Annotated in this window: 55 protein-coding genes and 1 tRNA gene (1 of these 56 only partly in view); 31 read left to right on the forward strand and 25 right to left on the reverse strand. The window is 59.8% G+C overall.

Going from position 1 to position 56865, the window contains the following annotated elements; translation table 11 throughout:
• Window positions 1-5: 5 nt before the first annotated feature.
• The 4 genes from KQ296_RS04295 to KQ296_RS04310 are packed head-to-tail and all read right to left on the reverse strand — an operon-like array spanning window position 6 to window position 4408.
• Window positions 6-1532 (reverse strand): ABC transporter permease, encoded by a 1527-nt coding sequence (locus KQ296_RS04295; RefSeq protein WP_011933372.1) that lies wholly within the window; start codon window positions 1530-1532, stop codon window positions 6-8.
• Window positions 1532-2290, reverse strand: coding sequence for a phosphonate ABC transporter ATP-binding protein (locus KQ296_RS04300; RefSeq protein WP_041428538.1), 759 nt, complete (start codon window positions 2288-2290; stop codon window positions 1532-1534). Before KQ296_RS04300 ends, KQ296_RS04295 begins: the two co-directional genes overlap by 1 nt.
• A complete protein-coding gene (locus KQ296_RS04305; RefSeq protein WP_011933374.1) occupies window positions 2287-3186 on the reverse strand; it encodes a putative selenate ABC transporter substrate-binding protein in 900 nt (299 codons plus the stop codon). The genes KQ296_RS04300 and KQ296_RS04305 overlap by 4 nt, the downstream gene beginning before the upstream one ends.
• A gap of 43 nt (window positions 3187-3229) precedes the next feature.
• Window positions 3230-4408, reverse strand: a complete 1179-nt coding sequence (locus KQ296_RS04310; RefSeq protein ID WP_011933375.1) for a pyridoxal phosphate-dependent aminotransferase — start codon at window positions 4406-4408, stop codon at window positions 3230-3232.
• Window positions 4409-4529: 121 nt separating this feature from the next.
• Here KQ296_RS04310 and KQ296_RS04315 point away from each other — a divergent pair, with 121 nt between their 5' ends.
• Genes KQ296_RS04315 through KQ296_RS04330 form a run of 4 tightly spaced genes read left to right on the forward strand, consistent with a single transcriptional unit; the run spans window position 4530 to window position 8176 of the window.
• Window positions 4530-4943, forward strand: a complete 414-nt coding sequence (locus KQ296_RS04315) for a VOC family protein (protein ID WP_041428858.1) — start codon at window positions 4530-4532, stop codon at window positions 4941-4943.
• Complete coding sequence (locus KQ296_RS04320; protein ID WP_011933377.1) at window positions 4940-5515, forward strand: uracil-DNA glycosylase; 576 nt, start codon at window positions 4940-4942, stop codon at window positions 5513-5515. Before KQ296_RS04315 ends, KQ296_RS04320 begins: the two co-directional genes overlap by 4 nt.
• A gap of 36 nt (window positions 5516-5551) precedes the next feature.
• On the forward strand, window positions 5552-6787 hold the full coding sequence (gene ispG / locus KQ296_RS04325) for a (E)-4-hydroxy-3-methylbut-2-enyl-diphosphate synthase (protein ID WP_011933378.1): 1236 nt from the start codon (window positions 5552-5554) through the stop codon (window positions 6785-6787).
• Between the two features lie 36 nt (window positions 6788-6823).
• Complete coding sequence (locus tag KQ296_RS04330) at window positions 6824-8176, forward strand: S41 family peptidase (protein ID WP_011933379.1); 1353 nt, start codon at window positions 6824-6826, stop codon at window positions 8174-8176.
• Here KQ296_RS04330 and KQ296_RS04335 read toward each other — a convergent pair.
• The 4 genes from KQ296_RS04335 to mfd all read right to left on the reverse strand — a co-directional run bounded on the left by KQ296_RS04335 (window position 8131) and on the right by mfd (window position 13111).
• Window positions 8131-8661, reverse strand: a complete 531-nt coding sequence (locus tag KQ296_RS04335; protein ID WP_259726364.1) for a hypothetical protein — start codon at window positions 8659-8661, stop codon at window positions 8131-8133. The genes KQ296_RS04330 and KQ296_RS04335 overlap by 46 nt on opposite strands.
• A 50-nt stretch (window positions 8662-8711) precedes the next feature.
• Window positions 8712-9197 (reverse strand): hypothetical protein, encoded by a 486-nt coding sequence (locus KQ296_RS04340; RefSeq protein ID WP_259726365.1) that lies wholly within the window; start codon window positions 9195-9197, stop codon window positions 8712-8714.
• Between the two features lie 115 nt (window positions 9198-9312).
• Window positions 9313-9477, reverse strand: a complete 165-nt coding sequence (locus KQ296_RS04345) for a hypothetical protein (protein WP_011933382.1) — start codon at window positions 9475-9477, stop codon at window positions 9313-9315.
• 91 nt (window positions 9478-9568) lie between these two features.
• Window positions 9569-13111, reverse strand: coding sequence for a transcription-repair coupling factor (gene mfd / locus KQ296_RS04350; RefSeq protein ID WP_011933383.1), 3543 nt, complete (start codon window positions 13109-13111; stop codon window positions 9569-9571).
• Window positions 13112-13138: 27 nt separating this feature from the next.
• Between mfd and KQ296_RS04355 the strand changes: the two genes are divergently transcribed.
• The 3 genes from KQ296_RS04355 to KQ296_RS04365 all read left to right on the forward strand — a co-directional run bounded on the left by KQ296_RS04355 (window position 13139) and on the right by KQ296_RS04365 (window position 14986).
• Window positions 13139-13429 (forward strand): hypothetical protein, encoded by a 291-nt coding sequence (locus KQ296_RS04355; protein ID WP_255486106.1) that lies wholly within the window; start codon window positions 13139-13141, stop codon window positions 13427-13429.
• 42 nt (window positions 13430-13471) lie between these two features.
• Window positions 13472-14011: a YqhA family protein gene (locus tag KQ296_RS04360; RefSeq protein WP_011933385.1), complete on the forward strand. Its 540-nt coding sequence runs from the start codon at window positions 13472-13474 to the stop codon at window positions 14009-14011.
• Window positions 14012-14125: 114 nt separating this feature from the next.
• Entirely contained in the window at window positions 14126-14986 is an 861-nt protein-coding gene (locus KQ296_RS04365) for a sigma-70 family RNA polymerase sigma factor (RefSeq protein ID WP_011933386.1), read from the forward strand.
• On the opposite strand, the gene KQ296_RS04370 is transcribed toward KQ296_RS04365, so the two are convergent.
• Window positions 14913-15680: a DUF92 domain-containing protein gene (locus KQ296_RS04370; protein WP_011933387.1), complete on the reverse strand. Its 768-nt coding sequence runs from the start codon at window positions 15678-15680 to the stop codon at window positions 14913-14915. The two genes, KQ296_RS04365 and KQ296_RS04370, sit on opposite strands and share 74 nt — an antisense overlap.
• A 65-nt stretch (window positions 15681-15745) precedes the next feature.
• On the opposite strand from KQ296_RS04370, the gene KQ296_RS04375 reads away from it, so the two are divergent.
• Both KQ296_RS04375 and KQ296_RS04380 read left to right on the forward strand, forming a co-directional pair.
• Window positions 15746-16171, forward strand: a complete 426-nt coding sequence (locus KQ296_RS04375; protein WP_259726366.1) for a hypothetical protein — start codon at window positions 15746-15748, stop codon at window positions 16169-16171.
• 20 nt (window positions 16172-16191) lie between these two features.
• Window positions 16192-16383, forward strand: a complete 192-nt coding sequence (locus KQ296_RS04380; RefSeq protein WP_011933389.1) for a hypothetical protein — start codon at window positions 16192-16194, stop codon at window positions 16381-16383.
• Here the strand turns inward: KQ296_RS04380 and KQ296_RS04385 are convergent.
• Both KQ296_RS04385 and KQ296_RS04390 read right to left on the reverse strand, forming a co-directional pair.
• The gene (locus tag KQ296_RS04385) at window positions 16371-17126 is read right to left on the reverse strand and encodes a 16S rRNA (uracil(1498)-N(3))-methyltransferase (RefSeq protein ID WP_011933390.1); all 756 of its coding nucleotides are present in this window, start codon (window positions 17124-17126) and stop codon (window positions 16371-16373) included. The genes KQ296_RS04380 and KQ296_RS04385 overlap by 13 nt on opposite strands.
• A 6-nt stretch (window positions 17127-17132) precedes the next feature.
• Window positions 17133-17582, reverse strand: a complete 450-nt coding sequence (locus KQ296_RS04390) for a DUF3531 family protein (protein WP_011933391.1) — start codon at window positions 17580-17582, stop codon at window positions 17133-17135.
• 89 nt (window positions 17583-17671) lie between these two features.
• Between KQ296_RS04390 and KQ296_RS04395 the strand changes: the two genes are divergently transcribed.
• On the forward strand, window positions 17672-18304 hold the full coding sequence (locus KQ296_RS04395; protein WP_041428863.1) for an ABC transporter ATP-binding protein: 633 nt from the start codon (window positions 17672-17674) through the stop codon (window positions 18302-18304).
• Window positions 18305-18325: 21 nt separating this feature from the next.
• A complete protein-coding gene (gene hslO / locus KQ296_RS04400; protein ID WP_011933393.1) occupies window positions 18326-19234 on the forward strand; it encodes an Hsp33 family molecular chaperone HslO in 909 nt (302 codons plus the stop codon).
• Between the two features lie 30 nt (window positions 19235-19264).
• Here hslO and KQ296_RS04405 read toward each other — a convergent pair whose 3' ends face one another.
• The 5 genes from KQ296_RS04405 to KQ296_RS04425 form a co-directional block, all read right to left on the reverse strand.
• A complete protein-coding gene (locus KQ296_RS04405) occupies window positions 19265-19954 on the reverse strand; it encodes a CPP1-like family protein (protein ID WP_011933394.1) in 690 nt (229 codons plus the stop codon).
• A 76-nt stretch (window positions 19955-20030) separates the two neighbouring features.
• Complete coding sequence (locus KQ296_RS04410) at window positions 20031-20252, reverse strand: hypothetical protein (protein WP_011933395.1); 222 nt, start codon at window positions 20250-20252, stop codon at window positions 20031-20033.
• A gap of 259 nt (window positions 20253-20511) precedes the next feature.
• Entirely contained in the window at window positions 20512-22149 is a 1638-nt protein-coding gene (locus KQ296_RS04415; RefSeq protein ID WP_011933396.1) for a peptide chain release factor 3, read from the reverse strand.
• A complete protein-coding gene (locus tag KQ296_RS04420) occupies window positions 22146-22829 on the reverse strand; it encodes a trans-aconitate 2-methyltransferase (RefSeq protein ID WP_259726367.1) in 684 nt (227 codons plus the stop codon). Before KQ296_RS04420 ends, KQ296_RS04415 begins: the two co-directional genes overlap by 4 nt.
• Window positions 22830-22855: 26 nt before the next feature.
• On the reverse strand, window positions 22856-25069 hold the full coding sequence (locus tag KQ296_RS04425; RefSeq protein WP_259726368.1) for a mechanosensitive ion channel family protein: 2214 nt from the start codon (window positions 25067-25069) through the stop codon (window positions 22856-22858).
• Between the two features lie 132 nt (window positions 25070-25201).
• Between KQ296_RS04425 and nrdJ the strand changes: the two genes are divergently transcribed.
• Together nrdJ and KQ296_RS12720 are read left to right on the forward strand one after the other, a co-directional pair.
• Window positions 25202-27532 (forward strand): ribonucleoside-triphosphate reductase, adenosylcobalamin-dependent, encoded by a 2331-nt coding sequence (gene nrdJ / locus KQ296_RS04430; protein WP_011933399.1) that lies wholly within the window; start codon window positions 25202-25204, stop codon window positions 27530-27532.
• Between the two features lie 75 nt (window positions 27533-27607).
• Window positions 27608-27919: a DUF6447 family protein gene (locus KQ296_RS12720; RefSeq protein ID WP_011933400.1), complete on the forward strand. Its 312-nt coding sequence runs from the start codon at window positions 27608-27610 to the stop codon at window positions 27917-27919.
• Between the two features lie 12 nt (window positions 27920-27931).
• Here the strand turns inward: KQ296_RS12720 and KQ296_RS04435 are convergent, their stop codons facing one another.
• On the reverse strand, window positions 27932-28252 hold the full coding sequence (locus KQ296_RS04435; RefSeq protein ID WP_259726369.1) for a hypothetical protein: 321 nt from the start codon (window positions 28250-28252) through the stop codon (window positions 27932-27934).
• A gap of 104 nt (window positions 28253-28356) precedes the next feature.
• On the opposite strand from KQ296_RS04435, the gene KQ296_RS04440 reads away from it, so the two are divergent.
• From KQ296_RS04440 to KQ296_RS04455, 4 genes are all read left to right on the forward strand, one after another.
• Window positions 28357-28441 (forward strand) — tRNA-Ser (locus tag KQ296_RS04440).
• 489 nt (window positions 28442-28930) lie between these two features.
• Window positions 28931-29824, forward strand: a complete 894-nt coding sequence (locus tag KQ296_RS04445) for a hypothetical protein (RefSeq protein WP_011933402.1) — start codon at window positions 28931-28933, stop codon at window positions 29822-29824.
• Between the two features lie 394 nt (window positions 29825-30218).
• Window positions 30219-30362 carry a hypothetical protein gene (locus KQ296_RS04450; RefSeq protein ID WP_259726370.1) on the forward strand — a complete coding sequence of 48 codons (144 nt, stop codon included), beginning with the start codon at window positions 30219-30221 and terminating at the stop codon, window positions 30360-30362.
• 245 nt (window positions 30363-30607) lie between these two features.
• Window positions 30608-30910, forward strand: a complete 303-nt coding sequence (locus KQ296_RS04455) for a DUF3104 domain-containing protein (RefSeq protein ID WP_011933403.1) — start codon at window positions 30608-30610, stop codon at window positions 30908-30910.
• 341 nt (window positions 30911-31251) lie between these two features.
• Here the strand turns inward: KQ296_RS04455 and KQ296_RS04460 are convergent, their stop codons facing one another.
• The 3 genes from KQ296_RS04460 to KQ296_RS04470 form a co-directional block, all read right to left on the reverse strand.
• Entirely contained in the window at window positions 31252-31509 is a 258-nt protein-coding gene (locus KQ296_RS04460) for a 2TM domain-containing protein (RefSeq protein WP_011933405.1), read from the reverse strand.
• Between the two features lie 1032 nt (window positions 31510-32541).
• Window positions 32542-32745 carry a hypothetical protein gene (locus KQ296_RS04465; protein ID WP_011933407.1) on the reverse strand — a complete coding sequence of 68 codons (204 nt, stop codon included), beginning with the start codon at window positions 32743-32745 and terminating at the stop codon, window positions 32542-32544.
• 18 nt (window positions 32746-32763) lie between these two features.
• A complete protein-coding gene (locus tag KQ296_RS04470; protein ID WP_011933408.1) occupies window positions 32764-33009 on the reverse strand; it encodes a hypothetical protein in 246 nt (81 codons plus the stop codon).
• A gap of 86 nt (window positions 33010-33095) precedes the next feature.
• Here KQ296_RS04470 and KQ296_RS04475 point away from each other — a divergent pair, with 86 nt between their 5' ends.
• From KQ296_RS04475 to KQ296_RS04505, 7 genes are all read left to right on the forward strand, one after another.
• Window positions 33096-33752 carry a metallophosphoesterase gene (locus KQ296_RS04475; RefSeq protein WP_011933409.1) on the forward strand — a complete coding sequence of 219 codons (657 nt, stop codon included), beginning with the start codon at window positions 33096-33098 and terminating at the stop codon, window positions 33750-33752.
• Window positions 33746-37063, forward strand: a complete 3318-nt coding sequence (locus KQ296_RS04480; protein ID WP_011933410.1) for an exodeoxyribonuclease V subunit gamma — start codon at window positions 33746-33748, stop codon at window positions 37061-37063. The genes KQ296_RS04475 and KQ296_RS04480 overlap by 7 nt, the downstream gene beginning before the upstream one ends.
• Window positions 37060-40749 carry a UvrD-helicase domain-containing protein gene (locus KQ296_RS04485; protein WP_011933411.1) on the forward strand — a complete coding sequence of 1230 codons (3690 nt, stop codon included), beginning with the start codon at window positions 37060-37062 and terminating at the stop codon, window positions 40747-40749. The genes KQ296_RS04480 and KQ296_RS04485 overlap by 4 nt, the downstream gene beginning before the upstream one ends.
• Window positions 40746-42359, forward strand: coding sequence for an ATP-dependent RecD-like DNA helicase (locus tag KQ296_RS04490; protein WP_011933412.1), 1614 nt, complete (start codon window positions 40746-40748; stop codon window positions 42357-42359). The genes KQ296_RS04485 and KQ296_RS04490 overlap by 4 nt, the downstream gene beginning before the upstream one ends.
• A gap of 21 nt (window positions 42360-42380) precedes the next feature.
• The gene (locus tag KQ296_RS04495) at window positions 42381-42728 is read left to right on the forward strand and encodes a phosphomannose isomerase type II C-terminal cupin domain (protein WP_041428544.1); all 348 of its coding nucleotides are present in this window, start codon (window positions 42381-42383) and stop codon (window positions 42726-42728) included.
• A gap of 102 nt (window positions 42729-42830) precedes the next feature.
• On the forward strand, window positions 42831-44651 hold the full coding sequence (locus KQ296_RS04500) for a DEAD/DEAH box helicase (RefSeq protein WP_011933414.1): 1821 nt from the start codon (window positions 42831-42833) through the stop codon (window positions 44649-44651).
• Entirely contained in the window at window positions 44651-44929 is a 279-nt protein-coding gene (locus tag KQ296_RS04505; RefSeq protein ID WP_011933415.1) for a hypothetical protein, read from the forward strand. The genes KQ296_RS04500 and KQ296_RS04505 overlap by 1 nt, the downstream gene beginning before the upstream one ends.
• On the opposite strand, the gene KQ296_RS04510 is transcribed toward KQ296_RS04505, so the two are convergent.
• Window positions 44926-45123 (reverse strand): hypothetical protein, encoded by a 198-nt coding sequence (locus KQ296_RS04510; protein WP_011933416.1) that lies wholly within the window; start codon window positions 45121-45123, stop codon window positions 44926-44928. The two genes, KQ296_RS04505 and KQ296_RS04510, sit on opposite strands and share 4 nt — an antisense overlap.
• 246 nt (window positions 45124-45369) lie before the next feature.
• On the opposite strand from KQ296_RS04510, the gene KQ296_RS04515 reads away from it, so the two are divergent.
• Window positions 45370-45720, forward strand: a complete 351-nt coding sequence (locus KQ296_RS04515; protein ID WP_011933417.1) for an RNA-binding protein — start codon at window positions 45370-45372, stop codon at window positions 45718-45720.
• Between the two features lie 17 nt (window positions 45721-45737).
• Here the strand turns inward: KQ296_RS04515 and KQ296_RS04520 are convergent, their stop codons facing one another.
• Window positions 45738-45944 carry a hypothetical protein gene (locus KQ296_RS04520; protein WP_011933418.1) on the reverse strand — a complete coding sequence of 69 codons (207 nt, stop codon included), beginning with the start codon at window positions 45942-45944 and terminating at the stop codon, window positions 45738-45740.
• 98 nt (window positions 45945-46042) lie between these two features.
• On the opposite strand from KQ296_RS04520, the gene KQ296_RS04525 reads away from it, so the two are divergent.
• From KQ296_RS04525 to KQ296_RS04550, 6 genes are read left to right on the forward strand one after another with little or no spacing between them, the layout of a single operon-like run.
• Window positions 46043-47851 carry an ABC transporter ATP-binding protein gene (locus KQ296_RS04525; RefSeq protein ID WP_011933419.1) on the forward strand — a complete coding sequence of 603 codons (1809 nt, stop codon included), beginning with the start codon at window positions 46043-46045 and terminating at the stop codon, window positions 47849-47851.
• 12 nt (window positions 47852-47863) lie between these two features.
• Window positions 47864-49969 (forward strand): cation:proton antiporter, encoded by a 2106-nt coding sequence (locus KQ296_RS04530; protein WP_041428546.1) that lies wholly within the window; start codon window positions 47864-47866, stop codon window positions 49967-49969.
• Window positions 49970-50023: 54 nt separating this feature from the next.
• The gene (locus tag KQ296_RS04535; protein WP_011933421.1) at window positions 50024-50929 is read left to right on the forward strand and encodes an LCP family protein; all 906 of its coding nucleotides are present in this window, start codon (window positions 50024-50026) and stop codon (window positions 50927-50929) included.
• A gap of 48 nt (window positions 50930-50977) precedes the next feature.
• Entirely contained in the window at window positions 50978-51925 is a 948-nt protein-coding gene (locus tag KQ296_RS04540; protein ID WP_011933422.1) for an aromatic acid exporter family protein, read from the forward strand.
• Window positions 51925-53061 carry an FUSC family protein gene (locus KQ296_RS04545; protein WP_011933423.1) on the forward strand — a complete coding sequence of 379 codons (1137 nt, stop codon included), beginning with the start codon at window positions 51925-51927 and terminating at the stop codon, window positions 53059-53061. Before KQ296_RS04540 ends, KQ296_RS04545 begins: the two co-directional genes overlap by 1 nt.
• Window positions 53062-53075: 14 nt before the next feature.
• A complete protein-coding gene (locus tag KQ296_RS04550; RefSeq protein ID WP_011933424.1) occupies window positions 53076-54938 on the forward strand; it encodes a TolC family protein in 1863 nt (620 codons plus the stop codon).
• Here KQ296_RS04550 and KQ296_RS04555 read toward each other — a convergent pair.
• The 3 genes from KQ296_RS04555 to psbP all read right to left on the reverse strand — a co-directional run.
• The gene (locus tag KQ296_RS04555) at window positions 54921-55094 is read right to left on the reverse strand and encodes a hypothetical protein (protein ID WP_186471396.1); all 174 of its coding nucleotides are present in this window, start codon (window positions 55092-55094) and stop codon (window positions 54921-54923) included. The two genes, KQ296_RS04550 and KQ296_RS04555, sit on opposite strands and share 18 nt — an antisense overlap.
• Before the next feature lie 13 nt (window positions 55095-55107).
• Entirely contained in the window at window positions 55108-56430 is a 1323-nt protein-coding gene (locus KQ296_RS04560; protein ID WP_011933426.1) for an NHLP bacteriocin system secretion protein, read from the reverse strand.
• 70 nt (window positions 56431-56500) lie between these two features.
• Window positions 56501-56865, reverse strand: the 3' portion of a protein-coding gene (gene psbP / locus KQ296_RS04565) for a photosystem II reaction center PsbP (RefSeq protein WP_011933427.1). The gene runs 190 nt beyond the window's last position; the window shows 365 of its 555 coding nt (coding positions 191-555); its start codon lies off the right edge, out of view — the gene reads right to left on this strand; it ends in the stop codon at window positions 56501-56503.

The following is a 56865-nucleotide window of genomic DNA, read 5'->3' on the forward strand; positions in this document are numbered from 1 at the left end:
GGTGATCAGCTTTGCAGCCAGCGGGTCCGGCATTGATCGCTGAGCCACTCCCCGAGCAGGGTGATCAGGGCATAGGCCCCAATCAACACCACAACAGCATCCCAGTGAAAGGAGCTGAGCGATTCCAGTAATTGCCAACCCAGTCCACTGCCACCGATCAGGCCCACCACAACCGTCTCCCGCAGAATCACATCCGTGCGATAGGCCCCGTAAGCCAGATACCCAGGGCTGCGCGGCGTGAACAGGCCATAGAGCCAGCCGAGCCGTGCTGACGCTCCAGAGGTGGCCATGGCCTGTTGTTGATCAACAGACTGCTGCTCCAGTTCTTCGCGCAACAGACGTCCCATCACCCCGCCGTTGTGCAATCCAAGCGCCAGCGCACCGATCGCAAGGGTTGGACGGTTGCTGAGCAGCAGAAGCAACACGGTCAGCGGTGGGGGGATGAGACGCAGCAGCGCCCAGGCAGGATTGAGAGCCACCTGCCAAAACCGCGAGGGGGCCAGCAACATCGCCAGTGGGGGGAGGCCAATCGCAATCCCAGCAGCCAGCACGGTGAGCAGGAGCGTCTCAACGATCAGCGGCAACCAGGGAAGCTCTGCAGCTGCTTGCGTAAGACCGCGCCAGTCCGGCAGCGCCAGTCCTTGCCAAACGACAATTCCTGAATCCGGCAGCAGCACCTGCAGCCAGAGGCCTCCTGCCATCCCCGCCACAATCACCCCCGCAAGGAAGAGACACAGGCGTCGCTGGCCAGCCTGGGCCTTGCGGGTTTGACGTCGCCAAAGCGTGAGCAGCAGCTCGAGAGCAACACTGAGGAGTCCCAGCATCCACAGCCCACTCCAGAGCTCTCTGAACTGAAGCGACTGCAGGCTGAGCTGCAGATCAGTGCCCAGGCCTCCCAAGCCAAAAACGCCCAAAAGCGTGGCACTGCGCAGAGCACACTCCAGGCGGTAGCCGCCATAACTCATCAACACGGTGCCCATTGCGGGAGACAGTGCCGTGAAACAGGCGGCCAGGGGGGGTGCACCACCCTGCAACAGAGCCTGAAGCCTGGTTGGATCGAGCGCCTCCAGCTGATCACGCCACACCCGAGCCACCAGGGCCGCATAGGGAATCGTGATCGCTGCGACCGCCACCGCAGGATGCAAGCCAAGAACCTGAAGGAGCAGCAGTCCCCAGATCAGTTCGTGCACCGATCGAGGCAGTGCCAGGGAGCGACGCAGAATCAATGCTGGCCAGGTTGGCCAATTCCACGTTTGCAACAGCCGTTCTGAGGCACAACAGCCAAGCAGCACCCCAAGAACCAAGCTGAGGCTCCAGCCAGCCAGAGCCATCGCCAGCGTGACCTGCAGCGCACTGAACAGAGCTGTGAGCAGCGCTGGGTCCAGGGATGGATGCACTGCTGCCGCGAGACATGTCAACAAGATCTCCACGCCGCCGGCATGAAGTCCGGCAACAACGGTGATCAACACCGGCAGCAAGGCCAGAGCTGGCAGCAGGGCAAGCGCGGGTGCACTGGGCCGGGGCAACGCCATCACAGTGCGTAGAGATCCTCAAGGTCTGCAGGCATCACAGCGGTCGCCGGAGCGTCGATGCGCAAACGTCCTTCGCGCAGGGCGAGAACTCGATCAAAACGATGGATCAAATCCGGGCGATGCAGCGACACCACCACCGCTTGCGCACCATGGATCAGGGAGCCATCGGCGTTCTTCTCCAGAAGGCGATCGAGCACTTCAGCGGCAATGGCTGGATCCAGGCTGGCCAGGGGCTCATCAGCCAAAAGCAGAGACGGTTGTTGCCGGAACAATCGGGCCAGAGCAACCCGTTGCCGTTGACCACCCGATAGCTGCTGGACGGGGCGATCCAGACCTTCGGGAGCCAGAACCTGAGGATCCAATCCAGCCTGACGCAAGCACTGCAAACAAGGCGCTGCACCGATGGTGAACAGAAGATTCGCCAGCGCCCAGGGCAGTCCACGCCGGCCCAGCACGCCGGCATTGATGTTCTGGCCAACACTGAGCTCCTCAATCAAGCGCAGGTCCTGCCAAAGGGTGCCGATTTCACAGCGCTGACGGCGCGTGCGCTGCCGAAGACTCTTGCCGCGCCAGAGGACCGTTCCCTGGTGCGGAGTCAGGCTGCCATTGATCACGGAAATCAGTGAGCTCTTTCCGGCACCGCTGGGCCCCAGAAGGGCCACGCGCTCACCGCGATGGATGCGCAACGACAGGTTGAAGAGCCGGTCTCTCCGAGAGCCGGCCAACCGCACCTGTTCAAGCTGGAGCAGAGAACTCAACGAATCTTGCCGAGCTGGCGACCCACCGTCTCGATCGGCTTGTACTGGCTGGCCTCGGCGGGAATGAAGCGCTTGGCAGCAAACAGTTCAAGAATCGTGGCCTGGCGAGGGGTGGATGGCTGAATGGCCAGAATCGCCTTCTGCAGGCGCGTTGTGAATCCCGAACCAAAGCGTTGATCCAGATCAGGGCGTGCCACCCAGTGGTAATCCACATACTCAGGGGTTCGCCAGATCACGCGCACCTTGTCGGTGTTCACCCGCCCCTGCTTGAGCGCCGACGTCCACACCTGCTCGTTCAGGGCACCTGCCTGGTAGGCCCCGCTTTGCACCAAGGCGATGGTGGCGTCATGACTGCCACTGAAGCCGGCCCGTCCCCCACTGAACTGACTGGGTGAGACGCCGGCTTTCGCCAGGAAATGCTGAGGCATCAACCGTCCAGACGTTGAACTCTCCGAGCCAAAGGTGAATCGCTTTCCGCGCAGACTGGTGAGACCGTTAATCGACTGAATCGGCTGAAGATCCGCTGAGGTATTGGCAATGAACACACTGCGGAAGCGGGCGTCAATATCCCTCTGCGCCAAAACCTTGGCCCCAGACGTCTGAAGCCGCGCCTGAACACCGGTCAAACCTCCAAACCACACCAGATCGAGGCCTCCGGTCCGAAAGGCACTCACAGCGGCCGGGTAGTTGCTGACGGGTACGTAGCGAACGGTCACCTTCAGACGATCGCTGAGCTCATCGGCAAGCTGTCCGTAGAGACGATTCAAACGCTCGGGGTTCTGATCAGGGATGGCGCCGACGCGCAGCGCCGGTTTGGCAATCGACGGCAGAACCGACACTCCCTGGCAGAGAAGCAATGCCAATAAGGCGACGGCCCCACGTTCTCGGCTGGGCATGGGTGAGCTGGAATGAAAAGGGAAGAGCAGCAAGCTGCAGGCGTTAACCAGCCTTGAGCAAGCGATTGAGGCGATGCAAGCCATCAGTGATCGTCTCACGCGACACCGCACAAGACAGTCGAATGCAGCGGTCATCACCGAAGGCCGCGCCAGGAACGATCGCCAACCCTTCCTCTTCAAGGGCCCTGCGGCAGAAGTTCATGGAATCGCCACAACCGTCAGGCAGCTGAGGGAATGCATAGAACGCGCCTTGGGGCGGCACCAAGGTGATTCCGTCCATCGCCTGCAGGCCTGACACGAGAAAGGATCGGCGGCGGTTGTAGCTCTCAGCCATCGTCTGAACGCAGTCCCGAGGACCCGTTAGCGCAGCAACAGCCCCCTGTTGGGCAAAACTGCAGACATTGCTGGTGCTCTGGCTCTGGAGTGCCGAAGCCGCTTTAATCACGGATTCGGGCCCGCTGAGATACCCCAAGCGCCAGCCGGTCATCGCCCACCCCTTGGCGAAGCCGTTCACCATGAAGCAGCGGTCTTGCAGATCAGGAGCAAGGGAGGCAAAGCTGTGGTGGGTGACGCCGTCTTCGAGGAGGTACTCATAGATCTCGTCGCTCATGACCACGAGCCGCGGGTGACGACGCATTAACTCCGCAATCGACAGAAGTTCATCGCGGCTGAGCACCCGGCCTGTGGGATTGCCAGGAGAATTGATGACCAGCACCCGCGAGGCCGGCGTGATCGCGGCGTCAAGCGCATTGAGATCAAGGCGGAAGCCGTCGGCGGCCGACGACGGAACCGCAACCGGACGGGCACCAGCGAGGCGGGCGATCTCCGGATAACTGAGCCAGTACGGCGCAGGAATCAACACCTCGTCGCCTGGGTTCAGCAGAACCTGGAACAGGTTGTAGATCGCCTGCTTCCCGCCGTTGGTGACCAGAACCTCGGCCGCTGACGTTGGAATTCCGTTCTCGCTGGTGATCTTGTTGGCGATCAGCTCACGCAGATGGGGATCCCCGGCGGCAGGACCGTAACGGGTCATGCCGTTTCTCAAGGCCTCAACGGAAGCCTCCACGATGAAATCGGGAGTATCGAAATCAGGCTCACCGGCGCTGAGGCTGCAGATGTCGCGACCCTCCTTCTGCAGGGCCTTGGCCCGAGCGCTGATCGCCAGCGTGAGCGAAGGCTGCAGGGCTTCGGCCCGGCTGGATAGAGAGAGCGGGCGTGACATCGGCGCGGCACCCCTCCAGTGGATGCGCAGGTACGAAAGTCCTCATCCTGCCTGATGTGGTGTCACAGACAACCAAGCACGGATGCAAAAGGGCCGTCCTCCCAGGGAGCAGCATGGAGAGATGCACAGCTCAAAGCCCTCTGTCAGCTGGGTCCTGGCCGCGCGGGACCCTCACAAGCTGGCGAATTTTTATGCAGGACTTCTTCAGACCGAAGCCCAAACGGGACTGGCGGACCACCACTGGATCGTTCCCTTGCCGTCGGGAGGGTCGCTGCAGATCTACACGCCCTCGAGGCATCGGCCCTGGCCGGCCTCAGGCGCTGTGCTGGCACCTTGTCTGCAGCGGGTCACCTGCCACAACCCCCTTGAAGACCTTCGCTGCTGGAGAGCTGAGGTCCTCGCCATGGGCGGATCCAGCCCGGAGGAACCCCGCCAGGAATCCTTCGGCGCAGAGTGCTGGTTAACGGATCCCGAGGGGCAGCGCTTTTTGCTTCTGGTCACGCAAGCAAAGGAACCAACCGAGGAGGCGATGTGAACGCGCTCGACGCCTTGAAAAGCCAATGTGCAGCTTGCCAGTGCTGTGATCTCGCGTATCACCGGAATCAGGTTGTGGTCGGTAGAGGGAATCCAGGGGCCGATCTGATGCTGATCGGCGAAGCACCCGGAGCCGACGAGGACAGCCAAGGGCTTCCCTTCGTTGGCCGCTCAGGCCGCCTTCTCAGTGAACTCCTCGAGGCAGCAGAACTGGATGAAGAGCAAGACCTCCACATCTGCAATGTGATCAAGTGCAGGCCACCCAACAATCGAAAGCCCACGTCCAACGAAATCAAGCAGTGCAGACCCTGGCTGGAGGAACAGATTGCCTTGGTGAATCCTTCCTTGGTGCTCTTGGCAGGGGCGACGGCCCTGCAGGCTTTGCTGGGGATCAAAAGTGGAATCAGCAAGCTGAGAGGCCAATGGCATGAGCAGGAGGGCAAGGCCTTCATGCCGGTGTTCCATCCCTCCTATCTCCTGCGATTTGGATCGCGGGAAGAGGGTTCTCCCCGTGCCCTCACCCTCCAGGATTTTCAGGAGGCGAAACGCAGGCTCAGCGCACTGAGGGGATAGTTATGCGATGGTTTGGCCAAGGTCCCTGAACGATCCATGACCGGCACCCTGGCCACCGCTTCTCAGACCGGCAACGACACCGCTCGGAATCAGCGCTACGACACGGTGATCCATCGACGCCGGACCCGCACCGTGATGGTGGGTGACGTGCCGATTGGCAGTGAGCATCCGGTCGCCGTTCAGTCGATGATCAATGAAGACACCCTCGATATTGAGGGTGCTGTTGCCGGCATCCGCCGACTTGCTGATGCCGGCTGCGAGATTGTTCGCGTCACCACACCCTCCATGGCGCACGCCAAGGCCATGGGAGACATCCGCGCCGCTTTGAGAGCGCAAGGCTGTGGTGTTCCCCTCGTTGCCGACGTGCACCACAACGGCATCCGCATTGCCCTCGAAGTCGCGAAGCACGTTGACAAGGTGCGCATCAATCCAGGGCTGTTTGTGTTCGACAAACCCGACCCGGGTCGGCAGGACTTCAGCCGTGAGGAATTCGAAGCCATCGGTCGACGCATCAAAGATGACTTCGCTCCTCTTGTGGAGGTGCTCAAGACGCAGAACAAGGCCCTGCGCATTGGCGTGAACCATGGATCCCTAGCCGAACGCATGTTGTTCACCTACGGCGACACGCCCGAGGGAATGGTGGAATCCGCCATGGAATTCGTGCGTCTCTGCGATGAACTCGACTTCCACAACATCGTGATTTCGATGAAAGCCTCCCGCGCTCCGGTGATGTTGGCGGCATACCGCCTGATGGCCGACACTCTGGATCGCGAGGGCTTCCACTACCCCCTTCACCTTGGCGTGACCGAAGCGGGTGACGGCGACTACGGACGCATCAAGAGCACCGCCGGGATCGCCACGCTTCTGGCAGAGGGCCTCGGGGACACAATCCGGGTGTCACTCACCGAAGCACCCGAAAAAGAAATTCCTGTCTGCTTCTCAATCCTGCAAGCCCTGGGATTGCGCAAAACGATGGTGGAATACGTGGCGTGCCCAAGCTGCGGTCGCACTTTGTTTAATCTTGAGGAGGTGCTTAATCAGGTGCGGGATGCCACATCCCACCTCACCGGTCTCGACATCGCCGTGATGGGTTGCATTGTGAACGGCCCAGGCGAGATGGCAGATGCTGACTACGGTTATGTGGGAAAAACCCCTGGAATCATCTCCCTGTACAGGGGGCGTGAAGAGATCCGCAAGGTGCCGGAAACCGAAGGGGTTGAAGCACTGATCCAGCTCATCAAGGACGATGGACGCTGGGTGGATCCCGCCTGATGTCGTTACTCTGAAGAATCAGTCCTTCAGGACGTTATGCCCACTCCCCGCATGAGCACTGAGCCGTCCAATCGCAAAGGCTTGCTGCTGATTCTTGGTGCCGGAGGCATTGCAGCCGCCGTGGCAATCGCGGCACCGGGTCTGGGCCTACCCAGTACAACCTCGTCGTCGATCACCGACAGCCCGAAAGAGGTCATCGACCAGGTTTGGCAAATTGTTTACCGCGATTATCTGGATTCCACGGGTCAGTATTCACCGGAACGCTGGACAAGTCTGCGCCGCGACTTGCTGAACAAGAGTTATGCAGGCACCGACGAATCGTATGAAGCGATTCGGGGGATGCTGGCCAGCCTTGACGATCCCTACACGCGCTTTTTGGACCCGAAAGAGTTCAAACAGATGCAGATCGACACCTCCGGTGAACTCACCGGGGTTGGCATTCAGATCACGCTCGACAAAGACACCAAAGAAATCGTAGTGGTGTCTCCGATCGAAGGAACCCCAGCATCGAAAGCCGGTGTTCAACCCAAGGACGTGATCGTTTCGATCGATGGCGAATCCACCAAGGGGATGACCACCGAGGACGCGGTGAAGCTGATCCGCGGCCAGGAAGGGAGTGAAGTTACCCTCGGACTGCGCCGCAAGGGGGAAGTGGTCACGGTTCCCCTGAAGCGAGCACGCATTGAAATCAACGCTGTCGAGAGTCGGCTGAACACAGGGTCCGATGGCACCAAGGTCGGGTATATCCGTCTGAAACAGTTCAATGCCAAAGCCTCCCGGGAGATGAGAACTGCCATCCGGGAGCTTGAGAAACAGGGTGCCCAAGGATTTGTTCTCGATCTGCGCAGCAATCCCGGCGGCCTCTTGGAGGCGAGTGTGGACATCGCTCGCCAATGGTTGGACGAAGGCACGATCGTCAGCACCAAAACACGCGACGGCATTCAGGACGTGCGTCGCGCCACAGGCAGTGCGGTCACCGACCGCCCCGTCGTGGTGCTTGTGAACGAGGGATCCGCCAGTGCCAGTGAAATTCTCTCGGGTGCCCTGCAGGACAACAACCGTGCTGTGCTGGTCGGTCAGAAAACCTTCGGCAAGGGTCTTGTGCAGTCGGTCCGGGGACTCTCCGATGGTTCAGGACTCACTGTCACGATTGCCAAATACCTCACCCCGAAAGGCACAGACATCCATAAAAACGGGATCCGCCCCGATGTTCCCGTCGAACTGAGCGAAGAGGAAATTCAATCGCTCACTGTTGAACAGCTGGGGACGGGGAAAGACAGTCAGTACAGAACGGCAGAGACCACGCTGATCAAGGCCCTGCGCTCTCCGGAGAGGGGCCAGGCCTACCGGCCTGGCAGCGCCAATCTGCAATCAGCTCTTCGGCGGTAGGGATAGAGACCGAAACCCTCCTGCTCACTGCGACTGCCGCCGAAACGCGGTCGCTCACTGGCGGGAACAACGGCTGAATAAGGAGAGGTGGGCCTTGTTTCTCGAATCCGGCTCACCATCGTTTTGCAGCCACCAGCGGCACGAATGGCTTGATCAACCCGGCTGAGAGGAATGCGCTGTCCCCACTGAGAATCCCAACCCCAGGCATCACCCTGACGACTCAGCATGGTGAGCGCCTGATGACGGCTGAGCTGTCCCTCACGCAAAAGGCAAGTCACCGTGGCCAAAGAGGCCAGTTGCAAAGAGGAGGTCTGGCCAGCGGGGGACAGCACGGGGCGTGAACGGCGAGGTACCAGCACCGGTGCCGTTGGCACACCGATGCCGGCCGGAAAACCGCCAGCGGGCATGGCCACGGGCAGGCCGCTTCCGCCACCGGCGAACTGGCCGAGCGCGGCCATGGCAAGTTGCATGAGAACTGAATTCATTCGATCAAGAGGACAAAAGAACAGGGTGAGCAGGTAGGCAGTGCAAACGCCTAAACACGAATCTGCGATCCGCAATACCGGTCAAACAGCCGGAGAACCTGCTGGGGAGGAAGCTTTGCCGTGTACCTGGCTTCCAGCTCCGCCAGTTGCTGATTCCGGGGGTAGGCACGCATGGAACGAAATTCGGAGGGGTGATTGCGCATCAGAGCGGCCGCCATCGAACGGTGATGCCGCTGGTCGGTGATCGGTCCACCAGCGCACGTCTGCATGCGATGGGTGGCTTCATGGGCCAGGGTGTCCCACACCTGAGAGGGTGTCTGATGCGATCGGCAGACCACGAGGGTGTCACTTCTGGGGTGGTACAGGCCCTGCAAACCGCGACGGGAACAGTCCTGCTGAACAACACGCACCCCGGCGCGGGTCAGCCTTCCCCGCAGGGCATCAATGGCTTCCCAGGATGTCGCGTGAGCGGGCAGAACACCCAGAACAACTACAGAAACACCGCCGAACCAAAGGGCCAGACACCTTGAAGGCATGGTGAGGGACCGCAACAAGGGACCCATCCACCCTCGGACGATGCATTAAAAAAACCATCACCCAACTGGGTGATGGTTCTGACGGAATATGACTGACCCGTGAAAAGCGAACGGTTCAGGCGATCGGTTGCATCAAGCCACCGCCAGGGCTCGAATCATCATCGTCGTTTTGGGAATCGTCTTGCCACAAGGCATAAACACCAAGGGCGGCAGCTCCAACAAGGCTCGACAGCAGGCCAAGGGAGCCCGCGGAACTGATCGGATCGATGAATTCGCCCATGGTTCCCTTTATCTGAGAACCACTGTAACGAAGAATTGCGCAATGTGTCGGGACTTTCTCATGTTCCTGGGGCACAGCGACGCCCCAGGGTTCAAACGCTGAGAACAGCCTCGTTGCGTTCCTTCTGCTGTTGCTCGCGCTGTTCGGTGGTCAAACCATCAACTCCCGGGATCTGAGCCGCCATCTGCTCCAGCCAACCCTTGAGCTCGTCGAGCTGTTTGTCCATCGGCAAAACCCCAAGCCCGCGGGCCAGCACCTTGGCCGACGCGCCTGTTCCGGTCTGGTACACCAAGCGGCCGTGGAGATGCTGAGGCAAGCCCTGGCGAAGAAGCCTGAAGGCAGGCTCTTCCATGGGCGTCTCCAGAGCGATGTTGGGCTTCTCCGGACGGATGCGGGAAAAACCGCAGCGCTTGGCCAGAAGCTTCAGATTCATGAGCTGCAGCAAGGACTGAACCGGTCCTGGCAGCGCGCCATAACGGTCGGCCCAGAGCGCAGCCAGTTCCACGAGTTCATCACCGCTGAGGCATTCCGCTGCAGCCCGATACGCAGCCATCTTCTCGTCAGCATCGGTGATCCAGTCCGCAGGAATGAAGGCTGTGACCTGGAGATCCACCTGGGTGTCATCCACAGAAGGAATGTCTTGCCCTTGGATCTCCGCCAAAGACTCCTGCAACATCTCCATGTAGAGATCGAAGCCGATCGCTTCCATCTGTCCGCTCTGCTCCACACCCAGCAGGTTGCCGACGCCGCGAATCTCCATATCGCGCATGGCCAATTGATAACCACTTCCCAACTGAGCGAATTCCTGAATCGCCCGCAGTCGCTGACGCGCTGCCTCACTCAACGAGGCATTGCCGGGATAGAACAACCAGGCATGCGCCTGAATGCCACTGCGACCCACCCGTCCGCGCAACTGATACAGCTGGGCGAGTCCGAAGCGATGGGCATCCTCGATGAGAATCGTGTTGACCCGAGGAATGTCGAGACCGCTTTCCACGATCGTGGTGCAAAGCATCACATCGGCTTCACCTCCGTTGAAGGCCACCATGGCGCTCTCCAGTTCACCCTCAGCCATCTGGCCGTGGGCCACCAAGAGCTTCAGTCCAGGCAGCATCTGACGCAGCTGAGCGGCCACATCCTCAATGCCTTCCACGCGAGGCACCACGTAGAACACCTGCCCGCCCCGATCCAGTTCCTGACGAATCGCACTGCGGATCGCCTCTTCATCGAGAGCAGCGAGATGGGTTTTGATCGGACGCCGCAACGGAGGTGGTGTGGTGATCAGGCTCATCTCCCTCACACCGGACAGACTCATGTAGAGCGTGCGCGGAATCGGTGTTGCTGACAGCGTGAGCACGTCAACGTCCTTGCGCAGAGCTTTGATCTTCTCCTTCTGGTTCACGCCGAAGCGCTGCTCTTCATCCACCACAAGAAGACCAAGCTTGTCGAATGCTGTGCTTTTGCTGAGCAACTGATGGGTGCCCACCACAGCATCGATGGTGCCTTTCTTCAATCCCTCGAGAATGGACTTGCGTTCGCCGGCCGTACGGAACCGGTTCAGCAGAGCCACCTTGATCGGATACGGAGCGAACCGTTCGGAGAGGGTGCGCCAGTGCTGCTGGGCCAGCACCGTGGTGGGGGCGAGCATGGCCACCTGACGTCCTGCGGTGATGGCTTTGAAGATCGCCCGAATCGCCACCTCGGTCTTGCCAAAGCCCACATCACCACACACCAGCCGGTCCATCGGTTGAGACTTCTCCATGTCTTTCTTGACCTCGGCCGTGGCCTTGAGCTGGTCGGGCGTTGGTTCATAGGGGAATGACTCCTCAAGCTCGCTCTGCCAAGGACCATCCACCGGAAAGGCGAACCCAGGGGCCTGATGGCGCTCGGCATAGAGCTTCACCAGATCAAGCGCCACTTTGCGCAGAGCCTTACTGGCCCGTTCCTTGGCTTTCACCCAGGCCGAACCGCCCATCTTGCTGAGTTGAGGGGGAGCATCGCTGTTGGCCCGGTACCGGCCCAGACTTCCCAACTGGTCGGCTGCCACCCGCAAAATGCCGTCGGCGTACTGCACGACGAGGTAGTCGCGCACCTCGCCACTGATGGCGAGCTTTTCGAGTTTCTGAAAGCGACCGATGCCGTGGTTGCGATGCACCACAAAATCGCCGGGGCGCATTTTGTTGGGATCCACGGTGCGACTGGCCGCCTTGCGCCGCCGCCGCACATATCCCGTGCTGGTGAGTGTCTGCTGGCCGAAGAATTCGCGGTCGGTGATCAGAACAACACGCCAGGCGGGCAACTGCAGTCCCTCGAGATCAGCGGTGCCGCGGGTTTTCAGGGCCACCGGTGTGCTCTGCTCAACCAAGCGTTCAATCGCCCCGGCATCGGCCGCATTGGGAACGAAACGACTGATGCAGTCGTGTTCTTCGAGCAGGGCAACGGCACGACTGGGCTGGGCCGACAGCAGCCAGACCGCTTGCTTCTGCTGCTGATAGCCCTTGATCAGCTCGCCAAGCTTGCCGAACTGATTGGGATACGCCGGCACCGGCCGGCTGTTGAGATCAAAGGCATTGGGATGGTCGTCCTGCTCCTGGAGCTCCGCCAAATCGAACCCATGGAAGGCAGAGGCCAGAGCCATGGCCTGATCGATGGAACGGTGGAGTCTTGGCAACGGCAGGCCGAGATCGCCGCGATGCTCCTCGGCGTGATCAAACCATTGCTCACCATGGGAGCGTCCATGGCGGCGCTCATCAATGGCAACGCAACACGCTGCAGGCAAATAATCGAGAAGTGACGCGGGTTCCTGCCAGGCCAGCCCGAGCAACCGGCGCATGCCTTCCGGGGTGCCGCCTTCGAGAAGCTCATTGAGAGCCTGATCACTGAGAAGCTGATCCAGTCCATCGGGCATCGACTCGCGCAGGGCTTCAGCGATGAGGGGGCTGAAGCCAGTCGGGGTCAACCGCAGGCTGTCGATCGGATCCAGGGATCGCTGGCTGGCGGGGTCGAACTCCCTGAGTTTGTCGAGTTCATCGCCGAAGAACTCAAGCCGCACCGGGAGCTCACTGCTCACCGGAAATACATCAACGATGTCCCCGCGCCGACTCCAGGTTCCTTCCTGGTCGATTGTCGACACCCGCTCATATCCCAGTTGGCTAAGAGACACGGCCAACGCCTCCAGGTCGATGCTGTCGCCTTTGCGCAGGGTGCGGCAGCGGTCAGCGAGAACCTGCGGCGGCGGGAGGTGGGGCTGAAGGCAACGCTCTGTGGCCACGATCGCCAGGTCGCGGCTTTGCCCCTCCACCTGCAATTCGCTGAGCACCTGCAGCTGTCCCCAGGTGATCTCACTGGTGGGATCGAAGGGTTCGTAGGGGGAGCCTTCGCTGGTGGGATACAGCTGGGCACTGCGCCACCCCATCAGCTCAAGCAGCGCAGTCCAGCGACCGGCCTCCTCCAGGGTGGGCACCACCACCAGCAGGGGCCGGTCTTGATGGCGGGCCATGGCACTGGCCACCAAAGCGCGGGCAGCGCGACCAGCGCCACGCAGCAACAAGCGATCAGAGCGCTCGATCCGCTCACACAGTTCACCGCTCAGCGCCGAGGTCTGAAGCAGACGCACCAGGGAGCTGAGGGGCATGGCGTGACCACGAGCGGCAACGCATGATTGTCGCAATCCACTGCACGGTTTCGTGCGCTGCACCAGGCTCTGCGTCCTATGCCCCGCTACCGCTGCCCCGAATGCTGTTGCGGTCCTGCGATCGTTCTCCATCCCCCGAAAGGGTCCGTGCCGGTGTGTGCCCGCTGCAACACCGTGATGGAGCGCCAACCGCTGGTGCGCCCAGGACCTCTGCTGGTGTTGCTCACGGTTGGTTCGGCTTTGATCGCCATCTCCATCCCCGCCCTGCTCACCCCGCCCCCGCCACCCCGACCGGCGGCGTCCCAAACCACAACCTGACGGCCGATGGGCTGCTAAGGAAGACCGAGAGATCGAGAGACCATGGGCGACAACCGCACACCGCTCCGCAAAGCGCGGTTGGAGCGTCGTTTCGAGACTGCAATCTGGAGGTTTCGCCTGATCACGCTCATTCCTGTGGTGATGAGCCTGATCGGCAGCGTCAGTTGCTTCGTGCTTGGCACCTACGAGGAACTCACAGTGCTCGGGAAGGTGGTGCAAGGGCAGTTCACTTACGCCAACAGCACGCTGTTAATCGGCAAGGTGGTGGGTGGAATTGATTTCTACCTGATCGGAATAGCCCTGCTGATTTTCGGCTATGGCATCTACGAGCTGATTATTTCCGACATCGATGTTCGCCAGCAGGACAACTCCCAAGAACGGCGCAATCTGCTCAACATCGAATCCCTTGATGGGCTGAAGCAGAAACTCACCAAGGTGATCATCGTGGCCCTGATCGTGACCGCCTTCAAGCTGATGGTGAGCTTCGAGGTGAAAACCATCACCGAACTCCTGCAGTACTGCGCAGGGGTGCTGATGCTGGCCTTCAGTGCCTATTTGATCGGTCGCACGGGCAAGCACTGAAACGGGATCTGGGTTTGCATCCCCCGCAAGAGTGAAGCGCGTTCATCCCTAGGGGGGAGGCATCCAAAGGCACAGGCAGCGGACGGTGAAGGGGTTCCAACGCCTTGCCAGCAAATGAGCTCCACCACAGCACCAACCCCACCCTGCCGCCGGCTCGAACGCCTCCAGCGCCGGGAGCAGCACCGCCCAATTCCTGCATCCATCCAAAAGCGCAATGGCCTGGTGTTGCAACACCTGGGGCTGGCTCACCATGCCGCCAATCAACAGTTGCCCAGGGGCGGTGGCGAGTACGACGACCTCTGCCAGGAAGCTCGTCTTGGACTCGTGAAGAGTTTGGACCGCTTCGAGCCCTCCCGAGGCCATCAGGTGAGCAGCTACGCGATTCCAAAAGCCACAGGACAGATTCTTCATTACAGGCGCGATCGCTTGCACACCTTGAGGATTCCTTGGCGGATCAAGGATCTGCACACCCGCGGCATGCGCTTGCAGGAGCAGCGTCTGCAGGCAGGCCAGGCACCCTTCAGCGATGCAGATCTGGCCGCCGCTCTGGGGGTAGCCCCTCAACGCTGGCAGCTGGCGAAAAGCACCCATCAAGGGCAACGCCTGCTGTCGCTGAACGCACCAGTTCCCAGGGGAGGCCGAACGGATGCCACAGAAGCAAGCGAACGGATCGATCTGCTTCCCAGCCCTGAGAGCGAGGCGCAAGACGACCCCCAACACCATTGGTTGCACGAGGCTCTGCAGAGCCTTGATCCAACCCATCGCCGCTGGCTCTGGTCGCACTGGATCGATGGGATCCCCCTCGGCAAGCTGGCTGAGAGGGAGGGCATGGATCGACGAACCCTCTCGACAATCATGCGCAACACCCTGCAGCACCTGCGCCGCAGGGCTGCAGCAGCCTTCAGTGCAGCATCCCCAGAAGTGCTACCGCTGCCATCGCCAGCAGCGCAGCCCAGGCCGTCTGCAACCCATTAACCAGTTCGTTGCTGAGCCAGGGCCATCGGCCCTGGCCAGTGGCCCCCAGCAAACTCTCAAGCAGCGTGGAGAGCAGTCCAACAACCGACACCAGCACGATGGCGGATGCCGAAGTGAGCAGCCCCAGCAGTGCCATCACCAGGGTCATCAACAAACTTCCCGCCGCACTGGCAAGGGTTCCCTCCACGCTCACAGCCCCCTCAGTACCGGCCGGCACAGGCCGCAACGTGGTGATCAGCAGGGTGGTGCGCCCCCAACGCTTACCGATTTCACTGCCGAACGTATCGGCAAGCTTGGCCGCGAAACTGGCAGCAAAACCGATCAGCAGCAGACGCTCTGATCCAAGCCCGGCGGCAATGAGCATCGCCAGCACCAAACCGGTGAAGGCTGAACCCCAGACATTTTCAGGGCCGCGTCGCCCCCCTCTGGCCTCGGCGAGACCCAGATCAAGCTTGCGGGCAAATCCAAGCTTGGTGACCAGCGAGCCCAAAACCAGGTAGGCCACCACCGCAAGCCAACCGCGCCAACCCAAGGATCCCCAGAGCACCGTGCCCAGAATCCCCGCGTGACACCACCCGGCACGCGTCAGCACCGGAAAGCGTTGCGCCACGCTGATCAGAACACCGTTCACCACCAACGCCGTCAGCCAGAGCATCGGCTCCTGGGTTGGAAAATCTGGCGAAGGAAAAGCCATGGCTTGTGTTGCACTGCCCTAAGCATCAACGCTGGAGGCTGCGCTTGCGCGGATAATCACCAGTGGTGTCACTCCGGATCCGCATGGTGCTGCTGCGCAAGGGTTTTTATCTCGAACTCGATACGGGGAAGGCGGCTGAGACTCCAAAGCTTCAGCTCGGCACGGTCAGAACCGTGAGCGAATCCCCAGACGACGGGGACGACACAGCCGCTGTTGTATCAACGCCAGCGACTGCTGCTGCGGTGGCAGTTCCAGCCACTGGCGGGGTTCAGGCAGCGTCGACCAGCACCAATGCCAAACCCTCCCTCACCACCGCGGAGGCCATCGCCGCGGAACTGGCTGCTACCGAAGCATCCCGCCCTGCTGTTCAATACGTCACCTTCGCTCCAGAAGCCCTCAAACCCGGCTCCAGCATTCAACCTGGCAAGCGCAAGCCCGGACGCAACCTCTCCAATTTCCGCTCCATGGCGTCTGAAATGTTCAAGAGCTGACGTTGACCTCACTGTCGAAGATGACCTTGAAATCCAAGCGATCAAATGGCTTTCTGAGCTGGATCGGAGGTGGTGATCGTGCCAATCCCGAGGAGACCAAGCCCAGCTCGTCCCGCGAACAACCCCTCACGAGCGCGCGCATCGCCCGTCTGCGCCGGATGGGGGTCAAGGGACGTCAGCTGATGGATGCGTACAAGCGTCAGGTGCGCTGAACGGCTCGCCTCCAACTGCAGAGGGCCGTGGCAGCAGCCACTGCAGCCGTGGAGCTGCGCAGGATTGTGTCGCCAAGACCAACGCCACACCAGCCGGCCTCGGCCGCGGATCGCAGCTCGTCGCTCGTCCAACCACCCTCAGGCCCGATGGCGATCCAACAGCAACCAGCCCCGGCCCCATGCGCCGCCAACAGCGTTGACAGATCCGTAGAGGCTTGATCACGGGTCACCGCAATCAGGCGCAGGCTCTGCCCAGAAGGACCGTTCCACCAGTCGTCTGAGGACAGCACGGGCAGGAGCTCAGGGGCCCAGAGACGTTCACATTGCTCCACCGCTTCGCGCAGGATCACCCCCCAGCGATCCGGCCTGCATTCCGCCTGCGGGACAGACCGTTGGGCCTGAAGAGGTTGCAAGTGATCCACCCCCAGCTCGCAGGCCATGCGCATCACCTCATCCATCCCGCGGCGCATCAACGCCACGGCCAATCCCAAGCGTGGTTGGGGGGCTGCAAGGGTTTGAAGACGTGCATCAGCGCCACGATCGAGCGAAAGCTCACCCTCTGGGGTGAGGCGGGTACCGAACAACTGGCCGCAACCATCCACCACGTGCACCTCGGCACCAGGACGCAGGCGGAGCACCCGCTTCAGGTAGCGCGCCTCCGCAGCGGTGAGACCAAGACGGCCCAGCGCCTGGGCGTCACGAAGCCTGGCCGGTTCGATCAGCAGCCGCCGTCGCTCAGCCACAGCCGCTCAACTCATGCCAGGAAAGATGCTGTCCGGATGGTCTTCAACCGGCCAATCGTCGTTCACGCCACCGATCAGCAATTCCTCAATCTGCACAAGATCGGAATCGAGTTGACGCAGGGCGTTAATCAACACATCCAGGCACACCCCGTCGCTTGTTCCGAGATCAACCCAACAACGCGCCCAGTCTTGCTCGTACTCGAGCTGCCCCATGTTGTGCATCAAGGCCGGCATCACTGAGGTGGACTCGTCGTTGTCGTAACTCATCCAACTGAGCTCATCTCCCTCCTCGTGCACCTGCATGGACTCGGCATTGAATCCTCCGAGCCTCCCCAGCACATACCAGCTGTCGAAGATGCCATCGACGTAGTTGCGCTCCCCCTGACTGGGAACTTCGCTGAATCGCAGCCAGAGCCAGCAATTGAAGGGGTCGACCTCTCGGAAGCGAACGTGCATGACCTTCAGGAGACTCCTGCATCATCGCTGGCTTCTGGCGGATCGACCATGCTGGGTTTCCTTGTGAAGGGATGCAGCGCGTTCAGAACATGCTGGAACTCACGGATCTCCACTACAAACCAGCGACTTCAGAGCGCGCCATTCTCCAGGGAGCGTCTCTCAGAGCTCAGGAGGGCAGCCCTCTGCTGATTTCAGGGGAAAGCGGCAGCGGCAAAACCAGCCTGCTGGAGGTCATCAGCGGCATGGCCGGCGCCCAATCCGGCTCCATCACCTGGAAGGGGGCGAGCCTGAATCAACGCCAGCGACGCTGGCTTTGTGGTGTCGTCTTCCAATTTCCTGAACGTCACTTTCTGGGACTGAGCGTGAGCCAGGAACTGAAACTGGGTCACCGCAGGCTGTCGGGTAGCGAGCAGATCGAGGTCCTCAGCCAGGTAGGACTGCATGGGGTGGACAATCGACAGGCTCCAGAGCGGCTCAGTGGTGGTCAACAACGCCGGCTGGCTCTGGCGGTGCAACTGCTGAGGAAACCGGAGGTGTTGCTTCTTGATGAGCCCACCGCGGGCCTGGACTGGTCGGTGCGTGGTGAGGTGCTGGATTTGCTCTACAACCTCTCGCGACAACGGGTTCTGATCGTGGTCACCCATGAACCCGAACTGTTCTTGAACTGGAACTGCGAGCACCGGCAGCTGCGCGACGGCCAACTGCGCCCTCTGTCACCATGACCGCTGCGATGCAGTGAGCCCATGGCTGATCGGCTGGTGCGGGCAACCGCAGCCGGAGGAGGAATCCGGATTGTCGCCGTGACCACCGGCGAGACAACCCGCTATGCCCAGTCACGCCATGGGCTGTCGTACCTGACCACCGTGATGTTGGGTCGGGCCATGAGTGCGGGGCTTCTGTTGGCCAGTTCCATGAAAGTGAGCCACGGCCGGGTGAATCTCAGGCTGGGCTCGGATGGTCCGATCCGAGGGCTTTCGGTGGATGCCGGCCGGGATGGACGGGTGCGTGGCTACGTGGGGAATCCAGGTTTGGAACTCGATCCTGTGCGGACAGCCAACGGCCAGGCCGGATTCGACTTCACATCGGCCGCGGGAACGGGTTATCTGCACGTTGTGCGTGACGAAGGCAAAGGGGAACCCTTCAGCAGCACAGTGGAGCTGGTGAGCGGTTGCATCGGTGATGATGTGGCGTCGTACCTGCTGCACTCCGAACAAACGCCATCCGCTGTGTTCGTGGGTGAAACCATCAACAGTGATGGCCTGCAGAGCAGCGGTGGATTGCTGGTGCAGGTTCTCCCGAAAGCAGCCGAAGAGCCCGCTTTGGTGGCCTTGCTCGAGGAACGCTGCCGTGAGATTCAGGATTTCAGCGACCAGCTGAACCGTTGTGGTGATCACCCGGAGCAGCTCATCCAACAGGTGTTCCCCGACCTGGATCCGCAACCGATTCCAAGCGGCGAACCGATGCAACCGGTGGAATTTCACTGCCCCTGCAGCCGAGAACGCAGCCTGGGAGCCCTCACCCTGCTGGGTTCAGAAGAGCTCAACGACATGCTCGAAAACGATCGAGGCGCCGAACTCACCTGTCACTTCTGCAGCGAGGTCTACAAAGTGAATGAAGACGAGCTTGCAGCACTGATCAAAAGCCTGGCTTGATCAAAACTCTGGCTTGATCAAAACCCTGACTCAAGCCAGAAGCAGCGTTCCTGCAAGCAGAAGGAGCAGGGCGGGCAGTGATTGCCACTGTTCCACGGTGAATGGCAGACCCGATCCAGCGACGGCAACACTGAGCAATGCCCCAACCACCAAGCCCAAAATCAGCAGCAGAACGCTCCAACCCAAGGAACCGAGGGGGCGGCGTCCACGCCGAATCTGACTCATGAACAAACCGATTGTTCCCAGCGCGAGAAGCAGCTCGATCGTTTGCGGAGCAAACAGCAACAGCAGCAGCGCCAGGGCACCAAGGGAGAGGCGCACCACCAGCCCCTGACCTTGCACCAACGTGAGGTCAGGGACCACCGCCGATCCCTTCAACGATGGAGCTGGAAGCGAAAAATTGCGGAAACGGGTGAGAAGAGCTGCTGGTCCGTTGCTGGTTTGCGAAGCCGCTCCTTCGCCCTGCTCACGCTCCATCCGCGATGCCGTAGCCGCTTCGGCACTGAGGCGGCCCGATTGACGGTCGCGGAGACGATCCATCAAAACGGCGTCGTATGCGGCTTCAACCTTCGCTCGGGCAACAGCGTCCTCGCCGCAGGTCTTAAGGACGCGATCACGGGCCCGCTGAACCTCATCAAAACTGGCGTCGGATCGGATCTGCAACTGTTGATAAGGATCCTGTCCGTCGGTGTCATCACCGGGATTCAGCCCTGCTGCCATCGGAGCTCTCTTCTCTAACGCAAGGCTATCGAGGAAGACGACCAGACGAGTTGGTCATCCGAGATCAGCAGAGGAATCAGAACAGAGGTGGACCGTGGCGAAAGCCCTGCTGACGCTCGAAACGGTGGCGGCAACCAGGAACTTCTGCGCTGAGGAGAAACTGGCGGTGCTTAATCAGGGGCATCTGCGGCGGCAGGTGGTACCCCTCGAGCACTTCCACACGATCGCTGCAATCACGGAAGCAGACGTAGTCCGTTCCTCCGTCATCACAGGGCCGAAGTAGCCAAAGGGTGTCCAAACCTCACCACACAAGGGATTGCAGTCTGGCGATTTCGCTCTGCGGCCGTGAGGGTCGTAGGGGGATGCGGACAGCCGCACCTGACATTGGTAAAGGCTGGGTTAAGACTGAATGCAGATGAATGAGGACACCATGCAAACCCTCACCCACACCCAAGCCACCCGTCAGCACCAGCCCTTGACGTTTGCTCCGGGCACGTGGCCCGAAGCTGCTGCCCACGACGTCAGAACCTGGATCCGAGCTCTGATCCATGTTTGGTTCAGAGGCTGATCGGCTCCACGCCACTCACCACAGGAGCAACCGCGCTGAGCTCGAGGGCCGGGTGCTCCTCGTTTAACTGATTGAGATTCCACTGATTCTTGAATAACAACACCGGGCGGTTCCAGGCGTCACGCACCGTTTTGCAGTTGAAGATTCGACCCACTTTCTCCAGCGCTGGCCATCCACCATTGACCCAGCGAGCCACTTGATAGCCCAGCGGTTCCAGCCTGGTCTCCACGCCGTATTCATTCTCTAAACGGTGCTGCACCACCTCAAGTTGCAGCTGACCGACAGCAGCGAGGATCGGATCGCGCTTGCTCTCGTCGGTGTCGTAGAGAATCTGCACAGCGCCCTCTTCACGCAGCTCATTGACCCCTTTGCGGAAGTTTTTGAAGGCTGAAGGATTGGGATTACGCAGCCAGCTGAAAATCTCCGGACTGAAACAGGGAATGCCTTCGTACTCAACCTTGGGTCCGACATACAAGGTGTCTCCGATCGAAAACATGCCCGGATTATTGAGGCCGATCACATCCCCCGGATAGGCGTCCTCCACCACAGCCCGGTCCTGACCGAAGAGTTTCTGAGGTCGGGAGAGGCGGATGGCACGCCCTGTTCGCGCGTGGCGAACGGTCATGTCCTTCTCAAACCTGCCGCTGCACACCCGCACAAACGCCACACGGTCGCGATGGCGTGGATCCATGTTGGCCTGAAGCTTGAACACGAAGCCACTGAAATCCGGGTTCAAGGGATCGACAGGGCCGTCATGACCGAGACGGGCCACCGGTTTCTGCGCCATCTCCAGAAAGGCATTGAGGAACGGACGCACTCCGAAATTGGTCATTGCAGATCCGAAGAACACCGGCGTGAGCTCACCGGCATGCACCAGCTCCAGGTCGAGCTCAGCCCCGGCAGCATCCAGAAGTTCCATCTCCTCAATCGCCTGCTCCAGGAGATCGGACTCCACCAGATCGAGAAGCTCTGGATCGTTGAGAGACAAATGCCGCTCTTCCGACTGCTTGCCGCGTTCAGCGCGGCTGAACAACACCACCTCCTTGGTCCGTCGATCGATCACACCTCGAAACTGCTCGCCACTGCCGATTGGCCAATTCACAGCCCAGGGAGTGAGTTCCAGTTCGGCTTCGATTTCATCGAGAAGTGCCAGAGGCTCACGCCCCGGACGATCCATCTTGTTGATGAACGTGAAAATCGGAATCTGCCGCATCCGGCACACCTCAAACAGCTTGCGCGTCTGAGGTTCCAGTCCCTTCGCTGCATCTTCCAGCATCACGGCATTGTCTGCCGCCGCCAGCGTCCGGTAGGTGTCTTCGGAAAAATCCTGGTGTCCAGGTGTATCGAGCAGGTTGATGATGTTGCCCGTGTAATCGAACTGCAACACCGTTGAGGTGATCGAGATTCCCCGCTGCTTCTCCAACTCCATCCAGTCGGAGGTCACCTTGCGCTGCTCACCCCGGGCCTTCACAGCTCCCGCCTGCTGAATGGCACCGCCATACAGAAGAAGCTTTTCCGTCAGGGTGGTTTTACCGGCGTCCGGGTGGGAAATGATCGCGAAATTTCGGCGGCGGGCCACCGCCTCCAGAAGTTCCTGGCCGTCTTGTGTACCTGCTTCCGTGCTCATGCGCTGGACTGATCCAGACCAGCCTGACAGCCCGTGATCCAGCCATGGATCTCGAGATAGCGATCCTCCAGTTCGCGAACCTGCAGATGAGCGAGTTGGGCGTCCCGCAGTTGCGCTCTCACCTCCTCCAGCGTGAAGGCAGCCTGCAGCGACGCCCTGTAGTCCCTTTGCAGCACTTCAGGCGCATCAGCCACGTAACGCTCGCAAAGCTGGTCCAGCGCCAGCGCCGAGGGAGGCCGCCTTAAGTCGCGATGCATAACCAGACAGCGACTGCCGGCAAGCAGACGCAGGCCACTCCAGAGCTTCTGCGGATCATGGAGATGGTGAAGAAGACTGTTGCTCACGATCAGGGAGGCCCTGGATTGAAGCCCATGCCAGGGCAAGGGAGACAGCACATAACGGAGCCGTTCGCGCGCGATGCCGGCCCGACGACGGTTGGACTCCGCCGCCGCAATCATCTGCGGGGCAGCATCCACCGCCACGACTTGGCAGGTCGGCCAGTGCCTGGCCAGACGCTCGCTGATGTTGCCCGGGCCGCAACCCAGATCAACCAAGCAGTCCCCAGCCCCCAGTCGCTCACCGGACTGCTGCAGCAACTGCTCGATGCACTCCACCAGGGCCTGGTCGCTGGCTGCAAAGTCTGCAGCTGCATAGGCCTGCACCTGGAGCGGATCGTTCATGAGCTCCGGCTCGGGCGTGCGCGGGATCATGGGGTCGCATCGGTGGAGTGCACTTCGAGAGTCTGGGTAGGAAAGGGAATCTCGATGCCGTTCTCGCCCAGGATCGCGAGGATACGGCGGTTCAAACGGTGCATGCTGTCTTCGAAATCGTCGTGGCGATCGTGCGTCGACGAGATTTCGAGCTCATGGTCATAACTGAAGGCAGAAATGCGCACAAGCCGGCAGGCTTCGTAGTTGAGCTGGGGGTCTTCAGCGACCACCGAATGCAGGAGCTCAGGAATGCGCTGCAGCTGCTCGGCGGTGGTGCTGTAAGCGACACCCACCACGATTTCCGAGAGATCAACCCGCTCAAGCAGCTCCTCCAAGGCAACCATCAAGGTCTCGCGCACGCGCAGAAAGGCTTCCCACCCATGCAGTTCCACCATCACGAACACGATCAGTTCGTTCCCTCCAGCGTCCGAAGGCCCCAAGCTCACCACCGGCTGGTGCGATCCAGCCAACTGACTTTGAAATGACGCTCCTTCGAGCAGCCTGCGCGTCTGCCGCAAAAGCTCCTCCAATTGGTAAGGAGACAGGGGGTCACGGATGGGCAGACGCACCTCCAGCCCCTGGGTCGGCGAGCGATGCCGGCTTAGACCACGGCGCGAGAAATTAACGATGGTGGCTTCATCAGCCACGGAATTGGGGATCGTGACGCGACTCTCGAGGGTCTGCAGCTCCATGGAGCGCAGACCGATTTTGGTCACGAATCCGAGCTTGCCTCCCACCTCACAAAATTCACCAACGCGCAGCGGTCGGTCCGTTTGGATCGACAATCCAGCGAACAAATTGCCCAGCAGCTTGGAGGCACCCAAACCGATCGCCAAACCGGGCACCGCCGAGAAGGCGAGCACCGTGCTCGAGGGAAGCCCGAGCAGGAGCAGGAGGCGGTAGATCAGCACCACCGAAACCAACATGCCAATGGCACGGCTGATCGGCATCACCAGGCTGTTGATCCTGCGAAGCCGCATCGGTGAATCACTCCCTCGCCAGCGGGACAAGGATTCTGCTCCGCTCCGGCCGAAGGCCTCAAAGAGAAAAAACACCAGAACACTGGCAGCCACATACCAGATCACATAAAAGGAATAGATGACCACCACGAGTGGAAAACCGGTGAAATTGAGGATGTTGTCGATCAGGTCCTCGATGAAATAGGTGAGAGGCAAGAGCGGAAAAATGATGAACACCCGTTTCCACGCCAACGCATCCCTGCTGTAAAGCTCGAGATCCTCATTCGCAGGCAACGACTCACCCCGATAGGTGTTGATCAGCAGGCGCATGAGCCACAACGCCAGCACGCCATACAAACCAATGAACACGGCAGCACTCACCACCTGAAACAGGGTCTGGTCACCGATGGGCCACTCGAGCACGCGGCGCCATTGCAGAGGCAATGCCAGATACCAGTCAGGGGGAATGAGGTAGCCGGGGGTGTAGATGAAATCCGCGTAGAACCTTGGTGTGGCGAAGGGTTGTGCGATCACGGGAATGTCGCGAATCTCGTCGTACATCGCGCGCGCCGATGCCACGGTTCCAGCGGAAAAATAGAAACTTTCGTTTTCAGGATCCCCCTCAAGGTCTGACGTCAAAGTGATGGCCGTGCCAGGAATGCGCCAAGAGTCCGTCGGTGTGGATCGCAAGTCGTTGCGCTGTTTCATTCCTTCCACATCAGGAATGTCAATGGGCTGACGGCTGTGAGTTAACACGTAATCCAGCACATGCTTGAGCTGAATGGCAGCCTCATCAGCCATATCGGAGCGCACGCTCTCAGCAAAGGCACTGGCATCCAGCGCTTTCACCGCCAAGTTGAACAAAAGAGTCGTGTCGTCGATCTGCTCCTGCCTCGACACCCCTCCACGTCGCCCTGCGTCAGGGGTCTGCCCGAGACGGTCAGCACGATGCCCCACATCGGCCATCACGGCGTAGAAATTCAACAGGGTGGAGCGGGGGCTATCGCCCACCACCTGGTCCAACACCACATCGCTCCAGTTGTCGGCATCCCGCTGAAGCTGGGGGTAAAAGGGCTGCTGTTCGATCGGGATCAGCTGATTCCCACCTGGCGCGGGCCTGGACGCCACACCTGGGGGTTGCGTGCGCCCCAGAGCCGGAGCAAAACCCAGCAGACAAGACAGGCAGAGCACCAACAGAAAGCGCCCTGGTTTTGAAGAAAAGCAAGCAAGAAAGCGCTTTTGCTTCGGCATCGACCTGGAGCAGCAGTGGCATCAATGCTGCCAAGGCCTGGGACAGACAACGCTGAACACTGCGGGTGGTGCCAGCACCCCCTTGCTGCCCCCATCGCTGGCGTTAGGGTGCCGGTACTGACCCAATCTCCCGTGACCCTGACTCCAAGCCGCAGCGTCGGCCCGGACTCCAAAACATCGCTGTCTGGCAATGGCGATTTCCCAGCCACTGCCCCTGCCGCCAACCCCGTCTTTTATCGGACGTACAGCCGCCGCAACAGCGAAGGGCGGGAAAGCTGGACTGAGGTTGGCGCACGCAACCTTGCTGGATTGAAGACGCTCGGCAGCCTCACCGCCGAAGAGATCGAGTTGATGGCGCGGATGCAGGCCGAGAAGAAAGCGCTCCCCTCCGGACGGTGGCTGTGGATCGGCGGCACGCCCTGGATCGAACAACAGGTGAACTTTTCAGGTGCTTACAACTGCACCTCCACCAACCTGGTGGACTGGGAAGCCTTTGGTCTGATGATGGACCTGGCCATGATGGGCTGCGGCACTGGCGCCATCATTGAGCCCCATTTGATCGAACGTTTGCCGGTCGTCGGCAACCCGATCGAGGTTCTCAGCGTTTCCGACATCGGCATCACTCCCGCTGGTGAGCGCCAGGAACACACCAGCCACACCATCCACGGAGAAGTTGTCTCCATCAAGGTCGGTGACACGCGCCGGGGTTGGGTCGACAGTTACCAGCTGCTTCTGGAGCTCAGCAGTGATCCCCGGTTCGCAGGCCGAACCGTCAAGGTTGAGGTGGATCTCTCCGATGTCCGTCCTGTTGGCGAGACCCTCAAGGGCTTTGGCGGGATGGCCAACCCCGTGAAGCTCAAGGATTTGTATGCGCGGGTTGCCCGGCTTCTGGGCAAAGCGATCGGCCGCAAGCTCACCTCCGTGGAGTGCTGCCTGCTCATCGACGAAGCCGCTGTCACCATCGTGGCGGGCAACATCCGGCGCAGTGCTGGCATGCGCCAGTTCGCCTCCGATGATTCCAGCGCCGCTGGTGCCAAGGACAACCTCTGGCAACAGGATGCAGAGGGCAACTGGCGCATCGATCCTGAGCGCGATGCCTTGCGCATGGCCAACCACACGCGCGTGTATCACACCCGTCCCAGCCGAGAGGTGCTGCTCGACGCCGTCACCCGTCAGTTCCACAGCGGTGAAGGAGCGATCCAGTTCGCCCCCGAGGCCATCGCCCGTTCCAACGCTGATCTGCTCAGCACTCCCGAGCTGCGTCGGGAATTCATTGAGATCTACTGCGATCAAGGCAGGGAGGAGGCCGGCCGTTGGCTGAGCCTCAACCACGGTCCCATTGCTGAAGACGAGCTTGAGCATCGCCTCGGCCGCTACGGCCTCAACCCCTGCGGCGAAATCCTCGGTGCCGATTTTCACTGCAACCTGGCGGAGATCCACCTCAACCAAATCGACCCCAGCGATGACGAGGGCCAACGCGATGCCTTCCGCGCAGGTGCTCTGTCGGTGGCCTGTCTTCTGAACCACCAGTTCGAAGTGGAGCGCTACCGCCAGAGCCGGGCCTGGGATCCGATCGTTGGTGTGAGCTTCACCGGTCTGTTCGACTTCTTCGTGCACGCTTTCGGCACTCCCTGGCTGCAGTGGTGGGAGGCAGGTCGTCCCAACAGCGAAGAAGGTCAGGAGTTCAAACGGCGCGAGGCGGAGTACCTCAGTCGCTGGAAAGCCACCGTCAACGAGGCTGTCTGGGAGTACTGCGATCGTCACGGCCTACGTCGCCCCAACCGCTGCACCACGGTTCAGCCCGCAGGAACCAAGAGCCTGCTCACCGGCGCTGCTCCCGGCTGGCATCCCCCCAAAGCTCAGCGTTTCATCCGCCGGATCACCTTCCGCAAAAACGACCCCGTGGCCATGGCCTGCATGGACTATGGCTACACGGTGGTGCCGTCCCAGTCGGATAAAGACGACCAGGGCCGCCTTCTGGATGACCCATTTGATCCTCGCTGCACCGAATGGCTGGTGGAAATCCCCACTGAAGTGAGCTGGGCCAATCTGCCCGGTGCCGATGCCGTGGATATCAACGCCTTCTCAGCGATGGCCCAGTTCGACTTCTACATGCAGGTGCAGACGCACTACACCGCGCACAACACCTCAGCCACGATCGAGTTCCGCGAGAACGAGATCGAGGCACTCACTGATGCACTGCACGGAACCATTGAACGGGGCGAGGGCTACATCTCGGCCGCACTGCTGGCCCGCTTCGATGCCAACGCCACCTTCCCGCGTTTGCCCTTCGAACCGATCGATGCCGACACCTATGAACGGATGCAATCCGACGTGATCCAACGCCGCGTGAGTTCCGATTTCTTCGAAGCGCTTCAGCGCTACGACATGGGTGAGATCAGTGAGGCGGGTCCTGCCGGCTGCGACTCCGACAAGTGCCTGCTGCCATTATCGAAGCCGTAAATCATCCACTTGCTTAGGCTGAGACCAAGTATTATCATCCAAAAAACGAAACTCTTAGTCAATACAAAATTTGTCATGATTTGGAAAACTATCATCAGCAAGGCTTTCGGTCTACTTGACGAAAGCCTTCCCCAATCCGAGTCAATAATTCAGACTTCCGAGAACACATCACCGACTTCAACGCCTACTAAAGTTATCATATTTGATGGCAAAAAATACGACATTGAGCAATTAGACGATGAAACTAAGGTCATATCGAAAAATCTACAGTCAGCTGATCGCTGCATAAATACACATCTGCAGAAAGCAAAGCTATCCAAAGCTGCGATATCGCATTACGTAGAACAATTGAGACCCCATCTTGATCAAATCAACTCGATTAACTAAAGCCTATTAATTTCAACTCTCTATCTTTAGTCTCTTGAAGATCATCAAAGGGAGTCCAACAACGTTTTCAACCTGGATAAGCTCCCATCCTTCATCTCCAACTTTATTAAGAAACCTATCAATCTGCTTTCTGCCATCTTTCTCAGCATAAATACTTGGAAACTGTTCTTTTAAGGTTTCCGCACTCAAGGTACCTCCTAGCTTCTTGCTTGCATTCTCAGGGCTAGAAGATTGTGAATTGAATAATTGAACAACTTTGTACTCCCACTTTTGAATTGCAGCGATTTGCTCAGGCCTTTTTTGAAAGAACTTTTTTAACATCATTGAATTCACATCAAATTACTACAGAATCCCACAAAGCTCAATAGGCTTAACATCCATAAACCAGATCGTCCTAAACCACATGGTATTGACATGCTAGAATACAAACGATCACTGGAGAGGTGGTCGAGTGGTTTATGGCTCTGGTCTTGAAAACCAGCGATGTGAAAGCATCCGTGGGTTCGAATCCCACCCTCTCCGTTAGCCAAAGAAAATCCCACATTTTGTGGGATTTACAAAAGCTTTAATAGGCGTTGCCCATACCTGTTGGCGAAACTACTACGGGTTTCAGATTTCCCTCTTGGTCACTATTGTGACTTATGCTCCACGCCATACAGGTCATTGGGCCTTGCCAGTTAATATGATTATAGTCATTATGAACGCCACCACTCTCTATAGTTTTTGTGCAAAAAACATTATCCATCCTCATCAACCCCATGCACCACACCATTCCGCTGACTTTATTACTGGTCAATACGCACAGGGTCAAGGGTTGATTTATGGCTTTGCTCAATCGCTTGTAACTGCTCATTGTCTTCAGCGTAAGTTGAATTTTTCAGATCTAACTTGTCAAATCACTGATCTTCAATCGCACTTGGACCATGTTTTATCGTCCTCGATCTGGAAATATTTTACTCCTTTAAGACAGTTGTTTGACACTTTTAAGAGTGCCTTCAATCGCTAGTTTCCATGCATAAAACACTCGAGAGTCGGCGTCAAGCTTACAGTCTTATTCGTACTTCCCTTTTTGCTGCCTTTAAACGGCATCGACCATTCTCACTACTTCGAATTGGTGACGGAGAATCCGTAATCTTAGCCCATAACTCATCGTCGCCTCAAATTGATTTAGAAGCTCACTTGAATCTTTGGTTTGGCAAATGCTTGCCGTCAGCAAATCAGCTGCTCCGCCTTCAACAACGTCTTAAGCTTGCATGCCGAACATCAACGATTCTCGGAATCCCCACCTTGCGCCAATGTGGCCTGAATCCTCGTTACTTAACTTCTTACAACTCGCTTGTATCATTATTGTCCGGTCGGCGACGTGTACTTTTAACTGATGCCGCTATTCATCGTTTTTTGCATCTATCGGGAGATCTTTTAGCGCTGCTAAGGGGATCTCCATATTTGGGAGTGGTGACATCTAAGCCTATTGCTAACGAGGTTTTACGTTTCTTTAGACCATCTCAGCTATTTGTTCAAACTGTCCCGCCTGAATCTCCCTTGCTTCATCAAGAAATCACTGAACATTCGCGGTCCTGGTACGATCATTCAGGTAAACCTTTGATGATTTCGATCAAGCCACCGTATCGCGGTGCCCCCTATCTCGTTGGTGCTGGCTTGATGGGAAAGCTAATTTGTGACCAAATACGCTCAGCCGGGGGATTTGCCATCGATATTGGCAGTCTTTGTGATGGTTGGTCGTCAGTTCCGTCACGCAGTTATTTTGATAACTATCCTCCTGGCTTTTACAGTCTTGAACATGCTTATAAGCTTAGCCTCTTGTCTGATCAAACCCGCATGGAAAAATTTCTTTCCTATATCCAACTCTACGAAGCCGCGCCTAAATCTTTCTGTCTTTCTTGAATAGCGGTGATGAGTTGAATTCAGATTAAAACTGATATTTTATCTAATTGTGACGGATGGTATGACAATCAAAAACCTATATAAGTTATCAACTAAACAAGGGGCAGCTCTTACAGCAAAAGGTCGTGCATCAATTTACAGACGCAGTGGCTCAAAGCACCAGAGCAACCAATCCAAAGACAAATAGGGTATGGGTGCTAATACCTCCTAAATGCCTGAAGGCTTACGTAAGTACTTTGAAAAGAATTAAGAAAACTCAAAATTTAAGCGGTAATTAGCTGGCAAGTCAAGCCTATTGCCAAAGAACCTTTAGTGTGTAAATAAGAAATCTGATAAGACCCGGCAAGAGACCTAAGCCCATCCTCTCCGTACTTTTTTACAGGACAATCAAGCCATGACCGTGAACCGACTGGTACTGACTTTGGGATCAATCATTGGGCTGATCGCGATCGTGGCCTGGATTGGTGAACTCGATGTGGTGTTGCACGACTCAGTACCGAAAGAACAGCCAACCAAAACTCAACAACAAGACCAATAATTTTCTCCAAACCACGCAATCAAATTCCTTCGACCAGTGGAGTTTCGACGTCGCAATTAAACGAAATTGGGTGGATTGAATTCCATGACTCTATCTTTATAGGCAACTTGATTGGCCTTGAGAGTCACGATATCGACAACCTCGAGTCTGCCTGGCCTGATCGATCGCCATCGCCACCGAGTCGGCCGGCAGATTGACCAACAAAAGCCCCTCCTCGCTAGCGTAAGTACATCTGTACTAGAAAAATGTCCGAAGAGCGCTCCCCGCTCCCAAAGCTGCCTGACCCCGAGCACCGTCCAATCTTCCTTGGTTTAAAGCCAGGCATGACCGTGATCGTCAGACATGATTCCCTGCTAGGAGAAGCGCAAGAGAAAGACTGGTGGATGGGACTTGTGCTCCACTGCAACGGAGGAGCGAGGGATCCAAGCATTTATACGCTGTTCCAAATCGCTGATGTGGACACGGGTGTTGTCCGTTGGGTCAACGCTGACCTGGTCACCCACGTGTTGCCGAAAGACCTGAATAGACAAAGGGGGGCTGCTGCCTGAGTACTGTTGGAGCTTGCTTTAGGAGGGCAGGACGGATAAGACCCCACAGCCCCTACTCGACGCCTTGGATCACCTATGCCTGCAAGTTGAAGACGACCCGGAAGTTCAGAGGAATTTCTACATTGCTAACACTCCAGAACAAATTGTTCGACTATCGGTTGAGCTGGGCATTCTGATTGAGGCTGAAGACTTCCGGGCCTTACTAAGAAGCGGCAGTACGGAACGTTGGATTTTGCGTGGGGGTGACCAAACCAATCCCATCACCCATTTAAAACGAGTGTTTCACGTTTGAATCCTCAAGAAAAGAGTCTTTCGATTCGCTGATCTAGCCGTGGCATCCTTCAGGAGCGCTCGATCTCCCGAGAAATCTCCTCCTCGCTGAACTCCCGATCAGGGTGACTGATACTCCATCCCTGGATCAGCAAAGAAATACCCCAAAAGGCGATCGGATAAATCGGCCAGAAGGATCCGCGACCACTGCCCAACCAAACGAGAACAAGGATGGCATTAACAATGAAATAAAGACGCAACTGCTGATTCAGACCGCGCTTTCGTCGCAGCGCCTGCAAAGCGCGCTGGCGAACCAACTCATCAACCATCGAGACTCCATAGCCATCTATGCATAGTGGTAGCAATACAAAGCAAAATCGACCGACGAGCGCACCAGCAAGGCTGAACCGTCTCCTCGACACCATTGTTTGGAGCATCACCAGCCCAACGCCTGATCCAACCGGCTGGAGTCACGCCCTGCAACCCAGATGGGGGTGTTGCATCCTTGCGATGATGGGGACGCCTTTAGGGATGGCCTTCATGCACGCAAATCTCACATGAAACTCTTCAACTTCATACCTGCTGCTGCTGTTATTGGCGCAGCACTTGTCACTTCGAATCCAGCCGAAGCAAGAGCACATCACCTCTCTTCTCTACACAGGTGTTTTTGGCTATAGCGGAAACGTGGAAGAGTGCATAAGAGGGGCAAAGGCCTTGCTCAATGCGAATGGATTCAACAAATCACTTGAGATTGACAAAAAAGAGAATAGCATACGTAACGGCTTGCCATAACGACGATTACATGGTGGTAGAAATTGGATGTGACCAAAAACCAGGCGTAACCTATCTCGCCATCTCAGGACTAGATAATGAAACGACGTACAAAACCTATTCTAAGCTTTACACGTCTGAATGGTAGTCGCCACTGTTCAGGAAGCCGGAAGCCTTAGAGCCAAAAACGATACAAGATCTGCAAGACAAATCAGAGGGCGCTGTTGTCGTCATCCATCTCCTTGCAAGCATTTAAATCCCATCCAATTAGCGGGGTTCTCTATTCGTTAGCTGACAAAGCAGCAAGCTGCCGTCAGAAGCAGGGTTGAGATCCAACTCACTCCCTGATCACCCCACAAGAGAAACGTAATGCTTCCGAAAACTTTACGAACAACGCGTGATTGATTCAGCACTCGAGCAATAGTGATCCGAAAACCCAGAAAACACCTGGATCAAACAAAGCAAGATAACGGTAAGTCCCAATATTAACTCAAAATAATTGTCTAGATTAAATCATTGGCAGCAAAAGTGGCTCACATGGGAGAGTACTGTGCTTTTTGCGACAGGCTTCCACTACCCATTAGTTGATTTCAAAAGCCTTTCTTGGCATTTGAAAGCGTGCCATCTTCAGCATCATTAATCGATTTATAGCCCTCATCCTGGGGTACTGATGCCTGCAAGGGCATGGCACCCAAAGCTGGACTGAAGGGGTCAAGTTCCAAAACCCAGCGAAAAGAAAGGAGATGATTCGCGCCAAAGAAAATCCCCTTTACCACCCCCCGAAACTTAGACACAATTCCTCAACACGTCTTTTAACGCCCAATCGTGATCGGCGCTTCCTTGTTTTTCCACCACACCCAATCGCGAATGGGTGGGGTGTTGCTCAACTGCTCACGCGTTAACCCGAGCCCGAGCTTCTGGGACGCCCCCAAAAGAACGTCGAGCATCTCCTCACCGTTGCTGCAGCGTGCCAGCGCCTCGTTTGTTTTTTTCGCTCCATCCAGAGCTTGAACCAACAGGGCGACCCGACGGGCCACAGGAAGCGAACGAGGATCCATAGGGGTTACGAAAGCTGGTAACAGTAACCATCTCCGCAGACAGGAACAGCCGAAGCCTTCAGAATCAACGAAAATTGTTCATGGCAATGGCGGCCGCACAGGCAAAGCACTGGGTCATCGGTGATGTTCACGGGTGCCATGAAGCCCTGGTCAGGCTGCTGGCGGTTCTCCCCCATCACGACCACTTGGTGTTCTGCGGTGATGTGATCAACCGAGGGCCTGCCATTGCCAACTGCATGAATCAGGTTTGGGATCTGGTTTGCGCAGGGCGGGCCACATGGCTGCGCGGCAACCATGAGCAGGCCTTACTCCAGGGTCTTGAGCAATCCCCCGCCAGCGGCCATGACGACCTCTTGACGATCGACACCTATCGCCAGCTCGGGGATTCTCTCTCTCGCCAGTGGCTGCAGCGTCTGCGGCAGCTCCCTGAGGTGTTCCAAGGCGAAGGGTGGGTCGCCACCCACGCAGGATTTGACAACTCCGGTCGCCCCGACCTGCACATCCGTGAACCCTTCTGGGATCACTACGACGGGCGCTACGGCCGGGTCGTTGTGGGCCATACCCCGCGACCCACTGTGGAGTGCCAAGGCCACATCGTGATGATCGACACTGGCGCCGTCTACGGCGGCCTGCTGTCGGCTTTTTGCCCTGAAACCGATGCGGTGGTTCAGGTGCAGGGCCCCAGAGCTGTCTCGACGACTGAGACGCACTCACGGGAACTGGCCACAGGGCTGCCTTGCTGAGGATTTATCGCAGCAACCGAGCCGAGCTTCTGGCTCAGCTGCTCGCTCAGGAGCTCAATCTCAACCCACCAGGGCCTTTCGAACAGGTTGAAGTGGTGGTGAACACCTGGCCCACGAGCCGTTGGCTTGGGGAACGCCTGGCCAGCTTCAACGGAATCAGCGCCCTCGTTCGCTTCCCTTTTCCCGGGAGCCGCCTGCGCCAACTGGCGCAAGCCGTGCTGAGCAAGGAGCCCCCCCTGGAGGATCCCTGGCGTGCCGAACGCTTGGTGTGGACGGTGATCGCTGTGCTTCCGCAACTGATGCAGTGTGAGGAAGCCAAGCCGCTCAGGCAGTGGTGGAACAATCAGCGCACGACAAGCGACGCGCTGACGCGGGAGCAGTGGTTGCTTGCTCGCCAGCTGGCGGATGCGGTGGATGATTACGCGCTCTACCGCCCCCAAGACCTGGCTGGCTGGCTGGCTGGCGATGACGGAGACCATCTCCCAGCCGTTCTGCGTTGGCAGCCCCTGCTTGTGCGTGCGCTTGCTGAGCGCCTTCCCTGCGAACCCTTCGGCCTGCAGGTTCAACAGGCCGTGGATCAGCTGCGCTCGGGGCAGGCGCCGGCCACACCACTGCCGAAGCGCCTGAGGCTGTTCGGTCTCAGCAATCTCGCCCCAGTGCAGATCGATCTGCTGCAGGCACTGGCTGCCGTGATGCAGGTGGAGCTCTACTTGCTAACGCCCTGCCCAGACCTGTGGGAGCGATCAGCGCAACGACGGCGCCGACTGGGCGAGAACTGGACCGCATCCCCTGATGGAACCTGGCTGATCGAGGCTCCGAAACTGGAGGCCATCCTCGGTCGCATGGGAGGGGAATTCCAGCTGCTGCTGGAGGGCAGTGGCGACTGCTTACTCAGCAGCACGGACCAGGCTGATCTGTTCGCCGACCCGGTGGCGATGGCAGCGTCTGAAGGCAGGCAGGGGTCCTTACTGGAGCAACTGCAACGACAGCTCGCAAGCAGCGAACACTTTCCCTTGCAGCACACGAGCGCTGATCGCTCGCTGCTGTTCATGGGCTGTGCAGGCCCCTGGCGGGAAGTGCAGCTGGTGCGGGACCAGATTCTTCACTGGATGGCCGACGATTCCACGCTTCAACCCCGGGACATCCTCGTGATGACTCCCGATGTTGAGCGTTATGCCCCGCTGCTGGCCTCCGTGCTCTCTGACCAGGACGCCACTGGAGTGGATCTGCCCTGGCGCCTGACGGACCGCAGTCAGCAGAACAGCCCTGGATTGCAGCAGGCCTTCATGACCCTGCTGCAGCTCAGTGCGGAGCGTCTCACCGCCACAGGACTGGAAGCACTGATGAGCAATCCGGCGTTTCTCGATCTTCAGGGTCTTGAGGCCCAGGAGGCGATGGACATCACCGCTGCCTTGCAACGCAGCGGCTTCCGTTGGGGACTCGATCGAGAGGAGCGCCATGGCGATGACACCCACAGCCTGCGCTGGTGCCTGGATCGCTGGCTCATCGGCCTGATCCTCCCCGATGAGCCTGGCCTGGCACTCGGCAGCTGTGCACCCGCCGTCGCGGATCTCAGCCTTCAGCAGCTCGAGCGCTGGTGGCCACTCCTGGACCAGATCGCCCAGTGGATCGCGCAGTTGCGCCAAAGCGGAAGCTGCACGGTGTGGGTGGAACGCTTGCGGCGGCTGCTCTCCGATCTCTTCGGCGACGGCGGTGCCTGGGATTGGGAACTGCAGGCCATCCAGCAAGGCCTAGAGACCTGGCTGATCCAGGCAGGCCACTGCGAGCTCAACCTGGAAACCACTGTGGTGATCGCAGTTCTCGAGGAAGCACTGTCGGCCGACAGTGGCCGCTTCGGGCACCGCAGCGGTGCCATGACCGTGAGCGCCCTCGAACCGATGCGTGCCATCCCCCATCGGGTGATCGTGCTGATGGGGCTGGATGCCGCCTCCTTTCCGCGCACGCGCGAACGCCCGGGATTTCATCTGCTGGAGCGGCAGCGGCGGCTTGGGGACCCAAGCAGTACGGATCAGGATCGCTATGTGCTGCTCGAGGCGCTGCTCTCCTCCCGTCAGCACCTCTTAATCAGCTGGAGCAGCCGTGACGAACGACGGGGCGACGCACTGCCACCCTGCCCGCCCGTGCAGCAGTGGCTCAACCTGCTGCGCCAGGAGCTCAGCGAGGAGGCGATGGCACAGGTGCTGATCGAACCACCGGCCAACCCTTTGGATGCAGCCAACTTCATCCCTGCCAAAACGCACGCTTTGAGCTGCGACCGTCGCCTGCTTCAGGCCCGGCAGTGCCTGGATGATCCGCAAGGCCGGGCCCCAGGCCACGCCCCCCTCGGTCTCGCCCTGCCCATTCACTGGCCCCCGGAGGCGCCTCCCCCGCCAGCGCACGCCACCACGCTGAACAGCGACCAAGTGGAACAGCTGGAACGCTGGCTGCAGGCTCCCCAAAGAGCCTGGCTGCGGGAGCGGGGCATCGAAGCCGGGGAATGGTGCGATGCCGTTGAAGATCGTGCACCGCTGGCCCTGCCCGAACGCACCCTCCGCGCCTTGATCACCGAGCGCCTGCGTGATGAACTCGATCGGCTCAAGACCCACCCTGAAGCCCGGTGGGACGTCACCAGATCTGGAGAGTGGATCCGCTGGAGTCAGGGCCGGGGACTGCTGCCGCCCGGGGCTGGGGGGGCCTTGGACGACATCCGCCTGGAACAACGCTGGAAAAACCTGCAAACCACTCTGTTCAGCCTCGGATCCCTCCAGCAGCCTCCGCGATGGGAAAGGCTTGCCACTCCTCCCCTGCCCATGGCGGGAGAGACCGCGGTGTTGATCAGTGCCTCCAAGCTTCAGGCCCGCAGCGTGCTCGAGGGCTGGCTGAAGCATCTGCTCAACCAACGGGCCGGCCGAGCCGCTCCGACGGTGGTGATCTGCCGCGGTGAGAGCAGCAGCAAAGCTGAAACCTTCAGCATCGCCATGCGCTGGCTGCCGATGGAGTCGCAGCAGGCTGATGGCTTACTCAGCGACCTGTTCGCGCTGGCTGAGGAAGGACGCCGGATCTGCTGGCCGATCCCCCCGGAAAGCGGACTGGCCCGGGCCGTTGCTCTGGCCAAAGGCAGAGACGTTGCCGACCGCGCCTTCAGCGCGTGCTGGCATGGCGGCATCAAACGCTGGGCGGAACGGGAACGCAGTGATCTCCAGGCCTGTTTCGGTAACGGTTGCGATGCGGAACGACTGCTCAGCAGCCCGGGGTTCGACAGTGCGTTCGACAGCTTGTATGCCCCGCTGCTCGAGGCCAGACGTCCATGACAGGCCCAGGGGACGCCCGCACCATCCGGTTCGAACCGAACCGTTACCCGCTCAACCCAGGGCTGAGATTGTTGGAGGCCAGTGCAGGCACCGGCAAAACCTTTGCCCTGGCCCATCTGGTGATGCGACTCGTGGTGGAACGGGAGCTCAAACTCGATGCGCTGCTGGTGGTGACGTTCACAGAAGCCGCGGCCGACGAACTGCGCGACCGGATCGGCAAGCGACTCGACGGAGCGCTTCAAGGCCTTCTATGTCTTGAACAGGGAGGCGATGGCGAGGCCATGGCGACCGATGCGGTTCTTCAGGAATGGCTGGCGGAGCACGGCCGCGATCCAACAGGGCGTAAAAGCAAGGCGAGCCTGCTTCTTGAAGCTCTCGAAGCACTGGAGCGAGCCGACATCACCACCATCCATGGCTTCTGCCGGCGCACCCTCCGCCGCCAAGCCCTGGACAGTGGCCGAAGCATGGACCTCTCCGTTGATGATGACCCTCAGACCCTGGTGGAAGAGGTCGCCCATGACCTCTGGCGCGAACAGGTCCTCACCCTTGATCCCGATGATGTCGCTGGGCTCTTGCAGTCAGGGCTGCGGGAAGACACCCTGACGGCCGAACTCCTGCGTCTTGATGGTGATTGCGGTGTGCGGATCGCCGAAGACGCCGAGGTCATTGATACTGAAACCGCTCTGCGGGATGTCTTTCCCATCTGGCTCGAGCAGCGCTGGTTGCAGGTTGGCGAGCTCTGGAGCCAGGACGGCGACGCCCTCGAGCGTTGCCTGCGCGATTGCGCGCAGGACTGGCACAGCCTCGGCTGCAAGGACACGAAGCCGTACAGCCGCAACCCCAGAAAGAATCGCGCCGCTCTGCTGAGCACCTGGCTTCAGACAAAGAACGACACGCAATCGTTACCGATTCGTTACGCAAACGTGCGCAATCAGGACTTACTGGGCACTTATTACCACCCGGGCGTCTTTGCCAAAACAGCCCGGAAATGCGGCGAAGACGCACCGAGTCTGCCCAGACCGGAGCTGATGCGAGCCATCGCTGAACTCTGGGATGGACCTGGGGAGCAAACCTGGCGCTATCTGCTCATACGCGGCTTGCAGGAGATTGACCAACGACGCCAACGGCGCGGGGTGGTGGGTTTCTCCGGCCTGCTCGATGCACTGAACCCAACCGATCCATCCCGATCCCAAGCGTGGATCACAGCCCTGCGCGAGCGTTACAAGGTTGCGTTGATCGATGAATTTCAAGACACCGATCCCCTGCAGTGGAACCTCCTGCACCAGTGCTTTGCCTCCAGTGACCACCTGCTGTTGATGGTGGGTGACCCCAAACAGGCGATTTATCGCTTTCGCGGTGGTGATCTCCAGACCTACAAAACTGCTCGTGCTCAGGTCGATCGCATCGACGACCTGCTCGATAACCGGCGCACCACACCTCCACTGATGGAGGCCATGAATCACTTGATGTCCCCAGGACTCAAGCACTCCGAACTCAGCGTTCCAGCGGTATCGGCGAAGGCCAGCTGCACCCCTCTGACGCTCCCGCCAGAGACGGCCCCCCTGCAAATCCTCGCGTTCAATCCCGATGATGCCGATGGGAGCAGGAGCCGAACCGATCTGGAGGCGACCATCCCTTGCTTCGCTGCGGATCTGCTGCTCCAGATCCTCGGCAACGACGCCTCGCTCACGCCTGCCGACTTCTGCATCCTTGTGAGTCGCCACCGACAGGCTGAAGCGATCCGTGACCAGCTTTCAAAGGTTGGCCTGCCCAGCCGCCTGATCAGCCCAGGGGATGTGCTCAGCAGCCAGGGGGCCGGTGAGTTGCAGTGGTTTCTCGATGGCCTGGCCCGACCAGCGGACAATGAACGACTGCGTCGACTGGCGGCAGGAGCCCTGATGCAATGGCCTGCTCACACCCTCGAGGCCTGCGAACAAACCGGACAGCTCGACCTGTTCGCCGCCAAGCTGCAGACCCTGGCCGAAGCCTTGCCACGGCTGGGACTGATGGGCTGCCTGGCCCAGTTGCTGGAAGGGGAAACCCTGGCGGACCTCTCCATCCGCGGACGGCTCCTTGGGGATCTGCTGCAGTGCGCACGCCTGGTGCAGGACGCCATGCACCGACAAGGGCTCAATGCTGCAGGAGGGGCCGACTGGCTACGCCGCCAACGCCTGCATCCACCGGACAACGTGCCGGATCAGCGTCAGCCCTACAGCGATCTGGCGGCCAGCGCCGTGGCCGTGGTGACGGTGCACCGCAGCAAGGGCTTGCAATATCCCGTGGTGATTTGCCCTTACCTCTGGGAGGCGCCATCCCCTGGGAAAGGGCCGCTATGGCGTCTTCCCGCAGGCGATCCCACAGGGAGCTGGAGGGTGGCCCTGAATCCGCACTGGGGCAGCGGCCAGGCCGCTGCCTGCGCCGACGCACTGGACTGCATGGCGGAGGCCGAACGCCTGGCCTACGTGGCGCTCACCCGCGCTGAACGCCATTTGGTGCTGTTCAGCGCTGGAGAAGCCAACCCCAGTGGCAACCCTCTGGATCCCTGGCTGAGTGCACTGGCCGATGGAAACCATCCGCACATCAGCCTGCATCATCCGCGTTCTCCAGCGGCCCATCAGCGCTGGACCCCACCCAGACAGAACCAGACACTGCAGTGTGCACCAGTCCCGAAGGGAGCCCTGGATCGCTCCTGGGGACGCAGCAGCTACTCGGCATGGATCGCCAGTGCCTCGAACCACCACCCAAGCAAGCGCAGCAACCCCCACGAACTCGAAGAAGGCCGGGATGTGGATGCGGGCACCGACACCTCTTCGCTGCGCGAACCAGCCGTAGGGCTTAGCAGTGACGTTGAACGGGAGTTAGGCGACGCCTTGCCACCACGCAATGGCGCTCTCAGAACATTCCCCCGCGGCGCGTCAGCAGGGGATTGCCTGCACCGGATTCTGGAGCAGCTTCCCTTCGATCAGCCGGTCGAACAACCCGCCAACCAGGAGCTCGTTGCCCGAGAGCTGAGCCGTTCAGGCCTAGACCTCTCCTTGCAGGATGACGTTTTGAGCGCCATCAGCACCCTGCTCCGTTCACCGTTTGGCGGACCTCTCGGCCAGCTGCGCCTGGCTGATCTCCACAGCGGCCGGCGCCTGCATGAACTCAGCTTCGATCTTCCAGTCGCCCATGCAGGCAGCGCTGTGCGGGCCTCGACGCTCGCCAGAGCCTTCCGCTGCGATCCCAAGCAGCGGTTCGGTTCGGACTACGCCGCGCAGCTGGAGACGCTCGACATTCACAGCCGGGGCTTTCTCACCGGCTCGATCGATCTGGTGTTCACCGATGGGGATGATCTGAGCACGGCCCGATGGTGGGTCGCCGATTGGAAAAGCAACTGGATCGGCGAGCGGGATGGTGAAGGTCAGCCCCTGCACTGCGGCCCGCGGCACTACACCCAAGCCGCGATGGAGGAGCAGATGCTTCAGCACCACTACCCGCTTCAAGCCCACCTCTACCTGGTTGCCCTGCACCGCTTCCTGCAGTGGCGCCTGATCGACTATTCCCCTGAGCGCCATCTCGGCGGCTATGCCTACGTCTTTCTGCGCGGCGTCAGTGAGCAGGGAGGAAGCGGGGTCATCATCGAGCCAGCCCCATTGCAACGGCTCGAGCATCTGAACACGCTTCTCCAGGGAACCCAGCCATGATCCGCAGCGAAGGGGCACAACGCAGCCTGCAACTCGGCGACGGCGTGATGGCCATGCTGCGCCGCCGCCGCCCTCCTGCGGCAGACCTGTCAGCGACGGATCAGCAGGCGCTCGAGGAACTCGTTCAGGCACTCACTGCCGCACTGAGCGCGGGAGACACCAGCTTGCGCATCGAGGAGAACCAGCGCGAGCTGCTCGAGCGCAGCGGCTGGCTCACGGATCCTCCTCAGGTGATGGTTCTCGATGGCGATCAACTGCACTGGACGCGCTGGCATCAGGCCATGCAGCGCCTGGAGCTGGAGCTCATTGATCGCAGTCACGCACAACCCAGCGGCAGCCTTAAAACGGACAGCCTTCCCACGGACAGCCTTCCCCCTGACCTCGGGAGGCTCAATACGGAACAACGGGCTGCTGTTCAAGCGATCAGACGCCATCGCCTGGTGATGGTGAGCGGCGGCCCAGGAACGGGAAAGACCAGCACCGTGCAAGCGATGCTGCTGCAAGCCATGGCTGAACGCGGAGCCCTGCGCATCCATCTGGCGGCTCCTACCGGCAAGGCGGCCCGGCGCCTGGAGGAAGCGCTGCAAAGCGACGCTCGGACCCGGAGCTTGCCCTGCACCACCCTGCATCGTCTTCTAGAAGCGCGCCCCAGTGGCTTCGCGCGCAATGGCAGGCATCCCCTGAATCTCGATCTGCTCGTGGTCGATGAGGCCTCCATGGTGGATCTCAACCTCGCGCAGGCTTTGCTCAGCGCCCTGCCTCGCGAAGCACAGCTGGTGCTCGTGGGAGATGCCGATCAGCTTCCGCCCATCGGCGTTGGAGCGGTCTGGCGCCATCTTCAGCATCCGGAGCGCCGGCACTGTTTCGGTGATGCCGCCATCAGCCTCCACCGGGTCTATCGCAACAGAGGTGAGCTGGCACGGCTGGGGAGCCTGCTCCGCGACGCTGGCGAAGAGGCGTTCTGGAACGCCTGCAACGGGCTGAACGACGGGGCGAATGTCACCCTCCAAATCTGCCGCGACCGTCGCATCCCCGACGCGGTGACCCAAACCTTGCGCCATCGCCTCGCCGAGCTCGGCCGCGCGACGGCCGACTTGAGCACCGACGCCGAGGGCCAACCCAATCCCACAACCAGCGCAGAACTGCTGGGGCGGCTCGACGATCTCATCGTTCTTTGTCCTCGTCGCCGGGGATCCTGGGGTGTTGAGGCCCTGCATCGCGAACTGGTGCAGGGCGATGATCCGGCGGGATGGCCTGAAGGGTTGCCGGTGCTGTGCAGCGAAAATCAGATGGATCTCGGACTCGCCAATGGCGACCTGGGCCTGGCGATCGGTCGCGGTGCGTCGCGACGGTTGCTGTTCCGTTGCAACGACGGCCATGCAGGCAGCCTGTACCGACTGATTCATCCGGCGCGCATCCGCCAGCTGGAACCGGCTCTAGCCCTCACCATTCATAAGGCGCAGGGAAGTGAGGTCGACAACGTGATCGTGCTCTGGCCTCCACAGGAGGCACAGGAGTCTTCAGCCCTTCTCTACACAGCGATGACCCGGGCACGCCAACAGCTCATCCTGTATCGCCTGGCGCCAGACGTGATCGACGGCATGCTGTGAGGGAGCGGCGACGGTTCAAACGTGTCAACACGGGTGGAACGCCCCTGGGGTTGGTATGAGGATCTGCTTTCAGGACCTGGCTACAAACTCAAACGATTGCTGGTGCGCCAGGGCTGCAGACTGAGCCTGCAGCGCCACCGCCATCGCAGCGAGAACTGGACCGTGGTGGCTGGTTCGGGACAGCTGCTTTGTGACGGCCACGCGGTGGACGCGAAGGCTGGAAGCACGTTTCACATTCCCCGCGGATCGATTCACCGCGCCGTGGGTGGGCCGGGCGATCTCCTGATCATCGAAGTTCAACACGGAAGCACACTCGAAGAGAGTGATATCGAACGCCTCGAAGATGACTTTGGTCGGGTGATAAATTAAGCATTCACCTTTGAACAGACGGCAAGCAATACTGCGCGGCATTTGCCGATGGGACGTTGCAAGCCTGATTTGAAGGATCAATCAGGCTGAGTGCCGTTTTCTATGACCCAGACACACCCGCAGGCCGCAGTGCCTTGCGCAGTGGATCTCACTGTTTCTGAACTTCCCTCCGAATCCCTGCCCAACGAGGAGGTCTTCACCACCGTGATCGCGCCTTGCAGCGACGCCGATTCCGAAGCGACGAGCGAGGGCGAATCCGCTGAGAGCGCATCCGGCTTCGCCGGGTTTGGCTTCAGCGAAGCTCTCCTTAAAACCCTCGATGCCAAGGGTTACAAAGAACCGTCTCCGATCCAGAAAGCAGCCTTCCCGGAGCTGATGCTGGGTCGTGACCTTGTCGGTCAAGCCCAGACAGGCACCGGTAAAACAGCGGCTTTTGCTCTGCCCCTGCTTGAGCGCCTCGACGGTCGCAGCAACACACCGCGCGTGCTGGTGCTGGCCCCAACCCGGGAACTGGCCATGCAAGTGGCTGACTCCTTCAAGGCTTATGCCGCTGGCCATCCCCACCTGAATGTGCTCGCGATTTACGGAGGATCGGATTTCCGCTCCCAGATCCATGCCCTCAAGCGCGGGGTCGATGTGGTGGTCGGCACTCCAGGGAGGGTGATGGATCACATGCGACAGGGCACGCTCGACACCACCGGGCTGCGCAGCCTGGTGCTCGATGAAGCCGATGAAATGCTGCGCATGGGCTTCATCGATGACGTGGAGTGGATCCTCGACCAGCTTCCCGAGGAACGCCAGGTGGTGCTCTTTTCGGCAACGATGCCGAATGAGATCCGCCGCCTCTCGAAGCGTTACCTGCGTGAACCGGCCGAAATCACCATCAAAACCAAGGATCGTGAGGCCAAGCGCATTCGCCAGCGCTCGATCACGTTGCAGAACGCCCACAAGATCGAGGCGCTCAACCGGGTCCTGGAAGCAGTGACCGGTGAAGGCGTGATCATCTTTGCCCGCACCAAAGCGATCACCCTCACGGTGGCTGAATCCCTCGAAGCGGCGGGACACGATGTGGCTGTGCTCAATGGAGACGTTCCTCAGAACCAGAGAGAGCGCACCGTGGATCGGCTGCGCAAAGGCACCGTGAACATCCTCGTGGCGACTGACGTTGCTGCGCGAGGGCTCGATGTGGACCGCATCGGCTTGGTGATCAACTACGACATGCCGTTCGACAGCGAGGCCTATGTGCACCGCATCGGTCGCACCGGACGCGCCGGTCGAACCGGCGAGGCAATTTTGTTCGTCACACCCCGGGAACGCCGCTTCGTGGGCAACCTCGAGCGCGCTGTGAACCAGTCGATCGAGCCGATGGACATTCCCAGCAACGCGGAGATCAATCAGAGCCGGCTCGACCGACTCAGGGATCGCCTGAGTCAGGCCGCCGCCTGTGAAGCCAACGACGAAACCTCCCTTTTGCAGGAACTGATTCAACGCGTGGGCCAGGAGCATGAGCTCACGGCGGATCAACTGGCTCTGGCGGCGATGAAACTGGCCGTTGGCGATCAACCGCTTCTGGTGAGTGGTGATGAAAGCTGGCTGCAGACACCGTTGCGCAACGATCGCCGTGATGATCGCCGTGGGGACCGAGGCCGGGATCGCCGTCGTCCCGACCGTGAGGCCCGCCCCCCGGAAGACAACATGACGCGCTACCGGGTGGAGGTTGGCCACCGCGACCGGGTCAAGCCTGGAAACCTCGTGGGTGCCATCGCCAATGAATCAGGGCTTCAGGGCCGCATGATTGGTCGGATTCAAATTTTTGAGTCCCATAGCTTTGTCGACCTTCCTAAGGGGATGCCTGAGGATGTGTTCAATGCACTCAGGCGCCTCAAGGTGCTGAACCGCGAACTGCAGATCACCCAAGCCTGATGACCTTGATGAACGCACCGCTTCCGGCTTTCGGCTTGGCTTTGAGCCTGGTGGTTGCCCCGATCGCACCCGCCATGGCATCAGGAGAGAACGACACGATCACCCGGTTGTGCCTGGCTGGCTTCAACGCCGCCATGGCCCACGCGGGCAAGACCCCTCCGGCGGGGATGGGTGACTACACCTGCAAATGCTTTCTCGATGCGGTGAATGCAGGGGGGTCGATCCAGTCCGCCCAGGCCACCTGCAAGCAGAAAGCAGCCGAGCGCTACAAGCTCTAGTAGCTCGGTGTTGGCGTGATCTCGAGGCTGGCGCAGGGCTGGCGTAGCGCGGTGGCCTCGATCAAATGGATGTATTCGAGCTGCACATCGGCCTGAGAGCTTGTCATCAGCGATTGCAGCAGCTCGAACTGATCCGCTGCCATGAGTTCTCCATCGGCTGTCCATCCGAGACAACGAAGGCTGAGTCCGGACATCGGCCACTCCGTCAGGGTCTCCTGACAATGGAGGGAGCCGGACGCAAAAGCAGAGCAACTTCCGATTTCCTTCCAATTGTTGTGACGGAGCTACAGGCCAGGCTGTAACTTGGAGTTGCATCAGATTCAGCGTTCGGCTCTGAACGGCTCGCTCCCCCAGGCTTCAGCTTTCCGGCTTCAGCATCAAGGACTTTCCAATTCGGACCACGGCTTCACTGATCACATGTCCATCGGTCCAACTAGGAAATGACCATCTACATCGGCAACCTCTCCTTTCAGGCCGAGCAGGAAGATCTGCTCGATCTGTTCAGCCAGTACGGCGAGGTGAAGAGCGCCAGTCTTCCCCTTGATCGCGAAACCGGCCGCAAGCGCGGATTCGGCTTTGTGGAAATGAACAGCGACGAAGACGAGCAGAAGGCCATCGATGACCTTCAAAACGTTGAGTGGATGGGTCGCATGATCCGTGTGAACAAGGCCACTCCTCGCGAACGCACCGGTGGCGGTGGCGGCGGCCGCGGTGGCTACGGCGGTGGCGGTGGCTACGGCGGTGGCGGCGGTGGCGGTGGCGGTTACGACGGTGGTGGAAACCGCTGGTGATCGTTGCCTGAGCCGGCTCAGCGAGCCGGCTCTTCCTCCAGAAGCAAATCCAGAGACTGATCCCTGCTGATGGCACGATCCATCAGCCGATCGCTGTGGTCAATCACAGGAACGGTATGGGCAGCGTCGTTGTCGCGCTGTGAGCGAATCTGTCCCCGCAGCACCTGACGATGCTTCTTCGCCAAATAACGATTGAATCGCGTGGTCTCGCGTGAACGGGCCATAGGTCCTCCTCGTTCTCCTTCCGGTCTACAGCGCCTGTGACCCTGTGGATGTTCAGGTGAAACACAACGCTTGAATACAGAGACTGCAGGTTTCGCAGATGCCGTCTTCTGTTGCTCCAGCCCGACCTCCAGCCGCACTGAGCCGGCTGATTCTCCACCTGAGGCCCTACCGGCGCAGGGTCTGGCTGGCAGCCAGCTGCTCAGTGATCAACAAGATCTTCGACCTTGCCCCCCCTGTGCTGATTGGCCTTGCGGTGGATGTGGTCGTTCAACAAGACACGTCCTGGCTCGCCCAGTTAGGGGCCACCACGGTGCCAACCCAGCTCACCGTGCTGGCAGGCCTGTCCTTCATCGTCTGGACAGCTGAATCCCTGTTCGAATATCTCTACGGGGTGTTATGGCGCAATTTGGCCCAATCCACGCAGCACAGCCTGCGCCTTGAGGCCTACGACCATCTCCAGAAGCTGGAGATGGATTTTTTTGAGCGCGACAGCACGGGCCGTTTGCTGACCGTTCTCAACGACGACATCAACCAGCTCGAACGCTTTCTCGATCACGGTGCCAATGAAATCCTGCATCTAATCACCACCGTGTTGCTGGTCGGTGGAGCCATGATCGTTGTGGCCCCAGCGGTGGCGCTCTTCAGCTTTCTGCCCATTCCGGTGATTCTTTGGGGGTCTCTGCGTTTTCAACGCCAACTGGCTCCGCGGTACCGGGAGGTGCGTGAACGGGCCGGCAACTTGGCAGCGCGACTGAGCAACAACCTCGGCGGCATGCTCACAATCAAGAGCTTCGCCAACGAAGCCTGGGAGCTGGAGCAACTGCGGCAGGAGAGCAATGCCTACCGGCACTGCAACCGCAGCGCCATCCGCATTTCGGCGGCCTTCATCCCCCTGATTCGCTTCGCGATTCTGTTCGCGTTCCTAGCGATCCTCCTGATCGGAGGTCTCCAGGCCTGGCAGGGCGTGATCGCTGTGGGCACTTACAGCTTTCTCGTGTTTATCACCCAGCGGTTGCTCTGGCCACTCACCACCCTCGGCCGCACACTGGATGATTACCAGCGCTCCATGGCCTCCACCCACCGGGTGCTGGATCTGATCGACACGCCGATCCACATCTCGGGGGGCACCCGGACCCTGAATCACGCCCAGATCCGGGGTGAAGTGCGGTACGAGGCCGTGAACTTTGGCTACCGGGAGCGTCCACCGCTCCTGAATCACTTCGATCTCACCATTCAGGCAGGCAGCACCCTGGGAATCGTTGGCGCGACCGGATCAGGCAAAAGCTCACTCGTGAAACTTCTGTTGCGCCTGTACCCCTTGAGCGGAGGGCAGATCCTTCTTGATGGCATTCCGATCGATCAATTGCAGCTCGGTGACCTGCGGCGGGCGATCGCCCTCGTGAGCCAAGACATCTATCTGTTCCACGGCACTGTGCGGGACAACATCGCTTACGCCGCTCCCGAGGCCAGCGAAGCGGCGGTGCGTGAATCGGCCCGGCAGGCCGAAGCACTCGAGTTCATCGATGCCTTGCCTGATGGGTTCGACACGGTGGTGGGTGAGCGGGGACAGAGGCTCTCTGGTGGACAGCGACAACGCATCGCCCTCGCTCGAGCCATCCTCAAAGATGCTCCGATCCTGGTGCTCGATGAGGCCACAGCCGCCGTTGACAACGACACCGAAGCGGCGATTCAGCGCTCCCTGATGCACATCACAGCGAATCGCACCACACTGGTGATTGCCCATCGCCTCAGCACGGTGCGTCATGCCGATCGAATCGTCGTCATGGATCAAGGACGCATTGTTGAGGACGGAACCCATGATCAACTCCTGCATCAGCCGGGCGCCTACGCAGACCTCTGGCGCGTGCAAGCCGGCCTGCGCAGCGACGAGGCGCTGGCGCTCTAATCGCAGGGGCTGATGGCAGCATCACTGCAACACATGATGGAGCACCCCCTGGGCATCTTTGCCCTGTTGGTGGCCATCGCCGTGCTGGTGCCACCTCTCACCAGACGCCTGCGACTGCCAGACCTCGTGGGCCTTTTGGCAGCCGGCGTGCTGGTGGGTCCCCACTGCCTGCAATGGCTTGATGCCCAGGGAGAAACCATCACCCTGCTCTCTGATATCGGCGCGATCTACCTGCTGTTCACCGTCGGACTGGAGATCGATCTTGAGGAGTTCAACCGGGTGAAAAACCGCTCGGTGGGGTTTGGCCTGTTGGTGTTTGGCTTCGGTGTGGCCACAGGGGTTGGCATCGGCCGCCTTTTCGGTTTCCCCTTGGTCCCCAGTCTGCTGCTTGGGGCCTTGATGGCCACGCACACCCCCCTCGGCTACCCGATCGTGCGCAGCTACGGAGCCCAGCGTGATGAATCGGTGATCGTGAGCGTGGGCAGCACGATCCTCACGGATATCGCCGCCCTGCTCTTGCTTGCGGTCGCCCTGGGACTTGGAGGCGGAAACCTCACAGCGACAGGGATCACCGGGCTGTTCGCCAGCATCGCCATCTTCTCTGTCGGCGTGGTGTGGGCAATCCGATGGCTTGGACGGCGGCTTTGGATGCGCAGCATCACCGACGAAAACCGGGTTTTTCTCACGGTGTTGCTGGCTTTGTTCATCGCCTCCCTCGGCGCTGAACTGGCAGGTGTGGAAAAAATCGTTGGCGCTTTTCTCGCCGGACTCGCCGTGAATTCGGTGCTGCCCGAGGGGAGAGTGAAGGAGCAGGTGATTTTCGTCGGCGGCGCGCTCTTCATCCCCATTTTCTTCATTCACCTTGGGCTGCTGCTCAATCTCGGCGACCTTGCCGCGAGTGTGAACACGCTCGACTTCACGGTGTTGATGCTGGTTGGTGCCCTGGGCTGCAAAGCCTTGGCCGCGCTCTGCGCGGGTCGCTGGTTCGGATACAACAACAACCAGATCCTGCTGATGTGGTCCCTGGCGATGCCGAAGGTGGCCGCCACCCTGGCCACTGCCTTTGTGGGATTCCAAGCCGGCTTGCTGAATGCCACGGTGCTGAACAGTGTGCTCGCTGTGATGGTGGTGACGGCGACCCTGGGCCCAACGCTGACCACCCGCTCCGTGGTGGCGCTGATGGAACCTGACGAAGACAGCTCCCAACCTGGTCTTGCCAGCACAACAGCGCCTGCAAGCGCCACATCGCCCACGCGAGCCGTTGTCCGAAGGCCTTTGAATATCGTTGTGCCCATCGCCAATCCAGCCACCGAAGGGCGCCTTCTCACCATCGCCGCACGCCTGCTCAAAGGAGACGATGACCAACGCGGGCAGCTGCTGCCCCTCGCTCTCGTGAGCCCCAATCTCGAGGATGCCCGCGGTGGGCTCAACAGAGCTCTGGCTGCAGCAAGGGAGCGGCTCAAGGAAGCCTCCGCAATCGGTAACAGCCTCTCCGTCACCACTCGCTGCCTGCTGCGTCTGGATGAAGACATTCCAGGCGGCATGAGCCGCAGCGCCCTTGAGCAAAGCGCTGATTTGCTTCTCATCGGCGCAGGTCGTCCCGATCGACTGCGCAACTGGCTGTTCGGCGACTTGGTGGATGGCGTGTGCAGAACCGCTCACTGCCCTGTGGTGGTGGTGAATCTGAATAAGGAATCCAACACAGGATTCCGAAGAATCCTTGTGCCAATCAAAGATCTCTCCTCCAACGCACGGGAGCAGTTCGAGTTGGCCTTGCGCCTTCAGGACAGCGCCAGTGAGACCAGTGACACCCACATCACCCTCCTGCACATCCACGACCCCCGCTTCAATCGCCATGACCGGTCATGGATGCGCGATGAACTCCTCAGCTGGTCATCGCGAGGCGATGCCAAAGCACTTGACCTACGCATCGAGCTCTGCGAGGGGCCGGGAGTCGACCGCATCATCCACCGCAAAAGCCGTGATCACGATCTGGTGATCCTGCGCTCACAGCGCCGGCGTGTCGCAGGCCTTCCGATTCCCGCCAGCGACCGCACCAGCAATCTGGTGAACCAGCTGGCCTGCGGGTCCTTGGTGATCAGCGACCCGCTGCTTTAGACGCAACACAAAGAAAATCTTAAGAACAGGGAAACAACGGCCTAAGTTGAGGAGATGAACAACCGGCAGCGCGTCGGAACCAACGTCCTTCTCCTGGCAGCCGCCGCTGGCCTGACCGGAGGGTTTCTGCTGGCGATTCCGCTGAGCCGGACGCTGATGCCGGAAGCGGAAGCTCCCGCGCTGATTCCCGTCAGCAATCCATTCTCAGCCTGGTCGGTCTTCGACAATCGCGAGGTCCTGGTCCTGGGAGTGGATGAAGGTGGCGGGAACACCGACGCCATTTTCACCATCCGGCTCGAGGCAGGCCGGACCTCCATCACCCAGATTCCAAGAGACAGCTACATCGACTCCCGCAGCTTCGGTCCGCTCAAAGCCAATGCGCTGTTCGCTCGCGGTGGTGCGGACGCCGTGAAGAGAGAACTCTCACGGCTGATGGGACGTCCGATCGACCATCACATCCTTGTGAATCTGGAAGGAATCCGCACCCTCAGCGATCTGGTGGGAGGCGTGGAAGTGGATGTTCCAAAGCGCCTCTACTACCGCGACAACAGCCAGGGATTGCTGATCGATCTCCAGCCTGGCCTCCAGGTGCTCCGCGGCCGTGAACTGGAGGGATTCCTGCGTTGGCGCCATGATGGCGAAGGCGATCTTGGACGACTCGATCGCCAACAACTGGTGCTGAAGAGCCTGTTCAGCACCCTGACAAAGCCCCAACATGTGCTGAAGCTTCCCGCTCTGATCAATGCGGCGGGTCGCAATCTCGACACGGATCTTGGCGCGATGGAGCTGGGAGGGTTGATCACGGCGATGGGACTCACCGAACTGGAAACGCAACGCCTGCCGGCGCGCCCCTTTTACCGCAATGGCATTAGTTATCTGGAGACAGAGTGGCCGGGACAGGGGCCCAAGGGCATCGATGCCACAGAGTCCAGCAGCTGGCGCTACCGCCTGCTGTTCTGAGCCAACACCCCTTCAGCCCACCAGAATGCTGGCGACGCTGGGGGTGCATTGGACGCCAATCTGCTGCGACAGAGTCTTCGACTGGGTCTCAGCATCCTGATCACCTGTGCCATCGCCCAGCACTTTCAACGCATCACCTACCTCTGGTACCCCTTGCTGGCCGTCATCACCGTGGTTGATGACCAGGATGAAAACAGCCTGCAGGCTGCGCGCGGCAGGATTCTCGGCACAGCCGTTGGAGGCCTTGTCACCTTTCTGGTGCATACCATTCTCTCAGGCTGGATCGGAATCCTGGTCAGCTTGCTGATCACGATCCCCGTGCTCAGACGCATGGGTTGGTCGAGTGGACTCTCAACGGCCGTTGTGGTGACGGTGATGTTTCTCGGCATCGATGCCTACACCAAGCTCAACTGGAGCTATGTGTTCAACCGCAGTCTCGACACGCTCGTGGGGATCGCGGTGGCATTGGTGATGGGACGGCTGCTCTGGCCAAAGAACCGTTTGGCTCGCATGCAGGAGCTGCACCAGCAACTGGAAGCCAGCCTGCAGCAACGACTGGAGGCGCACAGCGCCGCGCTCATGGGTGAAGGCCCTCCTCCTGCGGCCATCAACGCGGAAGCCATCACCCGGCAGCTTCTGGAATTGCAGCGCCTGATCAACGTTGAAAACGACCTCGGGGAGAGACAGGCCCGCACACTGAAGCGTTTGCGCTGGCCTCAACGGATGAGCCTTTGGCGGTGCCTGCAGGTGCGTTGGCTTCTGGTGGAACGCCTGATTCAGCGGGTCCATCAGGAGCTTGGCCCCAACCCGCTACCCGAGCTCAGTCACTATCTCAGCGCTCACCTCAATGGGCCGGGAGCCCCAGCCGAAGCCCTGAGATTGGAGTCCAGCGGATCCGCGCTACCGCTCCCTCAACGCATCGCCCTCGAAGAACAGGTCACCCGATTCCAACGACTGATCCGCAGCCAACAGCTCTTGAACCGAGTCCAGCCCTGATGAGCAAGCCACCCTCTACAGCCCGTCCATGGGTGCTGCGCTCCGATCTCCGCCTGGCGCTGGTCACTGGATTAGGCGCGGGGTTCGGTCTGCTGAGCCCGATGGGCTTTGGCTACTACATCCCGCTCACCACCGCAGCGGTTCTCACGAGCAGCTACGGCAATTCTCTCAATCTCAGCATCCAACGGATGCTTGGCAGTGTGCTCGGGGTGATCGTGCTGATGATCTTTTCCCGCGACCTGCAGATGCCCCTGGCGCTGGCACTCGGATTGGCTCTGGCAACGGTGCGATTCCTGGGAGGAGCGCTCGGTCTACAGGTTGGCTACAAGGTGGCCGGAAACATCGTGATCATGGGCTGGCTGGTCCATGGAGCAGGGGAAACCAGCTGGGGAACGGCACGGCTGTTCTGGACCGCCATCGGCATTGTTCTGTCGCTTTGGGCCACCCGCACGATCTGGCCCAGCAAAAGCATCCCCAACCTGCATCAGGCCCTGGCCACGATGGTGAGTGCTTTGGGTGAGGAGTTTTCACTGGAAGCCGACCGTCTTGAACAAGACGCACCGGCACGGTTGTCGATGTCCCTCCGACGCCAACGTCGCCAAGCATTGCTGAAGCAGATCAACGCCATCCGCAGCCAGAGGGAGAGCGCCCAGCTGGAGCTCGGCGTCGATCCTGAACATCATCCCTTGCATGAGCTCTGGAGCGAACTGGATCTTCTCTGCTCCCAACTGCTGTCGGTGCTGGACGGGCTGCGGGGCCTACCGGCCCCGATTCAGTCCCCAGCCGTGATCAAAGCGTTGCATCGCCAAGAAGCCGAGGTGTTGCATCAGCTGATCACCCTTCTCAACACCTTGGCTGGGGAGCTGCGCAAGCTCTCTTTGGGAGACAAACAAACGCTCAATCTCGACACGCTCAGCCACCTCAACCGCAACCTTGATGCTGCCTCAGGCCACTTGATGAGCAGTCTTGAAAAAGACACTCTCGAGGACCACGAAACCCAGGCAATCGCTGCCGCAAGGATGCGGCAAATTGTTCTTCGGGCCTCACTGATCGACCACGCAGCCTCGGCACTGCGCAATTGCAAACCGGGGATGGCCAGCTCAACGCCTGTCACTGGCTCAAGGCCTGAACCCTGAAGCTCGGCAGGATCGTGGTCTATCAACGTCAGGACAGTTCCTTGATCAGGATCGCCATCCGAGGAACCCTTCTGATCCCCCTGATCGGAGGTGTGCTGCCTGCCGTTGTTCGCTCCGCCCCCTTACCGGCTGGCGCAGCGGCAGCGCCGTTGAATCTGGGCGGAAGCACGCGGCAACTGGAACGCAGCTGGGAACGTCTCAATCAGCAACTCGACAGCCTCGACACCCTGCTCGGCCCCGCACCAGCGCTGGAGTCAAGCGATGACCTGCTGACACCGGAACTCCCTGCCAACCTGATGGACGCCAACCGACCCGCGGAGGGTCCGTTGCGCGAGGAAACCAGCCGGCCGGACAGCCCCCTGGCCCTGCCGGAACGCGCCAGCAAGGCCACCCCCGTGCAATCGGTCACCCTGGAGCAGGCGGTCGCCATCGCCTTCCGCAACAATCCCTCCCTGCAGGTGCAGCGTGACCAGATCGAAGCCCAGGCCGCCAGGGTGGCGTCGCTGGCCGGCACCTACTGGCCCACGATCAGCGTGTTTGCTGACGCTGAGGGATTCCAGAGCGGCAGCACAACGTATTCGCCCTACGCCAACAACGCGTTTGGATTCGGGCCCCTGTTTGCCAAGCAGGGACAGTCACCGAATCTTGCCCTCACCAACAACGGCACAACGGTGAAGGGTGAGCAGGCTGGTCCCTTTTTCGTTCCCGCAGGCGGTGGCCTCTATGCCGTGTCCAACGGCGTGGACTCCCAGGCGGGACTGGAACTCAACTATGCCGTGATCGATTTCGCGCGCACCCCCAGGGTTCGCGCTGCACAAGCCAGGCTCGATCAGGTCCAGCAGCAGTACGCCAACCAACTGCGCACCCTGCAACTGGAGGTGAGCGAGGCGTACTACCAGCTTCAACTCAACGAGCAGTTGGTGCGGATCCGCGATGCCGTGGTGCGAACGGATCTGATCGTGCTGGAAGACACGCTGAATCTCAAGCAAGCCGGTCTGGTGCCGCGGGTTGACCTGCTGCGCCGCAGTGCAACGCTGTCGACGGATCAGGAAGATCTCATCCAGGCTCTTGCTGATCGCGCCGTCTCCAGGAGAGCCCTCTGGAGCGTTCTCAATCTGCCCGCTGATGTGATTCCCAGCGCCGCTGACCCGATCAACCTCTCACCAGCCTGGCCTCTGAATCTCGAACAAACCCTCCTGGCCGCTTACGACAACAACCCAGAACTCGACGCGATCCTTGCCACACGGCGGGCACTGGCCCTGCGCCAAGACGAGACTGCAGCGCAGCTCCTTCCCCAGCTCAGCCTGTTTGCTTCCGTTGGCGGATTGGCTTCTGTGGAGCGCATCTTCAACTTCTCACTGATCGGTAACGGCTGCTGCGGAGCCACATTTCTGCCGCTTGAGCAGGTCGCCGGATACGACTGGTCGGTCGGCTTGGCCTTCAACTGGATGATCTTCAATGCCGGTGTCACGTCCAATGCCGTCAAAGCGCTGTCTATCCAGGAACAGGCCGCAACCCAGGCCTATGCAGCCACCCGCAATGCCATCCGCCTGCGGCTTGAACGGGCATTTCTGAACCATGAGGCCAGCCTGGCCAAACTGCTGTCGGCACGGCGTGCCGTGGGGGCCAGCAAGGAAGCCTTCCGTGACAGCACCCTTCGCTACAAAACCGGACTTGCCAATGAAGTGGATCTCTCCGTCACCCAAACCCAGCTGGTGAACGCCCTGGTCAATCGCCTGATCGCCACCGTGGATGTGAATGTCACCTACGCCCAGCTGCTGAGGGAACTGCTTCCCATGCCCCGCAATCCGCAGCAAGCGGTTCCCACAACTCTCACCCTGGAGGCGTCGTCGTTTCGGTCAGCTCCCCGGCCGTGACGACCACCAACGCTCAATCCGATAGCCGAACACCACCAGAAACACCACCAACCAAAACCACAGTTCCGGAGGATTGGCATTCAAGAGAATCATCAGCAGAACGATCTCGGAAATGAGCCAGGGAAGTTCCTGACGGAGAAGAGAACGGATGGCCATGGGCATTAGGGCATCACTGTGGAGTTCCGGGCTGCCGCAGGAATGGCAGATCCCAGAGGCGATCGATCCTGAAGGTTCGGAACCCACCGGTCAGCGAGCGCAGACCGGGAATGATGTAGGTGATCGGCGAACGCCATTCGACGTAAGCAAACGTATCGACGGTGAGACCATCGCGGATCGGAAACACGCCACTGCCTTGGGACAGTGTCCAGCGATAACCATCATCGCTGCCGGGGAGACGATCCAGTTCGATTTCGGCACGCATCACGGGCCCATCCTTCACGAGTTCTTCGGCCAACTGACTGTTGCCCACGGTTGTGGAGATGTCTTCTTGCGTTGCAGGCAGCGTGAGCACACTGCGCACTTTGCCCTCGATCCCACCGAAACGACCACGCTGGTTCCAGTGTGGAACCACTTCAACCGGGAGCCCGAGGGGGAGACGACGGGCATCCGCCGGAGAAAAGTAGGACACAGCAATCAGATCGCCTCCAGTTTTGCGTTGATCGCCCCCTGGCGCTTGGTTTCGGCCGATGGTGCCGAGGCGGTCACTGGTTTTCACGGTTTGACCAGCAATCACCTGTAGATCGAGAACGGTTCCGCTGCGCTCGGCGATCACCTTTCCATCAAAGGCAATCTTGGCTTCCGTCACTTTGATCTTGCGCTTGAGATCGTCGATCTGAAAATTGCGATCGAGTTGCTCGGTTTCAATGCCCAGCTTGATCTGCTGAAACTGGGTGATCTCATCTTTGCGCTGAATCTTGATGTCATCGAGCTGAACACTGGTTGTGGTCAGGCCTTGCTCCGCAGACACCACAGCCCTCGAGAGCGGTGCCACCACCTCGCGCTGGGCCAGCCAATCGAGATTCTTGAGCTTGCTGGTGTAGGTGGATTGCAGCTTGGCCAGACGTTTCTGATCATCATCAAGCTTGGCGAGAGCGGTATCCAGTGCTGCCTTGGCCGTGGCGATCCGCAGAGCGTCGCGTTGATTGAGCTCCTCGTTCTGCAACATGAGCTGCTCGAGATTGCCTTGCTGCTGATCGAGCTGACGTTCCAGTACAGGGAGATACAAGGTCATCAACACCTGGCCCTGGCGCACCCGATCTCCCACCTTGGTGTCGATGCGCAGGACCTGCCCTCCCGAACGGGCATTGAGGATCCCCGCATTGTCGGGATAAATCAAAACGCCCTGGCCTTCCACCTGGGTGGGCACAGGCCAGAACATCAGCCAAAGGCCAAACAACCCACCAACCCCAGCAAGGGAGACCCCGACCTGCTGATGCTCCGAGAGGCCATTCCAGCGCCCCCGGAGTCGTTCAACCCTGCTGGATGTTGTCATGAAGTCATCCTGCTGCTGACGGGCGCCTGTTGCTGCACCAAGGAGGACAGTTCAAGCAGACGCCATCGCTTCAGATCAGCAAGGTGAAGGATGTGATCACCGACTCAAACAACCCCTGAACCTTGGTCCAGCGCGCTTCATTCGTGCTGGTGGCCAAGGTGTAAAGGCGACCACGATCGACCACAACCGTGGCCAGCTCGTGCCGGTCTCGATCCTGAAGATGAACGGCGTATTCGAGGTCGTAAAACGTGTGACCATCACTCTCGCGTTCGCGCGCTTCGATGAGGTCGGCAACACGGCCGCTGCCCTCGGGGGCAATCACCTCACGACGCAGACGTTCGCCGACAGCAACGGCACTTCCCAACCCCTCAAGGTCATTGTCTGGATCGACATCGGAGACCACCAAGCTGACGGTCTCATCACTGTTGATCAGGT

It is taken from the genome of Synechococcus sp. CS-197 (assembly GCF_025128215.1).
Lineage (GTDB): Bacteria > Cyanobacteriota > Cyanobacteriia > PCC-6307 > Cyanobiaceae > Synechococcus_C.

Bases quoted from the DNA above. Each gene is read 5' to 3' on its own strand.
- KQ296_RS04560 (WP_011933426.1), bottom strand. From the start codon at position 56,430: ATGACAACATCCAGCAGGGTTGAACGACTCCGGGGGCGCTGGAATGGC.
- KQ296_RS04380 (WP_011933389.1), top strand. From the start codon at position 16,192: ATGACCTTGAAATCCAAGCGATCAAATGGCTTTCTGAGCTGGATCGGA.
- ispG (WP_011933378.1), top strand. From the start codon at position 5,552: ATGACCGGCACCCTGGCCACCGCTTCTCAGACCGGCAACGACACCGCT.
- KQ296_RS04470 (WP_011933408.1), bottom strand. From the start codon at position 33,009: ATGGATCCTCGTTCGCTTCCTGTGGCCCGTCGGGTCGCCCTGTTGGTT.
- hslO (WP_011933393.1), top strand. From the start codon at position 18,326: ATGGCTGATCGGCTGGTGCGGGCAACCGCAGCCGGAGGAGGAATCCGG.
- KQ296_RS04450 (WP_259726370.1), top strand. From the start codon at position 30,219: ATGACCGTGAACCGACTGGTACTGACTTTGGGATCAATCATTGGGCTG.
- KQ296_RS04370 (WP_011933387.1), bottom strand. From the start codon at position 15,680: ATGGCTTTTCCTTCGCCAGATTTTCCAACCCAGGAGCCGATGCTCTGG.
- KQ296_RS04295 (WP_011933372.1), bottom strand. From the start codon at position 1,532: ATGGCGTTGCCCCGGCCCAGTGCACCCGCGCTTGCCCTGCTGCCAGCT.
- KQ296_RS04485 (WP_011933411.1), top strand. From the start codon at position 37,060: ATGACAGGCCCAGGGGACGCCCGCACCATCCGGTTCGAACCGAACCGT.
- KQ296_RS04530 (WP_041428546.1), top strand. From the start codon at position 47,864: ATGGCAGCATCACTGCAACACATGATGGAGCACCCCCTGGGCATCTTT.
- KQ296_RS04535 (WP_011933421.1), top strand. From the start codon at position 50,024: ATGAACAACCGGCAGCGCGTCGGAACCAACGTCCTTCTCCTGGCAGCC.
- KQ296_RS04505 (WP_011933415.1), top strand. From the start codon at position 44,651: ATGACCTTGATGAACGCACCGCTTCCGGCTTTCGGCTTGGCTTTGAGC.
- KQ296_RS04460 (WP_011933405.1), bottom strand. From the start codon at position 31,509: ATGGTTGATGAGTTGGTTCGCCAGCGCGCTTTGCAGGCGCTGCGACGA.
- KQ296_RS04405 (WP_011933394.1), bottom strand. From the start codon at position 19,954: ATGGCAGCAGGGCTGAATCCCGGTGATGACACCGACGGACAGGATCCT.
- KQ296_RS04390 (WP_011933391.1), bottom strand. From the start codon at position 17,582: ATGCACGTTCGCTTCCGAGAGGTCGACCCCTTCAATTGCTGGCTCTGG.
- KQ296_RS04305 (WP_011933374.1), bottom strand. From the start codon at position 3,186: ATGCCCAGCCGAGAACGTGGGGCCGTCGCCTTATTGGCATTGCTTCTC.
- KQ296_RS04515 (WP_011933417.1), top strand. From the start codon at position 45,370: ATGACCATCTACATCGGCAACCTCTCCTTTCAGGCCGAGCAGGAAGAT.
- KQ296_RS04360 (WP_011933385.1), top strand. From the start codon at position 13,472: ATGGGCGACAACCGCACACCGCTCCGCAAAGCGCGGTTGGAGCGTCGT.
- KQ296_RS04330 (WP_011933379.1), top strand. From the start codon at position 6,824: ATGCCCACTCCCCGCATGAGCACTGAGCCGTCCAATCGCAAAGGCTTG.
- KQ296_RS04365 (WP_011933386.1), top strand. From the start codon at position 14,126: ATGAGCTCCACCACAGCACCAACCCCACCCTGCCGCCGGCTCGAACGC.
- KQ296_RS04520 (WP_011933418.1), bottom strand. From the start codon at position 45,944: ATGGCCCGTTCACGCGAGACCACGCGATTCAATCGTTATTTGGCGAAG.
- KQ296_RS12720 (WP_011933400.1), top strand. From the start codon at position 27,608: ATGATTTGGAAAACTATCATCAGCAAGGCTTTCGGTCTACTTGACGAA.
- KQ296_RS04490 (WP_011933412.1), top strand. From the start codon at position 40,746: ATGATCCGCAGCGAAGGGGCACAACGCAGCCTGCAACTCGGCGACGGC.
- KQ296_RS04420 (WP_259726367.1), bottom strand. From the start codon at position 22,829: ATGAACGATCCGCTCCAGGTGCAGGCCTATGCAGCTGCAGACTTTGCA.
- KQ296_RS04510 (WP_011933416.1), bottom strand. From the start codon at position 45,123: ATGTCCGGACTCAGCCTTCGTTGTCTCGGATGGACAGCCGATGGAGAA.
- KQ296_RS04335 (WP_259726364.1), bottom strand. From the start codon at position 8,661: ATGAATTCAGTTCTCATGCAACTTGCCATGGCCGCGCTCGGCCAGTTC.
- KQ296_RS04525 (WP_011933419.1), top strand. From the start codon at position 46,043: ATGCCGTCTTCTGTTGCTCCAGCCCGACCTCCAGCCGCACTGAGCCGG.
- KQ296_RS04445 (WP_011933402.1), top strand. From the start codon at position 28,931: ATGCATAAAACACTCGAGAGTCGGCGTCAAGCTTACAGTCTTATTCGT.
- KQ296_RS04545 (WP_011933423.1), top strand. From the start codon at position 51,925: ATGAGCAAGCCACCCTCTACAGCCCGTCCATGGGTGCTGCGCTCCGAT.
- KQ296_RS04310 (WP_011933375.1), bottom strand. From the start codon at position 4,408: ATGTCACGCCCGCTCTCTCTATCCAGCCGGGCCGAAGCCCTGCAGCCT.
- KQ296_RS04345 (WP_011933382.1), bottom strand. From the start codon at position 9,477: ATGGGCGAATTCATCGATCCGATCAGTTCCGCGGGCTCCCTTGGCCTG.
- KQ296_RS04500 (WP_011933414.1), top strand. From the start codon at position 42,831: ATGACCCAGACACACCCGCAGGCCGCAGTGCCTTGCGCAGTGGATCTC.
- mfd (WP_011933383.1), bottom strand. From the start codon at position 13,111: ATGCCCCTCAGCTCCCTGGTGCGTCTGCTTCAGACCTCGGCGCTGAGC.
- KQ296_RS04315 (WP_041428858.1), top strand. From the start codon at position 4,530: ATGCACAGCTCAAAGCCCTCTGTCAGCTGGGTCCTGGCCGCGCGGGAC.
- KQ296_RS04395 (WP_041428863.1), top strand. From the start codon at position 17,672: ATGCTGGAACTCACGGATCTCCACTACAAACCAGCGACTTCAGAGCGC.
- KQ296_RS04340 (WP_259726365.1), bottom strand. From the start codon at position 9,197: ATGCCTTCAAGGTGTCTGGCCCTTTGGTTCGGCGGTGTTTCTGTAGTT.
- KQ296_RS04415 (WP_011933396.1), bottom strand. From the start codon at position 22,149: ATGAGCACGGAAGCAGGTACACAAGACGGCCAGGAACTTCTGGAGGCG.
- KQ296_RS04475 (WP_011933409.1), top strand. From the start codon at position 33,096: ATGGCGGCCGCACAGGCAAAGCACTGGGTCATCGGTGATGTTCACGGG.
- KQ296_RS04455 (WP_011933403.1), top strand. From the start codon at position 30,608: ATGTCCGAAGAGCGCTCCCCGCTCCCAAAGCTGCCTGACCCCGAGCAC.
- KQ296_RS04555 (WP_186471396.1), bottom strand. From the start codon at position 55,094: ATGGCCATCCGTTCTCTTCTCCGTCAGGAACTTCCCTGGCTCATTTCC.
- KQ296_RS04425 (WP_259726368.1), bottom strand. From the start codon at position 25,069: ATGCCGAAGCAAAAGCGCTTTCTTGCTTGCTTTTCTTCAAAACCAGGG.